The organism is Flavobacterium chungnamense (genome assembly GCF_039539165.1).
GTDB classification, from domain to species: Bacteria; Bacteroidota; Bacteroidia; order Flavobacteriales; family Flavobacteriaceae; genus Flavobacterium; species Flavobacterium chungnamense.
This window is the reverse complement of the sequence record NZ_BAABCS010000020.1, coordinates 1-57,671: the sequence shown is the minus strand read 5'-3', so window position 1 is coordinate 57,671 and position 57,671 is coordinate 1. Positions and strand designations below refer to the sequence as shown.

The following is a 57,671-nucleotide window of genomic DNA, read 5'->3' as shown; positions in this document are numbered from 1 at the left end:
TAACTCAGCAACTAATGCTTGAACTTTTTCGCGTTCTGCTTCAAGAGCATTATAATTATTGGTTTTTTCAGCAATTTTAGAATCATACATTTGTTTTAATTTTTCAATTTCTTGCATTACCTTTTTGTCATCGCTAATTCCAGTTGAAATTGAACCATTTTCGTTAGTATTGCCAAGAATATAGCCTATGGTTCCTGCCAACATCAGCAACAACAAACCAATAATTCCAATTAAAATACTAATACTTTTTTTATTGCTCATTACAATTCTATAATACTACAAAATAACATCAAAAAGTAGTATTTCAGTCGTTGATAAACTAACAAGTTATAAACAAAAAAGGCGTTTACCGTAGCAAACACCTTTTCCTATTTTGAATTAATAATTGTTTTATCGTAACGTAAAACTAGATTTTGAAACCAATTCTGCTTTATCAAATACATTTACAAAATACGTTCCTTTTTGAAAATCTTTTCCTGGTAAATCTTTAACCACATCAACTGTTTTATTTTCATATTTTACAGTAGATGTAAAACTATATGTTAACGATTTGTCACCAAAACTTGTAGTAACTTTATCGCCAAGAACATTGTTTTTACTATCAATAACTTGAACATAATACGTTTTATCACCAGATTTAGCTACGCTGTTTTCTGCAATAGTAAAACTCACTTTCAAGATATCTACTCTACTCGCTTTGTCTGTTTCTACTTGTTTTCCAGAACCTTTCAATTTATAAGAACCAGTTTTCAAATTTAATACAGACAATTTAGAAGCTTTTTCTACGGTTTTAGAAAGTTCTTCATTCTGACCTACAAGTACTTGATTATAATTTTTAGAATCTGCCAAAACTACTTTTGTACTATCTAAATTTGTAGTAAGTGTTTGATTTTCTTTTTTCAACACAGCAACATCTTGCATCAAACTGTTCATTTTAGTTTGCAATGCAGCTACTTGTTGTTTGTATTTTGCCATAGCATTTACATCACCTTTAGATTTCTCTAATTGCGCCATCAATCCAACAACTTTTTCTCTTTCAGCGATTAACTCATCAGACATTGATGTGTTTTCTGCAATTGCAGCATCATAAGTAGCTTTTAGTTCTTCTAAATCTTTAAGAACATTGTCTTTTTCTGTTTTAACAGAAGAAACCTCAGTTTCAAGAGTTTTAGTATCGGTTGTCAATTTGAAGATGTAAAACAAACTTCCCAACAACAATAATGAAAGCACTAGAATGATGGCTTTTAACGATGTATTACCTTTTTGATTTTCCATTTGGGTACAATTTTTTGTTAAGCAAATTTAATAATATTTAATTGTATAACGTAACTTTACATAATTATATTATTTTTGAAGCCAAAGATTTATTTCTATGGAAAAATTGATTCGTTTTACTTCAGCCGATTTGTCAAAGATTACTAATCATCGCAGCGGTGAAGTGAAATTTGGAGAAAAAATGGTAACCATTCCAAAAGAAAAAGATGTAGCTAAATTCCTTAAAGAATGTGAGCAACAATTTGTTTTATTCGGAATTCCAGAAGATATTGGAATTAGAGCCAATTATGGCCGACCTGGAGCAAGTACTGCTTGGGAAAGTGCTATAAAAAGTATAGCTAATATTCAACACAATCGTTTTTGCAAAGGCTCACAGATTGTGGTTTTGGGCGCATTAGATGTAGCCGAAGAAATGGAATTGGTTCAAAATCTTGATTTTAATGTAACTGCCGACAGAAAGAAATTAAGCGAGTTAGTAGTAAAAATTGACAAAGAAGTAGCGCATATTATTTCGATAATCGTAGCTGCCGGAAAAATACCTTTGGTGATTGGTGGCGGACATAACAATGCCTACGGAAATATAAAAGGAACAGCTTTAGCAAAAGGAAAACCAATCAATGCAGTAAACTTTGATGCGCATTCCGATTTCAGAATTTTGGAAGGTCGCCATAGCGGAAACGGATTTTCGTATGCTTTTGAAGAAGGTTTTCTCAAGAAATATTTCATCTTTGGTTTGCACCATTGCTATACTTCCAAAAGTGTTTTAGACAAACTCAAAACCTTAAAAGACAGAGTGCTTTACAACACATACGATAGCATGAAGATTAAAATGACTAAAAATTTTAATAGCGAAATGCAATTTGCCCTAGATTTCATAAAAAATGATTCCTATGGAGTAGAAATTGACTTAGATTCAATTCCCAATATTCCTTGTAGTGCTATGACATTAAGTGGTTTTTCTGTGGAAGAAGTGCGTCAATTCATTTACTTTTTTGGTAAACACCAAAATGCGGCATACCTGCACATTTGCGAAGGTGCACCAAGTTTAGACCACGATAAAAACAGCCACTTAGTTGGAAAATTAATTGGCTATTTAGTAACCGATTTCATTAAAGCTAAAACATTAGTGGAGTTGAGTTAAGAAATGTTTTTTGTAAACTATCAAAATTGTTCCAATGAAAAAAAGCCTTTTAATTTTTACGCTACTAACTTCCTTTTTTTCTTTTTCACAAAGTTCCAAAATTAAGTTTGGTTTTCAAGCTGGTTTCAACTATTCTAATTACAGAGGATATACTGTTCCTTCAGCTTACAGTCAAGTATATAACGAAAGTCCTGCGTTTGCTTATTTAGGAGGAATAAATTTCGAATACCAAATGAAGGAAAAATTAAGCCTAAAAATAGAACTTAATTACGAACGCAAAAGCCAAAAAGCGGCAAACAATATTTATATCAGACAGAATTTTGACGATCCAATGCAAGAATATAATTTCACTTCCAAAAGACATTATGATTATTTAGTGCTACCCATTTTATTAAAATATAATTTTACAAATAAAGATAGCTTCTACCTCAATAGCGGACCTTTTATTGGATTTTTATTGCAATCCAAATTTACAAACGACCTTAATGTATCTGGATTTGGCTCTTCAGATGTTGTTACTACAAAGAATAATAAAAAAACTGATTTTGGATGGTCTTTTGGACTAGGCAGAAGCTTTGATTTAAAAAATAAGAAAACAATTAATCTAGAAATAAGAGAAAACCTCGGACTAACAAACACTAGTAAAATAGACGTTTGGAACGGTGGAACTGTAAAAACCAATTCGATAAACTTAATTGTGGGAATGTCATTTAACTAAAAGGGATTCTTTTAAAAAAACGTATGGTCTATACTGACATTTAATTTTATTTTTAAATTTGAAAAGCATTAAAAACCCAAAAAAATGAAAAAAGTACTTTTACTTCTATTGATTATTTCAACTACAGTTTTTTCAACATCATGTTCTAAAGATGATGATAATCCAAACCCATACGTTGGAAATTGGACTGGAACAATCGACGGAGGTTTTGTTGGAACTTGGACTGGTAAAATTTTACCTAACGGAAATTTTAGTGGCAAAGTAATAACAAACCAATCAAGTCCTGACCATGATTTTAGTTTGTCTGGTCAAGTCAATCAAAATGGCGATTTAGTAGGAACCATGAAAAATACAACCTTCAATATCACCACAGATTTTATAGGAAGTTTTCAAAGTAAAACCGGAAGTGGTACTTGGACATTTAATGGTGCAGGAATGGATGGCACTTGGAACTCTTCAAAGAATTAATAATTATGGAAAATCATAGAATATTCACAACTTCTTTTGCGAGTGTTTATCCACATTATATAAACAAAGCTGAGAAAAAAGGTCGAAGCAAAGAAGAAGTTGACACCATCGTTCGTTGGCTTACTGGATACAATCCAGAGCAATTGCAACAGATTTTAGATAACAAGATTACTTTCGAAACCTTCTTTGAACAAGCTCCACAATTAAACGAAAATGTTACTAAAATAACTGGAGTAATTTGTGGTTATAGAATAGAAGAAATCGAAGACAAATTGATGCAAAAGATTCGTTATTTAGATAAACTAATAGACGAATTGGCTAAAGGTAGAACCATGGAGAAGATTTTGAGAAAATAAATTAACTATTATCAAACGACAAATTTTAAAGTAATTAAAACTTATTAAAAACCATCAAAATGAAAGACCTAATTACAACGATAGATGAAATTATTAAGTATGGATTACAATCAAACATAATTGAATCAAATAAAGAAAAAGAATTAGAAAAGAATCTTGTAAAACTTTACTATTTATATTTTGATATTAATTACGAATTTGATGAAAATGAATATTTAGAATTTGACATTCAAAAATTTTCAAATATCAAAGACAATTTAAAAACTAATTTTGGCAATTTTGGTTTTTACAAAACTATACTTGATATAAATGATATTGATAATATTGAAGATTCTGCATTAGGAGATGCAACTGACGATTTATTAGATATTATAAAAGATCTTTTAGAAATCAAATGGAGAATTGTAAATAATAGCTTAGCAGATGGTCTTTGGCATTTTGAGTTTATTTTTAAAAACCATACACAACAACATATTCTTGATTTATTAAATTACTTAAAACAAAAAAATGGTTGATTGTTCAAATAATATCATCCTAAAAATTGACAATAATTTGAAATATGTATAAATCAAATCTCAACTTCCCAATTTATTGACTAAAAATAAGGTTTAATAAATATAACCTATCTTTGCAACCACTTGAAACAGTTCAAGACGATTACAATTATGACATTCAGCGAATTAAATTTATTAAAAAACATACAACAGGCATTAACCGAAGAAGGTTATGAATCGCCTACTCCTATTCAACAACAAGCCATTCCTGTAATTCTTGAAGGAACCGATTTAGTAGGTTGTGCTCAAACTGGTACCGGAAAAACAGCTGCATTTGCTATTCCTATTATAAACATGTTACATCGTTTGGTAGGCTCTTCTTCCAAGAGAAAAGTTATAAGAACTTTGGTGGTTACTCCTACTCGTGAATTAGCTATTCAAATTGACGAAAGTTTCAATACTTACGGAAAATATACCAATATTCGTTCAATGGTTATTTTTGGTGGTGTGAGCCAAGTACCACAAGTTGATCAACTAAAAAAAGGAATAGATATTCTAATCGCAACGCCAGGAAGACTTTTAGATCTTCACAAACAAGGTTTTATCGATTTAGATCATTTGCATTTTCTAGTTTTAGATGAAGCTGACCAAATGTTGGATATGGGTTTTATTAATGATGTAAAGAAAATCGTAAAACTAACACCCGATAACAGACAAACACTTTTATTTTCTGCAACGATGCCTATGGCTATTCGTGAATTAGCAGATACTTTTTTGACCAAACCAAAGTATGTTTCGGTAGATCCAGTTTCTTCAACTGCAGAGAAAGTAAATCAAAAAGTCTATTTTGTTGGAAAAGAAGACAAAAGAAAATTATTATATCACATTATCAGAAATGATAAAATCGAAAATGTATTGGTTTTTACAAGAACTAAACATGGTGCTGATAACGTAGTAAAAGCATTAAAGAAAAATAATGTAACTGCAGAGGCAATTCACGGAGATAAATCGCAAAATGCTAGACAACGTGTTTTAGATGCATTCAAAAATAAAGAAATATCTGTATTAGTTGCCACCGATATTGCAGCTCGTGGAATTGATATCGAAAGTTTGCCTTATGTAATCAATTTTGATATTCCAAACATTTCAGAAACTTATGTTCACCGTATTGGAAGAACCGGAAGAGCTGGAAATACTGGTTTGGCAATTTCATTTTGTGCCAAAGACGAGCAGCCTTATTGGAAAGATATTGAAAAGCTAATCAAGATTAATGTAAAAGTAGAAAAAGAACATCCTTATCCCTACACAGACGAAGTTCCTAATCCGGATGCAAAACCAGATTTAAGAAATAAAAAGAAACCAGAATCTGGAAATTCAAGAAAATCAGATGCTTCTAAAAAGAATAAAAAACGTTGGTATTAATCAATGTTTTTTTTTATTACAAGACTATTAATAACCTGAAATAACTTAGCTTGTTCAAAAGGTTTGATAATAATATCATTCATACCACTAGAAAGAGCTTGTTCGGTAATTTCTTGTTTGTCAAATGCAGTCAAGGCTATTATTGGTGTAATAACACCTTTTTTCCTAATGAGTTTTGTAGTATCAAATCCATTAATAATTGGCATATTGATGTCCATTAAAATCACATCAAAATTTTCTTTGTCTAATAATTCTATAGCGGCGTAACCATCTTCAAGAATGGTACTTTTAAAATTATTGCTTTCCAGAATTTTCTTAGTAACAATTTGATTGATTTTATTGTCTTCCACGACAAGAATTTTGTAAAAATGATTTGAAGATAAATCAACAACAATGTTATTTATAATTTCATTCTTTTTGGTTTCATCAGCTTCAAAACCAATGGTAAATGAAAATGTAGTTCCAACACCTTCTTCACTTTCAAGATGAATTTTACTTCCAAACAATTCGGTTAATTTTTGAACAATAGATAGACCTAATCCAGTACCTTGATAATCTCCTTCTTTACGTTCTATTTGAACAAACTTCTCAAAAATTTTCTCTTGATCTTCTATTGCTATACCTACACCATTATCTTCAATACTGAAATAAATATAATGTTTAGTTCCTTCTATTCTTTCTTGTTTTGCTGTAACTATAACTTTACCATCTTTGGTAAATTTCAATGCATTACTAACTAAATTCATGAATACTTGTGACAAACGCAGTTTATCTCCAATTAAGAATTCAGGTATATTTATATCAATATTAGCAATTAATTTATTGTTGTTTTTTACTGCAATAAATTCTAAGGAATCAACAATAGTTTTAATTTCGTCAGAAACATTAAAAATCATATTTTCCAATGAGATTTTATTTTCTTCTATTTTATTGATTTGAAGTAAATCATTCACTAATGACAAAAGATATCTTGCTGAAAATTTTAAAGAATTTAAATGCGGACTATTAGCTAACTCTTTGTGCTCATCAAGAATAATGTTTGTAATTCCAACAACTCCATAAAGAGGCGTTCTTAATTCATGACTAATTGTTGAAACAAACTGAGTTTTTAATTGAGAAGCTATTTCTGCTTTTTCTTTAGCAACTTTCAATTCCTCGTTTGTTAATTTTAACTCGCGGTTCGATTGTTCCCTGAAAACATTATTTTTATACAATGAATAAAGCAATAACAACAAAATGAAAAGGATAATTACAAAAAGTAAAACAATTAATTTAGATTCTTTTAAATCTTTTGATTGCTTTGATTTTTCAACTTCAATTTTATCAATTTGTCTTTGATATTCAGCTAATTCAATTTCACTTCCCGCTAATTTTACTTTTTTAATACGCTCATCATTATAAACTTTTTCTTTTAGTTGCTGATGAAGATTTAGGTAATAAAATGCTTTTTCATAATTCTTGTTTTTTTTGTAATGCTTTGAAAAATCATTGTAAACATCACAAATATTAGAATCTAAAAGCTCAGAAGTGTTTTGTTTACTTAAATTTATAGCTTCAGTAAAAAACTGTTCTGCTTTGGTATTGTCATTATAAAAACTATAATAGGAGCCCATCATAGTACATAAAGAAATTTTAGCTTCTAATTCATTATTTTTAAGTACATAATCTTTAGTTCTTTCAAGATAGCCAATTCCATTTTTAAAATCATTAATTGCAAAATAAGCTGATGCAATATTAAGTTTAGTGTACATGATTTCTATAGAATCTTTTATTTTTTCCGAAAAAAACAGAGCTTTCTTATAGTATTCAATACTTTTTTTGAAATTATTTTTTCTGTAAGAATAATAACTTCCAATATTGTTATTTACCCAATCTCGAATAGAATCATTTTTAGCTAATTCTACATGCTTGAGTGCTTTCTGATAATACTCAAATCCTTTATCCGGATTGTAAAATTCTTCAAAATTAAGTCCAATAATATTGTAGGCTTTTGCCATTAATGCATCGTCCTTTATTTTATATGCATTGTCTAAAGCCGTTTTTGACAATTTGAGTGACTTGTCTACATCTAAATTAAAAAAAGCAGAACCTGCATTGGCTAACAAATTTTCAATTTCTTTTTTTGAACGAACTTGTTCTTGAGAAAAGAAAAACTGAGAACCCAAAAAGGCTATTAGTAGAAATACAATTTTAAATAATTTCAAAATAATCAAATTATAAGTTTAAAGTTTGGGGCTTTAATTTTATAAAAAAAAATCCCAACCTAAAATTGGGATTTGATGCAAATATACTTAATTTCTAATTAACTTTTTATATTTTAATCTTTTAGGTGTCAAGTCACCACCTAATCGTTTTTTCTTGTTTTCTTCATATTCAGAGAAACCTCCTTCAAAGCAATACACTTGAGAATCGCCTTCAAAGGCTAAAATATGAGTACAAATTCTATCTAAAAACCATCTATCGTGAGAAATAACTACTGCACATCCTGCAAAATTCTCTAAACCTTCTTCTAAAGCACGTAATGTATTAATATCTAAATCGTTGGTTGGCTCATCTAGTAAAAGTACGTTTCCTTCTTCTTTTAAAGTCATTGCAAGATGTAAACGGTTTCGTTCACCTCCAGAAAGCGCTGATACTTTTTTGTTTTGCTCGCTTCCACCGAAATTAAAACGTGATAAATAAGCTCTTGAATTAACTTGTCGTCCACCCATCATAATAAGTTCTTGACCATCACAGAAGTTTTCCCAAATAGATTTATTTGGATCAATATTAGAGTGCGCTTGATCAACGTAAGCTATTTTAACTGTTTCACCAGTTTCAAATGTTCCTCCATCAGGAGTTTCTTCTCCCATGATCATTCTGAAAATAGTTGATTTTCCTGCACCATTTGGTCCAATAATTCCAACTATTCCTGCTTGTGGTAATGTGAAATTCAAATCATCATATAATAATTTATCTCCAAATGCCTTTGCTACACCTTTAGCTTCTATAACATTTGTTCCTAAACGTGGTCCATTTGGAATGTAGATTTCTAATTTTTCATCTAATTCTTTTTGGTCTTCGTTCAATAATTTATCATAGTTCTGAAGACGTGCTTTTTGTTTGGTTTGTCTTCCTTTTGCTCCTTGACGAACCCAGTCCAACTCACGTTCTAAAGTTTTTCTACGTTTTGAAGCTGTTTTTTCTTCTTGCTCCATTCGTTTAGATTTTTGATCTAACCAAGAGGAATAATTTCCTTTCCATGGAATACCTTCACCTCTATCAAGTTCTAAAATCCAACCAGCAACGTTGTCTAAGAAATATCTATCGTGGGTTACTGCAATTACAGTTCCAGCATATTGTGCTAAATGTTGTTCTAACCAAAGAACTGATTCAGCATCTAAGTGATTTGTTGGCTCATCTAATAATAAAACGTCTGGTTGTTGTAATAATAAACGACATAAAGCCACACGACGACGCTCTCCACCAGATAAGTGTTTGATAGGTGTATCGCCTTCTGGTGTGCGTAAAGCATCCATTGCAATTTCAAGTTTGGTATCTAATTCCCAAGCACCAGAAGCGTCAATCTTATCTTGTAAATCAGCTTGTCTGTCCATCAGTTTTTGCATTTTATCTGCATCTTCATAAACTTCTGGCAAACCAAACATATCATTAATCTTGTTGAACTCTTCTAGAACGGCAACAGTTTCTGCTACACCTTCCTTTACGATTTCAATAACCGTCTTAGTATCGTCTAATTGTGGTTCTTGTTCTAAATAACCAACTGTGTAACCTGGTTGAAAAACCACATCACCTTGATAGTTTTTATCAACTCCAGCAATGATTTTTAATAACGATGATTTTCCAGAACCATTAAGTCCAAGAATACCAATTTTAGCTCCATAAAAGAAACTTAAATAGATGTTTTTCAACACTTGCTTATCACTTCCTTGATACGATTTACTCAATTTTTGCATTGAGAAAATTACTTTCTTATCGTCTGACATTTTTATTTTGTTATATTAATTTAAAACTAAACTCTTCCTTTTAATGCATTAAAAACCCATGCGTTGGCTAAAAAACCTACGCCAGTTGCTCCAAAGCCCCAACCAGCTGTTTCATCATATCTGAATGCTCCTAATCCAATTAGAATTAATCCCATTACAATCATTATTAAAGTAGCCCAACCAAAAACAGTATTTTTATTCATTCCCATAATTTGCAATTTAATTTATTTTTGAGGAGTACAAATATCGTGAATATTGATGAAATTTTAAACTAATTTTTAAATTTATAAAACAATGATAGAATTACAACTAATGACGAACCAATAATATTAATAATTATATCTTTTATGTTGGTTTCTTTTAAATAAAAAATAGGTTTTTGCTGATAAAAATTCTGAAAATACTCATTTAAAAATCCTATTCCATTAAATGCAATAAACACAATTAATAAATTCAGATAAAATTTACTTGAAATCAAATTGAAAATCAGCATGTAAACATATAATGTTAGGCAAATCACAAAAGCAAAAAACAAGTGTTCTAAACTATTTAAATGATAATCAATGGTTTTAGAAAAATTAAAAATATCTATTCTTACAAAAATAATAAAACCTAAAAAGGATAAAAACAACCAATTATAAAACTTATGTGATTTTATTTTTAAATAATTTGAATTAGAATTTAAGTATTCAAATGATAGGTAAAATAATACTTCGTAAATCAACAAAAAGCTAATGTTTGAGACTATTGTAACAAAAAATAAAAATAGAAAAAGTAATCTTTGAATATTTAATTGGTTCATAAAAACTCTATGCTAATTAAAAATCTTAACCAACATTTCCTTTAATAAATCGTGATTTGGTAACGAATTAGCACCTACACCTTTGCTTTTTACATCAATATCTCGCAATGTTGCTACAATTGAACTCACTTTTTTCATAGGATAGTTTTTTAAAGCAACATCATAATCCTTTAAGAAATAAGGACTAACACCCAAAACAGCAGCAACATTTTTAGGATTTTTATCTTTTAATCCATGATACTTCAACAGCTTTATAAAGAAACTAAAAACCAAACTTGTAGTCACAACCATCGGATTATCTTTTGGGTTATCCGCAAAATATTGTGCAATTTGATAGGCTTTCAATTGATTTCTTGAACCTAACGCATTTTGCAATTCAAAGACATTAAAATCTTTACTAAAACCAATATTTTCTTCGATATCCTTCGGATTAATGGTATGACCTTTTGGTAAAATAATTTGTAGTTTGTTCAATTCATTACTGATTCTGCTCAAGTCATTTCCTAGAAATTCAACTAACATTGCATTTGCTTTAGGTTCAATTGAATATCCTTTACCTTGTAAAACTCTTGAAATCCATGTACCAACTTGATTGTCGTACATTTTTTTACTTTCAAAAACTACTCCATGCTTGTCTAACAATTTGGTAACTTTTTTACGTTTATCGAGTGTTTTATATTTGTAAGCAAAAACTAAAACGGTTGTAGGTTGCGGATTTTCTACATAACTTTCAATTTTATCAATAGTTCGTGATAATTCTTGAGCTTCACGAACTACAACAACCTGTCTATCAGACATCATTGGAAAACGTTTTGCATTTCCAACAACATCTTCAATGGTCACGTCTCTTCCGTATAAAATAGTTTGATTGAAATCGCGTTCATGTTCTTGCAAGATATTTTGCTCAATATATTCGGTCAATTTATCAATATAATAAGGCTCATCACCCATTAAAAAATAAATAGGTTTGATATTTCCTGCTTTTATATCATTGATAATTTTTACAACTTCATCCATTATTATAAGTATTCAGTGTTCAGTAGCAGTTGGCAGTTTGTATAAATTAACTATTTTTGCTTCATGCAAAAACTCAATTTTCCAACATTTACGTTTCGGTTCAAAAATAGTGAAAATAAAGTAGCTATCTTCGATGAAATTAGGAAAAAATTTATCATTCTCACTCCAGAAGAATGGGTTCGTCAGCATGTAGTTCAGTTTTTATTACAAGAGAAAAACTATCCTAAATCGTATATTAACGTTGAAAAACTAATTAAAATTAATGATTTAAATAAGAGATATGATGTAGTTGTATATCAACCAAATGGAGAATTATTTTTATTAATAGAATGTAAGGCACCTGAGGTGAAAATATCACAACAAACCTTTGATCAAATTGCAAGATATAATTTAGTTTTAAAAGCCAAATATCTTATGGTAACTAATGGCTTAAATCATTATTTTTGCCAAATGGATTTTGAAAATGAAAAATACGTTTTTCTAAAAGAACTTCCTGAATTTGAAACTACAAATAAATAAATTTTGAAAAAAATCGCTGTCGTTGTATTGAATTGGAATGGTGTAAAATTGTTAGAACAGTTTCTGCCATCTGTCATTTCCTATTCTAGTGAGGCTTCAATTTATGTTGCCGACAATGCTTCTACGGATAATTCTATTCAATTTGTAAAAGATAATTATCCAACCATAAAAATCATCAAAAACGATGGGAATTATGGATTTTCAAATGGCTATAACATTGCTTTACAACAAGTTGAAGAAGAGTATTATTGTCTTTTAAATTCAGATGTTGAAGTTACAGAAAACTGGCTTACTCCTATCCTTTCCATATTTGAATCTGAAAGTGATGTTGCCATAATTCAGCCAAAAATTCTTGATTTTAAGAGCAAAGAATATTTTGAGTATGCAGGAGCAGCAGGCGGATTTATTGACAAATATGGATTTCCTTTTTGTCGAGGAAGAATTTTTGAAACTATTGAAAAAGATAACCTTCAATATAATGATGAAAAAGATATCTTTTGGGCTAGTGGTGCTTGTTTTTTCATTAGAAAAGAAGTGTTTAGAAATTTAAATGGTTTTGATGGCGATTTCTTTGCGCATCAAGAGGAAATTGATTTATGCTGGAGAGCATTCAACGTTGGATATAAAGCAAAATATACTTCAAAATCTATTGTTTATCATGTTGGAGGTGCAACTTTGAATGAAGGAAATCCGAAGAAAACATTTTTAAACTTTAGAAATTCTTTGTTAATGCTTTTGAAAAATTTACCAAAAAACAAATTGTTTTCAATAATCTTCCTTAGATTGGTCTTAGATGGAATCGCTGGAATAAAATTTATTTTTCAAGGAAAATTTAAACATTGCTTTGCAATTATAAAGGCACACTTTCATTTTTATCATTTGATTTCCAAAAACTTAAAGAAACGAAACTCTGTTCAAAAGGAAAATTACTTTCACACCAAAAGTATAGTTTACTCCTATTTTGTTAAAGGAGGCAAGGTTTTTGAGAGATAATTAACAATACTTTATAGTAAATGTACGTTTTAACAATCAAGAAATTGTAATTTTGCAATATCAAAAATCAAATTCATTATGAGAAAAGTAATTTTTATGTTTTCATTGGCTGCATTGACATTAACATCGTGTGGAACCAAAAAGAAACTAGCTGAATTAGAGCAAAAAAACAAAGACTGTCAGGATTTATTAAATTCTACAACAGTAAAATTAAATATGTGCTTAACAGAAAGAGAAGCACTTGAAAAACAAAACGAATATTTAAAGAAAAATAATTCCGAGTTGATAAATAATGTTGGGAATATGACAACATTAACTCAGCAAGGAGCTGCTAATATTGAAAAAGCATTAGAGTCTATTAAAGAAAAAGATTTGAAAATTTCTAGAATGCAAGATGCTTTAACTAAAAAAGATAGTGTTACGCTAGCATTGGTAACAAGTTTAAAAAGTTCGGTTGGAATTTCAGATCCAGATATTGAAGTTAATGTAGAAAAAGGTGTGGTTTTTATTTCTATTGCTGATAAATTACTTTTCAAAAGCGGAAGTTATGTAGTAAGTGACAGAGCTAAAGAAGTTTTGGCAAAAGTTGCTAAAGTAGTTAACGACAAACCAACATTTGAATGTATGGTAGAAGGTCATACAGATAGCGTTCCATTTACAGGTAATGCTGTTTTGTTAGACAACTGGGATTTAAGTGTAAAACGTTCCACTGCAATTGTTAGAGTCTTAACTAAAGATTTAGGTGTAAAACCTTCTCAATTAATAGCTGCTGGACGTGGAGAATATGTGCCATTAGTGGATAACAAAACTGCTGAAAATAGAGCGACTAATAGAAGAACTAGAATCGTTGTTTTACCAAAAATCGATGAATTCTATNCCTTGAGAAATCGAGGCGTTTTTTTTATATTATACCATAATTCAACGGAACCATATCTGCAACTTTCAACTGTGCTATATATCCGGAAAAAATGATGTTCTCTACATTGGAATTATTGCCAAACTGATCTACAAAAAAAGTATCGGTTTCAAAAATTATTCTTGATTGTTGTTTCTTCTTATATAACAAATTGAATTCGGCAATAAACTTCTTTCCTACTAATGATTTATCTTGTTTACTAACAATAACTTGTTTAGAATCAGATTCTCCAGTTATCTTAAAATGATTATTAGGATTGTCTTGAAACTTACCTACAAACAGAAGAAAATTGTCTTTGTCCCAAACATTGTTTACTAAATTTCTAAAAAAATGCAATTGGGATCCTTCATAACATTTTTGGCGTTGCTTTAGTATTTTAGGATTTGATTCGACTTCTTCGTATCGAGATAATCCTAAATAAAAACTTCTATATACTTCTGAAGAACTTATGCTAGTTGACAAAAACTTAACTTCAAAATCAACCAATTCGTAGTTTATTTTGTAACCTAAAAGTGCATTATTGATTATTAAAGGTTTGTCTGAATAAGCTTTGAAAGTATTTGTGGCCTCATCATAATCAAAATATAAATCGTCTTCATTTTCTATTTTAGCTTTTCTTCCAACTGTTGTTTGCCCTAAAAATTGTTCACGAAATAATTGTAATTTTTGCTTTCTTGAAAAGCGATCTTTTTTCAAAACAACTTCATTCAGAATGTTAACGACTTCTTTTAGAACTATATTAAGTTCTTTACCATTATCATAATCTTTGATATATTGCGTTTGATATCCGATAAAACTAACGGCTAAAATACTATTAATTTTACCTCCATATTGCAATTGAAATGCTCCATCTTTATCAGCTATTGTTGCAATTGAAGTTCCATCAAAATAAATGTTTGCACCCGGCAAAGGTTGATTTTTTTCATCAATAATTTTACCTTTTACAACTTGAGCAAAAGAAATAGAAGTAATGATGAAAAATACAAGAAGGAACTTCACTAATTTCATATTTACAAAATATCTAAACTTCCTTTTCCTTCACGAATTACCTCTGGCTCATATCCTGACAAATCGATTATTGTTGATGGAATATTATAACCATAACCTCCATCAATTACAACATCTACAATGTTTTGCCATTTTTCAAAAATCAATTCAGGATCTGTAGAATATTCTAAAACTTCATCTTCATCATAAATTGAAGTTGAAATGATTGGATTACCCAATTCTTTTACAATAGCGCGAATAATGTTATTATCGGGTACACGAATTCCAACCGTTTTTTTATTTTTGAATACTTTTGGCAAGTCATTATTTCCTGGCAAAATAAAAGTATAAGGTCCTGGAAGAGCGCGTTTAAGTAATTTAAAAGTTGAAGTGTCAATTTGTTTAACATAGTCAGAAATGTGACTTAAATCGTAACAAATGAAAGACAGATTGGCTTTTTCAAGTTTGATTCCTTTAATTTTTGCCACTTTTTCTAAAGCTTTTAAATTGGTAATATCACAACCTAATCCATAGACAGTATCGGTTGGATAAATTATTAAACCACCATTTTTTAAAACATCAACTACTTTTTTGATAGCTGATTCGTTGGGTTTATCGTCGTATATTTTTATAAATTGTGACATAAAATTAAGGAATATATAAAGGTAAAGATACCACAAAAAACATTAAGGTGAATTAGAATTTGATAGTTCTTTAATATCCCAAGTTTCTAAAATATAATAATTCCAAATTCCTTTTTTTACTTCAATACTAACTTGAAAATCATCTGGATTTTTATCTAAGTAAGGTTTGATATCTTCATAACTAACTCTTATCCTCTCTTTTTTACCTTTGAAAATAAATCTAATTAAATTAGAACCACTTCTTCCTGTTGAATGGTGAAAATCATAAACTTTTAAAGTGTAAGTTTCGATTAAACTATTATTTGATTCTATTTTATTAATACCATCAAAAATTATATTAGAAGGAATCCAAAAAAGCATTACTGCTAACATAAAATGCATCAGAAATAAAAATGGCAAATAAATTATTTTATGAAAAATATTTTTTTCCTTTCTTATTGTAGGCAAAATATCTTTCCAATCAATTGAAAGTATATTAAATTTTACTATTAAAAATAAACCGATAACTACTGGTATCCAAAAAACAAATAAATCATATCGATTATCACTACCTATATACTCAGATTCAAAGAAATAATAATGTATTACACCAATTACAAGAATAGCTATTAGAAATTTATATTGAATCTCTTCTCTCTTTTTTTCTATAGTTTTATTAATTTTAGTGGATTTACTTTTTGTAATTTTCATTTTTGTGTTACCCAATTACATCCAACTTTGCAAAGCGCAACAACAACTTTTTAATTCCACCAACATCAAATCGGATTTCAGCTTTTTTATCTGCTCCTACTCCTTCTAGATTAATTACTTCACCTTTACCAAAACGTTCATGCACAACTACATTTCCAATAGTAAGCTTATTGTCAAACAAATTGGAATTGGAATTACTCGGAGCATTATTTGAGACAGGTTTCAATTTACGAATATTTGCAGAAGAAACTGGTTCGTCACCATACTTCTTTGGTGGAGTTCCTGTCACGGGTTTTGCCAAACGTAATTTTGATTTATCAATATCACCAAAAATATCAATGTCCATCATTGGTTTATATCGATAACCTCCAGCATCACTTGGGTTTATGTATTCTAAATATTCTTCTTTAATTTCTTCTATAAAACGAGATGGCTCACTGTCTGTAAGTTTTCCCCAACGATAACGAGATTGCGCATAAGTAAGATACGCTTGATGCTCAGCACGAGTTAGAGCCACATAAAATAAACGGCGTTCTTCTTCAAGTTCACTTCTAGTATTTAAACTCATGGCACTTGGAAACAAATCTTCTTCCATTCCAACCACAAAAACATAAGGAAATTCTAGACCTTTAGCTAAGTGAATAGTCATAAGCGCTACCCTATCATCATCGCCAGTGTCGTTATCTAAATCGGTTGCTAATGCAACATCTTCCATAAACTCCGATAAAGCTCCACGTGCACCATCGATTTCTTTCTGACCCTCAATAAAATCTTTGATACCACCCATTAAAACTTCAATGTTTTCAATGCGTGCAATTCCTTCTGGAGTACCATCCTTTTTTAATTCTTGAACTAATCCAGTTTTTTTGGTAACATGATCGGTTAAATAAAAAGCATCTTGGTTTTCATTAATAACTTGAAAACTTTTAATCATGGTAACAAAATCTTGAAGCTTTGCTTTTGTTCCAGAATTTAATTTCAAATCAATTTTATCAATATGTTCCATGACTTCAAAAATGGAACGTTTATAATGATTGGCTGCAACCGTAAGTTTTTCTACCGTTGTATCGCCGATTCCTCTTGCAGGATAATTGATAACTCTAATTAAAGCTTCTTCATCTTTTGGATTAATAACCAATCTCAAATAACACAAAACATCTTTAATTTCCTTTCTTTGATAGAACGATAATCCACCATAAATTCTGTAAGGAATATCTCTTTTTCTTAAAGCATCTTCCATAGAACGCGATTGCGCATTGGTTCTGTACAAAATAGCAAATTGACCATTTAGCATTTGGTTTCGCATTTTTTGTTCAAATATTTCACCTGCTACAAAACGACCTTCTTCACCATCGGTAACACTTCTATGAACTTTTATTTTTGGACCGAAATCATTAGCTGTCCAAACAATTTTATCTAATTTGGTTTTATTCTTATCAATTATTGAATTGGCAGCTTCAACAATATTCTTGGTAGAACGATAATTTTGTTCCAATCTATAAGTCTGAACATTATCATAATCTTTTTGAAAATTCAAAATATTATTAATGTTAGCACCGCGAAAAGCATAAATACTTTGAGCATCATCACCCACAACACATATATTTTGAAATCTATCAGATAACGCTCTTACAATCAAATACTGAGAGTGATTTGTATCTTGATACTCATCTACCATTATATATCTAAATCTATCTTGATATTTAGCTAAAACATCTGGAAAGCGATTTAATAATTCGTTGGTTTTTAATAATAAATCATCAAAATCCATAGCTCCTGCTTTGAAACATCTATCAACATAATTGGCATAAACTTCACCCAATCGAGGCTTTTTAGACATCGCATCTTGTTCTTGAAGTTCCGGATTATTTAGATAAGCTTTTACAGTAATTAGTGAATTTTTATATGATGAAATCCTACTTAAAACTTGTTTTGGTTTGTAAACATCTTTATCTAATTGCATTTCTTTAATAATGGAAGAAATCAATCGAACAGAATCTTGAGTATCATAAATTGTAAAATTGGAAGGAAAACCCAATTTATCGGCTTCACTTCTAAGAATTCTTGCAAAAACGGAATGAAAAGTTCCCATCCAAAGGTTTTTAGCTTCGTTGGTTCCTACAATATCAGCGATTCGTTTTTTCATTTCACGAGCTGCTTTATTGGTAAAAGTCAAAGCTAAAATATTGAAAGCATCAACTCCTAAACCCATAAGATAAGCAATACGCATAGTTAAAACACGTGTTTTACCAGAACCTGCTCCTGCAATAATAATCATAGGACCATCTTTTTGTAAAACAGGTTGTTGTTGAGCTTCGTTGAGTTGGCTAATATATTTTTGCATCATAAGAATTCGTTCAATATAATTTTGAGATTTACAAAAATAGGTTTACTAACTATTAATAACAATATTTTATTACTTGATTTATTAACTATTTTTGTATCCAATTTAAAAAATGTTTTTCTTTGTACTTAATCATTAAGGGCTATATAGCCGTTTTAAATTTCTTATGAATACAGATAAAATTATTGAACTAGCATTTTACACATTACCAGCTTTAATTACAGGTGGAGTTGCTTTCTATTCTTTTCAAACCTTTTCAAATAGTGAAGAGAAAAGAAGGAGATTTCATTTACTTAAGGAAAATCAGAAACAATCTTTGCCAATAAAACTTCAAGCTTATGAACGATTAGCATTGTTATTAGAACGCATTAATCCTTCTAAATTATTGATTAGAGTTGCTCCATTAAATGATAATAAAAGTGATTATCAAAATTTATTGATTCATCACATTGAGCAGGAATACGATCACAATTTGACGCAACAAATATATGTTACAGATGAATGTTGGACAATGATTGTAACTGCAAAAAACACAGTAATTCAAAACATAAGAAAGACTACAATAAATCCTGAAGTTTCAAATGCTGATAAACTTAGAGAAACAATATTAAGTAATCTTTTTGAAAGTGGAGAGTCTGCAACTAATGTTGCATTAAGTTATTTAAAAACTGAGGTTAAAGATTTTTTATAATCTTTTGTATTTGATTTTGTTCTTCAATTGACAATTCTGGAAGTAACATTTTAAATTGATTCAAATACTTTTCGTCCTTTATTAACTTGCTAATTTTATCTCTAGCATATTTGGTGAACTGCCATTTGTGATGTGTTGTAGCGTTAACTAAATTTTTGAGAACTTCTTTATTTTCGGTGTAATTTGATAGTAAACTTTCAAAAGCATTTTGACGAATCGAACTTTCATAATTTGGCAAAGTATATTGAATTAATTCACTTAAAGCTTTTAAAGCAAAAATTGATGCTTTTTGATCATTGTCATGTGAATCTGAGTATAACAAACATGAAGTTAAATAAAGTATTCTTAATTCTTTGTCGTTTCTACCTTCCCAATTTTTAGCAATCTCTAAATATTTAGATTGCTCATTTGGGCAACTTCTCCATAACGTTATAAAGGCTGCCTGATTAGTTTCGTATGATTTATCATTTAATAACGTTTCAAATTCAGACTTAAAAGACTCAGGAACATTTTCAATTGATTGTGCCACAAATCTTCTAACAGTAATATCGTTAGATTTCATTGCTAAATCATACAATTCAGAAACTTTTTCAAAGGACTCATTTCTAATTTGATAAAGCGCTTCAACTTTCAATGCTGAATAACTATCAGATTTTAAAATTACTTTTAACAAACTGTATTTGTCTTCCAATTTGGATTTTCTTTCATATTGCAATTTCAATAAATCACGCATGAATCCATTTTTAGTCAAAAGAAAATTAATATCATTTGCAGGATACTTATAATCCTCCAACCAAACTTTTTTGAAATTTTCAGTATCAAAATTAGATACTTTTCTAATTTCGGCTAGAAAGTCTTCTGTTTCAACATTTTTATATTGGTATTTCTTTAAATAATTTTTAACCGCTTTTCTAAACTTCTTTTCTCCAATTGATTCTCTTATAAAATGTAAAGCCCAAGCACCTTTTTGATAAAAACTTAATGAGCTTGCTTTTTCATTCATTATCGGAATTGTATCGGTTTTAGTTGCAACTTTCAAACGATTGGCGTAACTAAATAATTGGTTATAAAAATAATCGTCACCAAAAACTTTTCGTTCGGCAAGCAATGCATAATAAGTTGCAAATCCTTCTTGAAGCCAATGATGTTTGCCAGATTTTGCAGTAACCAAATCGCCAAACCATTGATGTGCCAATTCATGTGCATTGACATTCAAATAATTTCTATCATTAAATCCGCTTTCATCAACCACATAATCTTGTGAGAAAATCGTTGCTGAAGTATTTTCCATTCCAGCATAAAGAAAATCCTCTACTGGAACTTGACGATAAACTTTCCATGGATACTTCACTCCTATTTCTTTTTCAAGAAAATCAAAAATGGTTTTAGAATCTTTGTAGGTATATTGATATTTATCTTCATCAATAGGTTTGTAATAGTTAGTTAGTGTGATATTAGAATTGGAAATTTCAAATTTTGAGTCAAATTTTCCAATGGCAAACATCGCGAGATAAGATGACATTGGTTTTTGCATAATATATTTCCAAGTTTTTAATTTGCCATTATCGTCAACAGCATTTAAAACACCATTAGAAATTGCAGTAAATTTTTTATTAAAGGTAATAGAAATAGAAAAAATCATTTTCTCATTTACATCATCAAAACTTGGTAACCAATGACTTGTATATTTTCCTTGACCTTGTGTCCAAATTTGTTGTCCATTATCAATTCCTGTGAAATAAACTGTTTGCTTTGGAGTTGAACTATAGGTTAAAGTCAATACATTTTTACCTTTTTTGAATCCTTCAAATAGCAATAACTTTTTATCAGTTGCTTTATATTTTACTGATTCTCCATTGATAATTATACCATAAAACGTCATGTTTTTAGCATCAATTGCAATGGTATCAATCTTTTCTTTTACTTTAAAAAGATAGGTAACTTTACCAGAAATAGATTTGGTTTCAAAAACTGGTGCAACTTCTGCATCACATTTTATAAAATCAACTTTTGGAGTTTGTTGACCAAAAGTTAAAGTAGAAAAGAAAAAAAACAGTAAATATTTCATACATTTTATAATTGAATTACAAATATAGTCATTGAAATTGAAATTGAAATTCTATCTTCGCATTACTAATTTTAATGTTGAATATTCAATATTGAATTACGAATTTTGAAATTGTAAAATGTCAAATAATCCATTACAAACTCCTATCGAATATCTAAAAGGTATTGGTCCTTCTCGTGGCGAATTGCTTCGAAAAGAACTCAATATTCATCGCTATGGAGATTTAATGAATTTATTTCCAAATAGATACATTGACAGAACTCGATATTATAAAATCAATCAACTACAAGAAACAACAGCCGAAGTTCAAATTATTGGCAAAATAATTCATGTGAAAACAGTTGAATTTGGTAAAAATCAAAAAAGATTGGTAGCCACATTTACTGACGAAACTGGTCAAATGGATTTAACATGGTTTCAAGGTGTAAAATGGATTCGTGAAAGCATAAAACTTAACGAAACCTATGTTATTTTTGGAAAAATAGCCGATTTTAAAGGACAATTTTCAATGGCTCATCCAGAAATGGAATTATTAGCCGAGCACAAAGCAAGTTTGAGAAGTGCCATGCAACCGGTTTATCCAAGTACCGAAAAACTAACGCAACGTGGCATTACTAATAGAGTTGTAAACAAAGCCATGCAACAACTTTTTATTGAAACCAAAGCTCAATTTATAGAAACATTGCCATCCAATATTTTAGGAAACTTGAAATTGATTTCTAAAAATGAGGCAATGTTTAACATTCATTTTCCGAAAAGTCAGGAACTTTTGGTAAAAGCCCAATTCCGGTTAAAATTTGAAGAATTGTTTTTTATTCAATTGCAATTAATCACAAAAAACTTAATCCGAAAACATAAAATTAAAGGTCATCCTTTTGATAAAGTTGGGACAAATTTTACCGATTTCTACAACAATCATTTACCATTTGAATTGACCAATGCTCAAAAAAGAGTGATTAAAGAAATTAGAAACGATATGGGAAGTAATGCTCAAATGAATCGTTTGCTTCAAGGAGATGTTGGTTCTGGCAAAACAATTGTGGCTCTAATGTGTATGCTTTTAGCAAAAGATAATGGTTTTCAAAGTTGCTTGATGGCGCCAACAGAAATTCTTGCCAATCAACATTTTATTGGATTATCAGAATTAGCTAAAGACTTGAATATTAATATAAGAATATTAACTGGTTCAAGTAAAACTTCAGAAAGAAAAATCATTCATGAAGAACTTGAAAATGGTACTTTAGATATTATCATCGGAACTCATGCGTTGCTAGAAGATAAAGTGAAATTTCATAATTTAGGATTGGCAGTAATTGATGAACAACATCGTTTTGGTGTAGAACAACGTTCTAAATTATGGAAGAAAAACGAAATACCACCACACGTTTTGGTTATGACGGCTACACCTATTCCAAGAACTTTGGCCATGAGTTTGTATGGTGATTTAGATATTTCAGTAATAGATGAATTGCCACCAGGAAGAAAACCAATTCAAACGGTACATCGATTTGACTCCAACCGATTAAAAGTATGGAAATTCTTGAAAGATGAAATTGCAAAAGGAAGACAAGTTTATATCGTTTATCCACTGATTAATGAAAGTTCAACTCAGGATTATAAAGATTTGATGGATGGTTATGAAAGTATTTCTCGAGATTTCCCTTTGCCACACTATTCCATTTCAATTGTTCACGGACAAATGAAACCCGCCGAAAAAGAATCCGAAATGCAACGATTTGTAGCCGGAAAAACAAATATTATGGTTGCAACAACGGTTATCGAAGTTGGTGTTAACGTACCAAATGCAAGTGTTATGGTTATTGAAAGTGCCGAACGATTTGGATTATCGCAGTTGCATCAATTGCGCGGTCGTGTTGGTCGTGGTGCCGATCAAAGTTATTGTATTTTGATGACATGTTTCAAATTGAGTAACGATAGTAAAACTAGATTAGATACCATGTGCAAAACCAACGATGGATTTGAAATTGCTGAAGTCGATTTGAAACTTCGTGGTCCAGGAGATATTTTAGGAACACAACAAAGTGGAATTTTAAACTTACAAATAGCGGATTTAGTAAAAGACAGAGATATTTTAATGGTTGCACGCGAGTATGCTATAAAACTTTTAAAAGACGATGCATCAATGGAAAAACCGGAACATCAAAATCTTAGAAACATTTTTATCGAAATGAGTTCGAAGAAAAATATTTGGAATTATATTAGTTAAAAAAGATACAAATTTTAAAAACCTTTTAAACTTTACAAATGGTACAATACAACCCAAAAGATTGGATAACTTTTATTTTCAAATTTCATAAATCGGATACTTTTCGTCAATTATTACCGATGATGTTTTTTATAGGAGTCTATTCAGGTGCAATTGCTTTTTTAGAAATAGAGTTTTGGAATTTATCTGAAAAAAGTCATGTTAAGAATTTAACTCTTATGCACACAACTGTAGGATTTGTTTTGTCTTTATTACTTGCTTACAGAACCAATACAGCATATGATCGTTGGTGGGAAGGACGAAAACTTTGGGGTTCATTGGTCAATAATTCCAGAAATTTGGCCATAAAACTTTCGGCAATTTTAAAAGAAGACAAAGACCGAAACTATTTTAGAAGGTTAATTCCAGCTTATGCTTCTATTTTACAAAAACATTTAAGTGATGAAGATACTGCCAAAGAATTATTTGAAGGTTTAGATTTACAAATTGATCATCACAAGCATTATCCAAATCAAGTAGCAAAAATGATTTTTAATAAAGTAAACGAACTATATACTTCTGGGAAAATTACTGGTGACCAATTGAGAATTCTGAATTCTGAATTGCAATCATTTACAGATGTTTGTGGAGCTTGCGAACGAATAAAAAACACTCCAATTCCTTATTCATATAGTGCATTTATCAAAAAATTTATTTTCTTTTTTGTCATGACATTACCCTTCGGATTTGTTTTTAGTTTAGGTTATTATGTTATTCCTGTTGTGATTTTTATTTTCTATGTTTTAGCAAGTTTAGAATTAATTGCCGAAGAAATTGAAGATCCATTTGGAGGTGACGAAAATGATTTGCCAACTGCCAAAATCGCTTCTAATATTAAAAAACATGTTGAAGAATTATTATAAATCAATTATTTTATTATTTATTTATTCAAAAGTTAAATAAAAGTCAATAAAGCACATTATTCTTTTCATAAAAGGTAATTTTGTTATTCTATATTTGTATAGACAAATAACACTTTTTATCCAGAGATTTTATGAAAGTTAAAAACATTGCCATCGCTTTATTTATTATTTTAATTGGAGGATTAATAGCTTATAGAATAACCAAAAATAGCAGCGAAACCGATAAAGGTAAAGGAAAAGGTGATAAAAAACCTCCTGTTTCAGTATCTGCAATAGTTGCTGAATCTAAAGACTTCTCAAATGCCTTAACTCTTTCAGGTTCTATTGAAGCCAATGAGCAAATTGAAATAAGAAGCGAAGTTTCAGGAATTGTTGAAAATATTGCTTTTAAGGAAGGTTCAAACGTTAGTAAAGGACAACTTTTATTTAAAGTCAATGATATCGAACTGAGAGCGCAATTAGCTCAAGCCAATACAAGACAAAATTTAGCTTCTGAAAATGAAAGGCGTGCTAAATTATTACTTCAAAAAGAAGCCATAAGTCAAGAAGAATACGATATTGCAAGTGCAGATTTTAGAACTGCTCAATCCCAAACACAACTCATTCGTGCTCAAATTGCGAAAACATCTGTTAGAGCGCCTTTTTCAGGTAAAATTGGTTTGCGTTCTATTTCACCTGGAACCTACATCACTCCTGCTACTCTAGTTGCCAAATTAGTTAGTACAAATCCATTAAAAATTACGTTTTCTATTCCAGAAAAGTATGCCTCAGAAATCAAAGTAAATTCAGAAATTAAATTTACTGTAAATGGTTTACCTGAAAAATATAGCGCAAAAATTTATGCTATTGAACCTGAAATCGAAACGACAACAAGAACTTTAAGCATCAGAGCAATTGCACAAAACACTGGCGGAAAACTTCTTCCAGGTACTTTTGCTAATGTAGAATTACCTTTAAATACCATTAAGGATGCTATAGTTGTTCCAACAGAAGCGATTATTCCAATTCAAGGCGGAAAGAAAGTTTTTATTGCCAACAATGGAAAAGCCAAAGAAATCATGGTAGAAACATTGACTAGAACCGATAAAGAAATTGTAATTACTTCTGGTTTGAAAGTTGGTGATACGGTTCTTACTTCTGGTGTAATGTCTTTAAAAAATGATGATGCTATAAAAGTTAAAACCAAAAATTAAGAATTAATTAATAATTTGAATTTTAAAAAATATAATTCTTAATTCACAACTTTAATCCTATGAGTTTATCAACGCTAAGTATAAAAAGACCTGTTTTTACCATTGTTATCAATTTGACCATTATTTTATTTGGAATAATTGGCTATAGTTATTTGGGTGTAAGAGAATTTCCATCTATCGATCCAGCGCAAATTAATGTTAGAACTAATTATACTGGTGCCAACTCAGATATCATTGAATCTCAGATTACAGAACCTTTAGAAAAAGCTATTAATTCTATTGACGGAATTAGAAATATTACTTCATCTAGTAATCAAGGTTCGAGTAATATTAACATCGAATTTAAACTGGAGAAAAACCTTGAAGAAGCTGCCAATGATGTTCGAGATAAAGTATCGCAAGCTATTCGAAGTTTACCACAAGATATTGATGCACCGCCAGTAGTTTCAAAAGCTGATGCTGATTCGGATCCAATTGTGACAATGACAGTTCAAAGTGAAACAAAAGATGCTTTACAACTTAGTGATTATGCCGAAAATGTAATTGCAGAACGATTACAAACTATTCCTGGTGTAAGTAGCGTTCAAATTTGGGGACAAAAAAGATATTCCATGAGAATTTGGATTGATCCTGTAAAATTGACTTCTTATGGTGTGACAGTTTCCGATGTTAGAAATGCTTTAAATAGTCAAAACGTTGAACTACCTTCTGGGAAATTAACTGGTGCGAATACTGAATTAACAGTTAAGACTTTAGGGAATTTATCAACAGCTGAAGAATTTAATAATATCATCATAATTTCAGATAATTCTAGAGTGGTTCGTTTGAGTGATGTTGGAAAAGCTGAATTAGGTCCAGAAAACTTAGAAACTAGATTTACAGGTTCGGGAAAACCTATGGTTGGATTGGCTGTTATTCCGCAACCAGGAACAAACTATTTGGATATTGCTAACGAGTTTTACAAAAAATATGATGTTTTAAAGAAAGAATTACCTTCAGATATTGAATTAAATATTGCTTTAGATAATACTATTTTTATCAAAAAATCGGTTGTAGAAGTTGCTGAAACACTTTTGATTTCAATCATTCTTGTAATTTTAATCATCTTCTTATTCTTTAGAGATTGGTCTATTGCATTCCGACCTTTAATTGATATTCCTGTTTCGCTTATTGCTACGTTTTTTATAATGTATTTATGTGGGTTTTCGGTAAATGTTTTAACGCTTCTTGCCATCGTATTAGCAACAGGATTGGTTGTTGATGACGGAATTGTTGTAACAGAAAACATATTCAAAAAAGTGGAAGAAGGCATGTCGCCAATTGAAGCTGCCATAAAAGGTTCTAATGAAATTTTCTTTGCTGTAATTTCTATTTCGATCACTTTGGCAGCGGTATTTTTACCAATCATATTTCTCGAAGGTTTTGTCGGACGACTATTTAGAGAATTTGGTGTTGTCATTGGAGCTGCCGTATTGATTTCAGCATTCGTATCATTGACATTAACACCAATGCTGAATGCCTATTTGATGAAAGGTGGTGAACAAAAGAAAACACGTTTCTATGAATTTACAGAACCTTATTTTGTTAGTTTAAATAAAGGATATGCAGAAGCTTTGACGAGTTTTATGAAGAAAAAATGGTTGAGTTTTCCAATTCTAATTGTTTGTATTGGACTAATTGCCTTATTTTTTACAATAATTCCGAAAGAAACAGCACCATACGATGATAGAAGTTTAGTTGTAGTAAGTGTTACTGCTCCAGAAGGTGCGACTTATGAATATACCGACAGATTCATGCAAGAATTATCAGGATTAATAAATGATTCTATTCCTGAAAAGAAGATTGCACTTGTTATAACAGCTCCTGGATTTTTATCTTCATCTGTAAATACTGGTAGAATTCGTTTGGCTTTAAAAGATCCGGAAGATAGAGAAGCTTCACAAAAGGAAATTGCTGAACGTTTCACCAAACTGACAAAGAAATATTCGGAAGCTAAAACTAATGTTTCCGAGCAACCTACAATTTCAGTAAACAGAAGAGCTGGTTTACCAATTCAGTATATCATTCAAGCTCCAAATTTTGAAAAATTACGAGAAAAAATTCCACAGTTTATGGATTTGGCTAATCAGAACGAGACTTTCTCAACGGTTGATGTGAATTTAAAATTCAACAAACCTGAAATCAATGTTACCATCGACAGAGAAAAAGCAGAGAGTTTAGGGATTTCTGTATTGGATGTTGCGCAAACATTACAATTATCCTTGAGCGGACAACGTTTTGGATACTTCATGAAAGATGGAAAACAATACCAAGTGATTGGCCAATTTGAAGAAAAAGACCGTAACAAACCATTAGATTTAACCTCAATGTTTGTTAAAAGCAAAAATGGAACTTTAATTCAAATGGACAATGTGGTAAAAGTTGAAGAGCAAAGCAATCCGCCACAATTATTTCATAACAATAGGTTTATGTCGGCTACAATTTCTGCAGGATTAGCTCCAGGAAAAAGTATGGGTGATGGAATTGATGCTATGAATGACATTAAAGAAAAAGTTTTAGATGCTTCATTTACAACTGATTTAGGTGGTGAATCAAGAGATTTTGTCGAAAGTAGTTCGAATACATTATTTGCATTCGGATTAGCATTATTATTAATTTACTTAATTCTTGCAGCACAATTTGAAAGTTTTATCGATCCGTTTATTATTATTTTGACCGTTCCGATGGCAGTTGCTGGAGCGTTATTTTCATTGTGGTTATTTGGTCAAACATGGAATATTTTCAGTCAAATTGGAACTGTAATGCTAATTGGACTCGTCACCAAGAACGGAATTTTAATTGTCGAATTTGCCAATCAATTACGAGAACAAGGAAAAACAAAATTTGAAGCCATCATTGAAGCTTCCGAAGCGCGTTTGCGTCCAATTTTAATGACGAGTTTAGCGATAGCTTTAGGTGCACTTCCCATTGCAATGTCGCTTGGAGCTGCTTCTACAAGTAGAATTGGTATGGGAGTTGTTATTGTGGGCGGAACTTTATTTTCATTAATCCTAACACTTTTTGTAATTCCTGCCATATATTTAATGTGGTCGAGAGCCAAAAAACACCGACCTGAATTTGATAATTTAGATGCACTTGAGAAATAAATTTTAAACTTATGAAATTAGATTTTATATATATATCATTACTATTTTTATTAGGTTCTCAACTTCAAGCCCAAGAAGTTTTGAAATTGGAAGATGCCGTGAAAATTGCTTTAGAAAACAATTACGACATCAAGATTGCTAAAAACAATTTGAAAATTGATGAAACAAATTCCACAGCAGGAAATGCAGGAATGTTGCCCACTGTAAGTGCAAATGTTGTAAATAATAATAGCGTTTTAAATACAACACAAACCCAAGCAAGTGGTGAAGAACGTACCTTAGATAATGCAAGAAATTTGAGTTTGACTTATGGAGTTGGATTAGATTGGACCATATTTGATGGAATGCGAATGTTTGCTCGTAGAGAACAATTGAAAATATTACAAAAACAAGGTGAAGCTGAATTGAAATTGGCAATAATTACAAAAGTTAGCGATGTTTATACTACTTATTTTGATTTAGTTCAGCAACAACAACAAATCAAAGCGTTAGATACTGCAATTGTGATTTCAAATCAAAGATTGACAACTGCTCAGAATCGCTATTCTATTGGAAAAGCAGCCAAATTAGAAGTTTTAAATGCGCAAGTAGATTTGAATACTGATATTAGTTCGCGATTGAAGCAATTAGAATTATATCAAAATTCTAAAATTAGATTGAATGAGATTTTAGCAAGAGACACTAAATCAGAGTTCAAAGTAGAAGATGAAATCACAATTGATGCTTCACTAAAATATGATGAATTGAAAACTCTTTCTGAAAAACAAAATCCACAATTGCAAGCTCAAAATTTAGAAAAAAACAATGCCGAACTTCAATTAAAGCAAGTAAAAGCTGGAAGATATCCAACAGTTAGAATAAATTCTGGATATAATTTTACTCGATCTGAAGCTTCCTTAGGATTTGTTACACAATCATCTGGGCGAGGTTTTGTTTATGGAATAAATGCTTCATTACCAATATTTGATGGGTTCAATCAAAATAGAAATGAAAAAGTAGCCAAACTGGAAGTTGAAAATGTTGAAAATACCATTAATCAACAAAAAATAGCTTTAGAATCGCAACTTAGTATGGCATTTCAAAGCTATTTAACCAATCTAGAATTAACAAAGCTTGAAGAAAATAATAGCCAAATTGCAAAACAAAATTTGGATATAACCTTAGCTAAATTTAAAATTGGTACCATCACTCCTATTGAATATAGAACAGCTCAATTAAATTATGTAAATGCGCTTGTTCGATACAGCAATGCACAATATCAAACGAAACTTTATGAAATAAGTTTGAAAGAACTAAGTGGTACATTAGGTTTTTAATACATATAAGTAACTCAAACTACTTAAATATATTTTAAATAATAAGCTACATTGTGTATCTTTGCAACCTTATTTAAATATAGATAATAATGAAGATTTCTTACAACTGGATAAAACAATTCTTAAAAATCGATTTACCTTCTGCTGAAGTATCAGATATATTGACAGATTTAGGTCTTGAAGTAGAAATAGTTGAAAAGTATCAATCCGTAAAAGGAGGATTGGAAGGCGTTGTTGTTGGTCATGTTTTAACTTGTGAAAAACATCCAGATGCAGACAGGCTTAATATTACAACTGTCGATTTAGGTGACGGAACTCCTATTCAAATTGTTTGTGGCGCTACTAATGTAGCTGCTGGACAGAAAGTGCCTGTTGCAACTATTGGTACAAAACTTCTTGATAAAGACGGAAATGAATTTGAAATCAAAAAAGGAAAAATTCGTGGACAAGAAAGTCATGGAATGATTTGTGCCGAAGACGAATTAGGTTTAGGAACAAGTCATGATGGAATTATGATTCTTGATTCGGATTTAATTACTGGAACACCTGCAGCAAAAGTATTTGATATCGAAAATGACGAAGTATTTGAAATTGGATTAACACCAAATCGTGCCGATGCAATGTCACACATGGGCGTTGCTCGTGATTTACGTGCTGCTTTGATTCAGAAAAACGCTTCTTTGGAATTAATAACTCCTTCGGTTTCAAAATTTAAAGTTGATAAACGTACCTTAAAAATTGATATTGATGTTAAGGATTCCTCTTTAGCTCCAAGATATTGTGGTGTTACCATTTCTGGAATAAATATAAAACCTTCGCCAAGTTGGTTACAAAATAGATTGAAAGCTATAGGATTAAATCCAAAAAATAATGTTATTGATGTTACAAATTATGTATTGCATGAATTAGGACAACCACTTCATGCATTTGATGCAGCAAAAATAAACGGAAAAGTAACTGTAAAAACTGTTGCATCTGGAACAAAATTTACAACTCTTGATGATGTTGAACGTACTTTACACGAAGAAGATTTATTAATTTGTGACGATAATGGTCCAATGTGCCTGGCTGGTGTTTTTGGTGGGAAAAATTCGGGAGTTTCTGAAACAACTTCTTCTATATTTTTGGAAAGTGCTTACTTCAATCCTGTAACTATTCGTAAAACGGCAAAACGTCATACCTTGAGTACGGATGCTTCTTTTCGTTTTGAAAGAGGAATTGATCCGACGATTACAGAATATGCGTTAAAACGTGCTTCATTATTAATTCAAGAAGTTGCTGGTGGTGAAATTACTTCGGACATTATTGATGTTTATCCAAAGAAAATTGAAGATTTTACCGTTTTCTTAAATTATGAGAAAGCATTCAAACTGATTGGTCAAGAACTTCCAAAAGAAACTATCAAAAAAATTGTTGCTTCATTAGATATTAAAGTAAATAACTCTTCTGATGCTGGTTTGGGTTTAATTATTCCAGCTTATCGAGTTGATGTTCAAAGAGAAGTTGATGTTATTGAAGAAATTTTGAGGGTTTATGGATATAATAACATTACGTTTTCAAAAAAATTAAATGCCACTGTAGCAAAATCTGCTAGAACAGAAGATTATAAGGTTCAAAACATCATTGCATCACAGTTGAATTCTTTTGGATTTCACGAAATGATGGCCAATTCATTGACAACTCCAGACTATATTCAGCTTTCAGATATGTTAAAAGATGAGTATAATGTGACTATGTTGAATCCGTTGAGTAGCGAATTATCTGTGATGAGACAATCAATGTTATTCTCTGGATTAGAGGCGATTTCGTACAATATAAATAGAAAAAATAGCGATTTAAAATTATTTGAATTCGGAAAAAGCTACCGCAAATTACTATCTGGCTACAATGAAAAGAAACATTTAACCATATTTGTTTCAGGAAATCGAGTTTCAGAAAGTTGGACAAATGTTCAAAAACCTACAGATTTCTTTTTATTTAAAGGATATGTAAACTCAATTTTATCGCGATTAGGATTTGATAAAACCCAAAATTTACCTGTAGAAAGCGATATTTTTTCAGAAGGAATTGCATTTGCATTAGGAAATGATACATTAGTTGAAATGGGAACCGTTAAGAAATCTATTTTGAAACATTTTGACATTAAGCAAGAAGTTTTTTATGCAGAATTCAACTGGGATTTGGTAATTAAATTGCTTTCCAATAAAATTAAGTTTACTGCAATTCCTAAATATCCTGAAGTTAGAAGAGATTTTGCTTTGTTAGTAGATACCAACGTAGCTTTTGAAGCTATTTACAAAGTAGCTCGTCAAACAGAGAAATCACTTCTAAAAGACATTAATTTATTTGATGTTTATGAAGGCAAGAATCTACCACAAGGCAAAAAATCTTATGCTGTTAGTTTTACAATTCAAGATACTACCAAAACATTGACCGATGTTCAAATTGATAAAATCATGAGCAAACTTCAATCTAATTTCGAAAGTGAATTAGGAGCACAATTAAGATAACAGAAAATGAAATAAATAAAGAAACCCATCTCAATTGAGATGGGTTCCTGATTTTAACCAAACAAAATAACAACCTTATGCTTTTGGTGTTACAACGCTATCAACAACGTGAATAACTCCATTAGATTGATTTACATCTGAAATAGTAACTTTTGAACTGTTTCCGTTTTCGTCAGTTAAATAAATATCTTTACCTTTCATCCAAGCTGTTAAAGTTCCACCTGAAACTGTTTTTAATGTTGCTTTTCCATTTCCTTTTTTTATCAAATTCATTAAATCCGAAGCATTTAATTTACCTGCAACTACATGATAAGTCAAGATAGTTTGTAACGTTTTTAAATTTTCTGGTTTCAATAAAGTTTCAATAGTTCCTTTTGGTAATTTGTCAAATGCTGCATTAGTTGGGCAAAAACGGTGAATGGTCCTTTTGATTGTAATGTTTCTACTAGACCAGCAGCTTTTACAGCCGCAACTAAAGTGGTGTGGTCTTTTGAGTTTACAGCATTTTCAACAATATTTTTTGAAGGATACATTGGTGCACCACCAACATTAACTGTTTTTTCTTTTTGAGCAAAAGTTAATGTTGTTGCAAAAAGAGATAAGGACAATACTAAAGCTGAAAAAATGTTTCTAGTTTTCATAATAATTTATTTTTTAAAAGTTTATACAAGCATTTACGCTGATACTTTTCTTTTGGTTTTATAATGATGAAAATTAACATTAGTTTAATAAATGAATTTTGATGAAAAATTTTTCAAATTCATACTAATTAATTAATTTAAAAACTATTGAAAAGGTAGTACATTCATTTAAATAAAGTAAAATCATGTTACTAAAAAACAGAACCTTGGTTGAAGAGTTGTTGATGAACAGAAAAAAAACACTATCAGAACAGCAACTTCTTGAGGAAGTATATTCCATTTTAAACCAAAATGAAATAGAACTAGAGCGAATTTCGAACAACTGGAAAGGTGAAAGTTCAACAAATTCTAATGATTTTAACTTTAGTTTATTGGAAACACAGAAAATATTTCATGAAAATCAAATCAAGAAAATTTGCATAGACTACCGTTTACGCTTTTTGAAAAGTTCTCTTTTTGCAAATAAAATACCCGAAGAAGCTGTAACCAAGATTAATGCTTTAGAAAAAGACCACAATATAAAATTAGATGGATTCAAAATTGTTGCTCCAAGCAAAGCATTCAATTTAAAGAATTATGATGATCCGCTTCTTTTTGTTCCTATTGGAAATGACTATTATTATTTTATACACCAATGGGGCAATGATTTGGCTTGGTACAGAAAACTTATGGTTTTGCCATTTAAAAATATTGTATACTTTCTATTGTTCTGTTTGATTGTAAGTTTGATGGCAACCTACCTAGCTCCTACCAACAATTTGAGTAAGTCAGTTTCTCTCGCTCCATTAATTATTTTTTTATTCCTATTTAAATCTATGGTGGCTTCTATTGGCTATTATTTTTTCATGATGGGAAAAAACTTTAATAATTTGATTTGGAACCGACCTTTTAAGGAAAACTAGTATAGTTTAAGTTTGTCTTTGTAATAATCTCAGAATGTTATCGTTATAAAAGTATATTGAGTGATTACAAATAAATATAACTTCTAAATATATTATTATGATAGACGAAAAAGATTTTAATAACTTAAACAAACCTAGAAGTAAAAAGTTACATCCAAAAATAGATTTGACAGCAATGATTAGCATTTCATTTTTGTTAATAATCTTTTTTATGGTTACTATTGAATTATCTAAACCTAAATCAATGAGTTTGGGTCTACCTAATACATGTGGTGAAATTACGTGTGGAATTAGTTGTGGTCCAAGACCAGATAGAGTCATTACCATTTTACTTGATGATAATGATGAAATGATTACTTATCAAGGCTTACTTGAAGTTCCTGAAGAAAAACCTAAAACCTTAGTTTACGGAAAAGATGGCATTAGAAATCAGTTATTAAAGCTAAATAAAATAATTATTGAACAAATAGGCGATCGTGAACGAGGAGCGATAGTTATCATCAAACCTAGTAAGCAATCCAATTTTGGTAATTTGGTTTCTATTTTAGATGAAATGGCTATTACAAATATCCAAACTTATGCTATTGTCAATGATTTTACTCCTGAAGAAAATAATTTATTAGCAATTAATTGATACAAAAAAAGCTCCCAATTTCTTGAGAGCTTTTAAAGTATTTTAGAAAATCATAGAATTATTTTCCTCCTTTTTCCATTTTAGCTTTTAATTCAGCTAAGATATCATTGTTATCTCCTAAAGTTGAAGCTTGATTATTATTGTTAGAAGCAGCAACTGATTCTGAAGCAGCTTTAACATTTTTCTCTTCTTCTTCTCTAAAGATAGCAGTATGAGAAGCAACAACTCTTTTGAATTCTTTATTGAACTCAATTACTTTGAATTCAGCTTCGTCACCTTTTTTCAATTTTTTACCATCTTCTTTTTCTAAGTGACGTGTTGGAATAAATGCAACAACATCATCTCCGAAATCTACAGTAGCACCTTTGTCAACGATTTCAGCAATTGTTCCTGCGTGGATAGTTCCAACAGCAAATGCATCTTCATGTTTGTCCCAAGGATTAGCAGTAGTTTGTTTGTGACCTAAAGATAATTTACGTCCGTCAACATCTAATTCTAATACTACTACATCTAGTTTGTCACCTACGTTAACAAATTCTGATGGATGTTTGATTTTCTTAGTCCAAGATAAGTCAGAGATGTAAACTAATCCATCAATTCCTTCTTCAAGTTCTACGAAAATACCAAAGTTTGTAAAGTTTCTAACGATCCCTGTATGTTTAGAACCTACTGGGTATTTAGAAGTGATATCAGTCCATGGATCTTGAGTCATTTGTTTGATACCTAATGACATTTTTCTTTCGTCTCTGTCAAGAGTTAAAACAACTGCTTCAACAACATCACCAACTTTTACGAAATCTTGAGCACTTCTTAAGTGAGTAGACCAAGACATTTCAGAAACGTGGATTAAACCTTCAACACCTTCAGCAACTTCAATGAAAGCACCGTAATCAGCGATAACTACTACTTTACCTTTCACTTTGTCACCAACTTTAAGTTCAGCACCAAGTGCATCCCATGGGTGAGCATTTAATTGTTTCAATCCTAATTGGATTCTTGTTTTTTCGTCATCAAAATCAAGGATAACTACGTTCAATTTTTGATCTAATTCAAGAACTTCACTTGGGTGATTGATTCTTGACCAAGAAAGGTCAGTAATGTGGATTAATCCATCAACACCACCTAAGTCAATAAACACACCATAAGAAGTAATGTTTTTAACAACACCTTCTAATACTTGTCCTTTTTCTAATTGACCAATAATTTCTTTTTTCTGAACTTCGATATCTGCTTCGATAAGCGCTTTGTGCGATACAACAACATTTTTGAATTCATGGTTGATTTTCACAACTTTAAATTCCATGTTTTTGTTTACGTATACATCGTAATCACGGATTGGTTTCACATCAATTTGTGAACCTGGTAAAAATGCTTCAATTCCGAAAACATCTACAATCATACCACCTTTAGTTCTACATTTAACAAAACCTGTAACAATTTCACCAGTTTCGTTAGCAGAAATAACTCTATCCCATGATTTGATAGTTCTAGCTTTTCTGTGAGATAATACTAATTGACCTGTTTTGTCCTCACGAACATCAATTAATACTTCTACTTTGTCACCCACTTTTAAGTTTGGGTTGTAACGGAATTCGTTTAATGAAATAACACCTTCCGATTTTGCATTAATGTCAACAATTGCGTCTCTGTCAGTGATTCTAACTACCACACCTTCTACCACTTCTTCTTGATCAGTAGAGATGAAAGTTTTAGTAACTAAATCTTCAAATTCTTGTAAGTTTTTTTGATCTACTGCATCAATTCCTTCTGCGTAATTGTGCCAGTTAAATTCATTTAAAAACGCTTGTTGTTCTTTGTTTAATTCAGACATGCTGATAAAAAATTTGTATTTTGTTTTTCGTGAGTTTCTTTAAGCGATAGAAAAACAAAAGTGTTTTACATAAATAATTGATTTCCAAACGAAACTCTACTCTACATTTTGGACTGCAAAAGTACTACTTTTTTATGTATCTGCAAATAAAGATTAAAGAAAATAAAGCATCAATCTTAGTTTTTCCAAAACATTTACAAAATCAATAAATAAAACATTAAAAATTGATAAAAATAAAAGGATTGAAGTTGATTAAAACAAAAAAGAGCTTTAATTTACTAAAGCTCTTTTTTAATTAATATAAATATTATTTCTCAGATAAAATTTTTGATAACTGGCCATCAATCATTATGTACTCGACGAATTCATCGGATTTGAATTCTACTTTTCCTTTACTATCAAGTGAAGATGTCTTATTGTCAATAGTTAAATAATTCTTCCCTGACTTTGATTTATACAAGGTAAAAACACTATGACTTTCTGATTCTTTATTAACTTCTTTATTTAAAAAATCAAAACCTGAATGATTATTAGAAGTTATATCTGCAATTAATTGTTCTTTATTTTCAATAAAACTTAATGCTGGTAAAGTAATTTCTTCATACCAAGAATTTGTAGATTCTGAAAAAGGCTTTTTAGATTCTAAATAAGGTAAAAAACTAGATACGCCAACTATTATAACAAACTCTATTGCCCAAATAACCCACAAAAATGCTTCACTAACAGTTGCTCCTCCTAAACCCCAAGTACCAAACTCATTAACCATACTTATATATTCGAAAACCATAGTTGGTTGAAATATCAAGGAGAAAACTTGCAAAAATTCAATATTACTAACCGTTACACCTATTCTATCTGAACCATAAGACTCACCAGCATTGATAACAAGATCAATCCAAACGGACCAATGAAAATATAAAGCAACGATACCCGCAAAAAAGCCAATAAATAAAGCTAAAACTGGGTTTCTAACTTTTCCTTTTCTAATTACTACTTTGTTTACACAAAATGCAACTAAAAATCCAAAACCAAGTGTAATAAAAAAGTTGATGTATATAAAAGGAATATACCAAATACAATAAGCATAAATCAATCCGAGTAACGGAAATGCAATCAAACTTACTAAGAGAAAAAACAAAATAAATGAAGGAGAAAATTTACCGGAAGGCTTATAAAACTGTTTCATTTAATTAATGATTTATAGATTCAACATCATTTGGATTGTGTTTGTGCTTGAAGAAAATTGCGAATAAAACAGTTATTACCAAAGCATATATTGCAAATGTTAGCCATATATTATGCCAATCTTTAACATCGTTATAAGTAAAATAATTGTCTATTAAATAACCACTAGACAAACTACCTAAAACAGCTCCAAAACCATTAGTCATCATCATAAATAAACCTTGAGCTGAAGAACGAATTTTAGAATCTGTAGTTGTTTCTACAAATAATGAACCAGAAATATTAAAAAAATCAAAAGCAAATCCATAAACAATATTTGACATTATTATCATCCACAAACTGTTTATTGGATCACCATAAGCAAAAAATCCAAAACGTAGTACCCAAGCTATCAAACTAAATAACATTACTTTTTTAATACCAAAACGCTTCAAGAAAAATGGAATGGCTAAAATAAAAATGGTTTCTGAAATTTGAGAAATAGATAATACTATATTAGCAGACTTTACAGCAAATGTATCTGCAAATTCAGGAACTTTACTAAAATCTTTTATATAAGTCTCTCCATACATATTTGTTAACTGCAAGGCAGCTCCCAAAAATATACTAAAAATGAAAAAGGTAGCCATTTTAGTTTGCTTAAACAATTTAAAACCTTGTAAACCTAACTTTTCTACTAATGTTACATTTGAATTATCTATCTCATTTTTAGGAGGACACTTAGGTAATGTCATAGAATATATTCCTAATAAAATTGCAAAAAAAGCAGCAATGTAAAATTGATTACATTGAATAGCCATTCCAGTTATATTTGATAATTTATTTCCTATTTCTAAACCAAAAGCCAATGGAGATTCCGGATCGCTAACAAGATTTGTTATCCACATTGCAACAATAAAACCTATTGTTCCAAAAACTCTAATTGGAGGATAAACTTTAACTACATCATAATCATTATTTTTTAAAATGGTGTAGGATAGCGCATTGGACAATGATAATGTTGGCATATAAAAAATCATTGCAAAAAGCATGACCCAAAAAAATGATGATGCATTATCGATATTAGGAATTATTAATAATGTAATACCATATAAAATATGATGCAATCCATATAATTTTTCTAAGTTCATAAACTTATCAGCAATTATTCCAGAAATGGCAGGCATTATAATAGATGCGATTCCTAAAGTAGAAAAAACAATTCCAAATTCCTGTCCACTCCACTGTTTGAAACCAAAGCCATAACTTGCTAATGTTGTTAACCATGCGCCCCAAACAAAAAGTTGGAAGAAATTCATTAAAGTTAACCTAAACTTTATACTCATAATAAATATGTTTTTGTAATGTAAATAGATTGTAAATCTACTATTATTATCTAAATTTCCAAATGATAAATTCCAAAATCCAAAATTTATAACATAAAACTTTGAAATTTGGAATTAGATAATTTAAATTTTGGATTTACTTATTGATTATTTCATCAACCAATTCTAATACTGCTGCAAATTGTTCTTCTCTTGAAAGGTAAGAATTATCAATTTCAATAGCATCTTCAGCGATTACTAAAGGTGAGTCATCTCTATGAGTATCAATATAATCGCGTTCTTGAACATTCTTTAAAACATCTTCATAGGAAACATTATCGCCTTTAGCTTCCAATTCGTCAAAGCGACGTTGAGCTCTAGTCTCGGCACTTGCTGTCATAAAAATCTTTAATTCAGCATCAGGAAAAACTACCGTTCCAATGTCACGACCATCCATAACTATGGCTTTGTTTTTACCCATTTCTTTTTGCTGTTCTACTAACTTGGCTCGAACGTCTGAAACTTCTGCCACTTTACTTACAAAACTAGACACTTCTATAGTTCTAATTTCTTTTTCAACATTACTGTCATTAAGATACATTTCAGCAAAGCCTAAATCTGCATTGAATTCGAAATGCAATTTGATATTTGGTATATCATTAATAAGTGCTTTCTTATCAAAATTTGAAGAAGAAATATATCCTTTTTGCATAGCAAATAAAGCAACCGCACGATACATAGCTCCTGTATCAACGTAAACGTATCCTAAATGTTTGGCTAGTTGTTTGGCTAAAGTACTTTTTCCTGTTGAAGAAAAACCGTCGATAGCAATAGTAATTTTTTTCAATTTATATCTGTTTAATAACTGTTGTCTGAAAAATCAATTGTTAGTCCGAAAAGACTTGTGTTTCCTGCAAGTGTATATCTTGAATAAGAATAATTAAATTTCATTTTACCCATTTTTAATCCTAAACCAAGAGAAATTCCCGAAAAATTTCTTTGATCTACAATGCGCAATTCTTCTGCTCTTCTAAAATTATATCCAAGTCTTACGTTTATTCCTTTAGTTGGAAACAATTCTGCTCCTAAAACGACGTGTCGTAAGGCATTATTTAAAAAACCAACTTTTTCTTGAGTAGCTTCTCCATCAATACTTCCAATAGCACGATTAGGATTGGAGAAACCTATTTTCCATTGTTGCAAATTTTCCAAAGTTAGATGCCATCGTAACGGAACATTTTCAACTTCTTGAGAAACCCCAATCAAAACTTCAAGTGGCAATTTTTCTTGAGTTCCAGCATAAGTTGTAAATTGAGTCCCCACATTCCTAACAACCAATCCCCAATTAACATCATTAGGTTCATCGATAAATAAAAATCCAAAATCGGCGGCACCACCAAAGGAATTATAACTTTCTAAAGTGGACGAAATCAATTTGGCATTGGCGCCTAAATAAAAACTTGTAAATGGAATATTATAAGCATAACCAAAAGAAAGTGCAATTTCACTTCCTGTAAAAGAGTATGTGGCTAGACCATTTTCGTCGTAACCATCAAAATTTCCGTAATTAACATAATTAACTCCGGCATGAAACGTTTGCAAATGTCGGTCATAAGTATAGGCATAAGCAGCAGTTCCATAGGTAACTTCGCCAAAATAACTTCCATAATTTAAAGACAAATGATTGTCCATTTCGGCATTGATTGTAGCTGGATTAAAATGCACTTGATTGACGTCATTATCATAAATAGTAATAACTTTTCCGCCCAATGCTGCTTGTCTTGGAGAAGTAACTAAATTTAAAAATTGATAAACTGACTTACCTCCTATTTGACTGTTAGTAACAATACAAAAAAGTAAAAAAATAGAGATAAATAGTTTTTTAAACATACAAAAAATAGCAATTTACTTAACTTATAACGGAAATGCGAAGATATTATTTTTAAAGTTATACTAAAAATAAAAAGGCATGAGGTTTTCATCTCATGCCTTAAACTATTTTTTAATGAAATTAATCTAAAACTTTTGCATTTTTAACCTTTTGATTGGTTAATGCTATATCAATAACTTCACTCATTTCTTTCACATAATGAAAAGTTAATCCATCTAGATAATTTGATTTAATCTCTTCAATATCGCTTTTATTGTCTTGACAAAGAATGATTTCTTTAATATTTGCTCTTTTAGCTGCAAGAATTTTTTCTTTAATTCCTCCAACAGGCAAAACTTTTCCTCTTAAAGTAATTTCACCTGTCATGGCTAAACCTTTTTTGATTTTGCGTTGAGTTAGCAATGAAACTAATGATGTTAACATTGCAATACCAGCACTTGGTCCGTCTTTAGGAGTAGCTCCTTCAGGAACGTGTAAGTGAATGTTGTATTTGGTCAAAACTTCTTGATCTAATCCGAAAAGTTCTGCATTTGCTTTGATGTATTCTAAGGCAATTGTAGCAGACTCTTTCATTACCGTGCCTAAATTTCCAGTTAAAGTAAGAGTTCCTTTCCCTTTAGAAATCAAGGATTCAATAAAAAGAATATCTCCTCCAACAGAAGTCCAAGCTAATCCTGTTACCACTCCTGCAACGTCATTCCCTTCAGCTTTATCACGTTCTAATTTAGACGAACCCAAAACTTTTAAAATATCTTCTGAAGTAACTTTTTTGTTATACTCTTCTTCCATTGCTACTGATTTTGCAGCATTTCTTATCACTTGTGCAATTTTTTGCTCCAAACTTCTCACACCCGATTCACGAGTATAACCTTCAACAATCTTTTCTAATTCTTTTTTACCAATTGTTAAATCTTTTGTTGTTAATCCGTGTTCTTTCAACTGCTTTGGAAATAAATGTTGGCGAGCTATTTCAACTTTTTCTTCCGTTGTATATCCAGCCATTTTTATAACTTCCATTCTATCTTTTAATGCAGGTTGGATAGTTGACATTGTATTGGATGTCGCAATGAACATTACTTTAGATAAATCATATCCCATTTCAAGGAAATTATCATAAAAAGCATTGTTTTGTTCAGGATCTAGAACTTCCAAAAGCGCTGATGATGGATCACCTTGATTACTTACAGACAACTTATCAATTTCATCTAAAATAAATACTGGATTTGAAGTAGTTGCTTTTTTAATACTTTGTATTATTCTTCCTGGCATAGCACCTATGTAGGTCTTTCTGTGCCCACGAATTTCTGCTTCGTCTCTTAAACCACCTAATGAAATTCTAACGTATTCTCTTCCTAATGCTTCAGCAACAGATTTTCCAATCGATGTTTTTCCGACACCTGGAGGTCCAGTTAAACATATAATTGGTGATTTCATATCATTTCGCAATTTTAAAACTGCCAAATGCTCAATCATTCGTTTCTTTACATCTTCTAATCCAAAATGATCTCTGTCTAAAACTTTTTGAGCGTGTTTCAAATCAAAGTTATCTTTTGAAAATTTATTCCAAGGCAAATCTAAAAATAAGTCAAGATAGTTTCTTTGAATACCAAAATCAGGTGCTTGTGGATTCATACGTTGCAACTTAGAAAATTCTTTTTCAAAGTGTTTACTTGTTTTTTCATCCCAGCTTTTTGTTTTGGCACGTTGACGCATTTCTTCAAATTCTTGCTCATTAGAAACACCACCCAATTCTTCTTGAATGGTTTTCATTTGTTGGTGCAAGAAATATTCACGTTGCTGTTGGTCTAAATCGAAACGAACTTTAGATTGAATATCATTTTTAAGTTCAAGTTTTTGTAACTCTACATTCATATAACGTAAAGTTTCAAGAGCTCTTTCCTTTAAAACATTCATCATTAATAAATTCTGTTTTTCCTCAACTGAAAGATTCATATTGGAAGAAACAAAATTGATTAAGAAGGATTGACTCTCTATATTTTTGATAGCAAATGTTGCCTCAGTAGGAATATTTGGACTTTCTTTTATTATTTCTATTGCTGATTCTTTAATTGAATCTATAATTGTATCAAACTCAGTATCATGTTTACCTGGTCTTTTTTCTTGCACTTCTTTAATATTGGCAGTAATAAAAGGTAGTTCAGAAACAATAGAGTCAATTTCGAATCGTTTTTTACCTTGAAGGATAACCGTTATATTGCCATCTGGCATTTTCAAAACTCTAAGAATTCTGGCAACTGTTCCCACATGGTGTATATCATCTTTAGAAGGATCTTCATCTTCTTCATTTTTTTGAGCTACAACACCAATTATTTTATTACCTGCATTAGCTTCATTGATAAGTTTAATAGATTTATCTCGTCCTGCTGTAATTGGAATTACAACTCCTGGAAATAAAACAGTGTTTCTTAATGGCAGAATTGGTAATGAAGAAGGCAATTCTTCATTAGTCATTTCTTCTTCGTCTTCTGGTGTTAAAAGAGGAATCAATTCGGCTTCAGAATCGAATTCTTGAAGTGACAAATTGTCAAAGGCGATTATTTTTTGATTTGACATAGGTATATATTGAGTCAATATGACATTTAATTATTTACAATTTGGTAACAAATATAGGTTTTGTAAAAGATTCTATAAATTAAAATCGATGTATTGCATTGAAATAATGCTGAAAAAATATAATTTAAGCATTTAAGCAGCATCTTTACTATTTAAACAATGATTGTGCCACAAAAAAAATCCGCCATTTCGACGGATTTTTGAATTTTAAATTTTAATTATTTATGGTAATTCTACATCGAAAGAACCTTGTGTTATAGTTTTTGTTTGAGAAGTTGTAAAATTACTCACTGTTAAACTAAACGTACCTTTCATTCGAGTAGCTGTTTTTTCTGAGATTGTCAATGCACCCGTATCAGATGTATATAAAAGACTATTAAATACACATGTTGACGTTAAATTTTGATTAAAAGGTCCAGAAAAGTTATAAGTACCAACACCTAATGCTTTAGAGATTCTTAAACCAACGTTTTGTCCATCAGCTTTTGCACCAACAATACTATAAGAATCTGGAAAACCTGAAGCAATTACTTCAGAAACATCTATTTGGTCCTCAACAAATTCTGTACCATCAACTTTAGCATAGAATAGATCTGTTGAAGTATTAGTACCTGCTGTATAAGGAATATTTGTAAAAACTCCGTTTGTAAAACTAATTGGCGGAACATTAGACACTGATGTATCTGACCAATAACCTGTAAAACTAAATGTACCTGAGATTTTTTTGTTTACAGTATCTATATTTGTTATAGTAACTGTTCCTGCTGAAACCGATGGATTAGTTGGATTAACAGCCCAATAAACATCGCCATTAGAGTTATTGTTTGCATCGTAAGCTATTAAGTTAGATGTTGAATCATAAGTTCCAACGGTATTACCATTTAAAGCAAATGCAAATGTTTGTCCGTTAGATGTTTTGAGTCCTCCAATTTGAATAGCACTAGAATACATTATTGCCTCAGTATCATTAGCCTCCCAAGTTTGACCTCCAAAATCTACTTTAAAAATACCATTTGTTGGATTACCTCCATTTCCTCCTCCTCCATTATTTCCGTTGTTACTATTAATTTGTTGTAACAAAGTTGGGTCTATGGGTTCATTATCACAAGAGATAAAAGAAAACACTATAAACAGAAATGTGAAAATTGAAAATATTTTATTCTTTTTCATCTTTATTAATTATTTGTTCAAATATAATTATTTTTTTGGATTTAGAAATTACTTTAACTCAATTGTCATTTAGACAAGTAAGGATTTTTCTTCATCAAACTTAGTACAATGTAACCCAACAAAAAGAAAATTGCTAAAATAAAAATTGAATTTTTTAAAGAATCGTAAATAGCTCCTACAAAACCAAAAATAAATGTTCCTAAAACAATAGCTATTTTTTCAGTTACATCATAAAAACTAAAATAAGTAGCATGGTCTTCGGTTTCAGGCAATAATTTGGAATATGTTGAACGAGAAATAGACTGAATTGCACCTAAAACCATACCAATACTAGCTCCAAGTAAATATACTTGGAAATCAATATACTCGTTTTTTGCATTGGTAAAAAAAATTGCCAAACAAACAATTCCCCATATTGCAATTGTTATTTTCAAAGTTCTAATATTGCCAATCTTATCAGAAATTCTAGAAAACAAAAATGCTCCTAAAATAGCAACAATTTGAATTAAAAGTATTATTATTATTAGTTTACTAGTATCAATATTTAATTCTTTTTTAACATAAATACCTAATAATAAAATAATTGTTTGAACTCCTACACTGTAAAAAAAGAAAGCAGTAAGAAATAGTTTTAAACTAACTTGGTTTTTTAAAGCTATTAAAACACCTTTAAGTTCTTTAAAACCTTTAAAAATAAAATCTTTTTCAGGTTTTTTATGAAATACATTATTAGGTAAATGATAAAAAGTAATTTGTGCAAATCCCATCCACCAAATTCCAACCATCAAAAAAGAAATTCTAGCAGGAAGAGTTGGATCTTTTATTCCAAATAATTCAGGATTCATAACCATCACTAAGTTAAATGCTAGTAATAAAACAGAACCCGTATATCCAAACATAAATCCTTTGGCACTAACTCTATCTTGCTGTTCAGGATGAGCTATTTCAGGTAAATACGAATTGTAAAAAACAAAACTTCCCCAAAAACCTATACTTGCTAAAATAGTAAAAACAATTCCTATCCATAAATTCTCAACATCCGTAAAAAAGAACAAACTCATTACTGAAAATGAACCTAAGTAACAGAAAAACTGCATGAATCTTTTTTTATTTCCTGTATAATCCGCAATTGCAGAGAGTATTGGAGAAATAAATGCAACTATCAAGAACGAAAGGGATAATGAGTAGGACAATAAAGTAGAATTGTGAAAATCAGTTCCTAAAAAGTGAACAATTCCGCCATTTTCTCCAGTAATTGACTCATAATAAATAGGAAAAACTGCTGTTGCAATAACTAAACTATAAACAGAATTAGCCCAATCGTAAAAAGCCCAGGCATTAATTAATTTAGGATTTCCTTTTTCTAGATTTGGCATAATATAATTTTAAAAGTTATAATAAAAAAAGCTGTCAAAAAATTGACAGATTCAAATATACTCTTTTTTTATTACTGGAATATTATTTAAATGTTACTCCAAATTTTGCAGCTTCGGCTTTAGCTTCTGAAATTAATGCTTTTATTTGAGCTATTCTTGTTGCATCTGATGGGTGTGTGCTCATAAATTCTGGTGGTGCCTGTCCTCCAGCATTGGCTGACATTCTTTCCCAAAAAGTTACCGCTTGATCTGGATTGTAACCTGCAATTGCCATTAAAATAAGACCAATTCTATCTGCTTCACTTTCGTGATTTCTACTAAAAGGCAACATTCCTCCATATTCTGTTGTAAGACCATAAGCAGTCATTGCTAATTGTTGCGTTTCTTGGCTTTTATTTCCAACCGCAACACCTACTCCAACAGCACCTAATTGTTGTAATAATCCTGCACTCATTCTTTGTTGACCATGATTGGCAAGTGCGTGCGAAACTTCATGGCTCATAACAGTTGCTAAACCAGTATCATCTTTTGTAACTGGCAAAATTCCTGAGTAAACAACAATTTTTCCACCTGGCATACACCAAGCATTTACGGCTTTATCTTCTACAAGTTTATATTCCCACTGATAATCGTTAAGATAACCAGTTTGTCCATTAGCATTTAACCAACGCTCAGCAGCAACTTTAATTTTTGTTCCAATAGACTCTACTTTTTTTGCTTCAGCAGTTCCAGCTATAACTTTGTTTTCAGACAAAAACTGATTGTATTGTTGAAAAGCAGAAGGTAAAATCTCACTATTAGAAACTAATGCCAAAGTGTTTTTTCCGGTAAAAGGGTTTTTAGCACAAGAAATCAGTAATGCAAGTGCGAAAAAACCAATTGTGTATTTTTTATAACTCATAATTGTTTTTATTTAACTTAAATGTACAAAATTAAACGCCGATAAAGTGCAATTCTGTAAAATCTTTATCAACAATTAAGCCATTTTCAAGAATTAACGAATCTTTATCGAATATGATTTTCTCATTATCAATTTCAATTCCTTTAATTTTGAAGGGCAATCCTTTTAAATTTATTTTAATTGTTTGATATTGGGTTTCAAAAGTTCCTTCTTTATGTTGCGTAATGAAAAGTTCATTTTCCTTTCCATTTAAAGCGAATGTTTTATAACTATATCTTCCTTTATTATAGTCATATCCATCCTGAGCATCTTCATAAACATAGGATTTTTCTTTTCCTAGTTTAAAGTAAACATCTAATGACAATTCTGGAGATTCAATTTGTCCAACATATTGTTGCACTGGATATTTAGGAATAATTGCACCTTCTTTTACAAATATTGGAATTTGATCAAAATCAGTTGCTACCCAAAGTTCTTTTTTACCTTTTACTAATTCATTTGTCCAGTAATTGTACCAATTTCCTTCTGGCAAATACATTCTTCTTCCTAGAGCATTTGGTTCTAAAATTGGGCAAACTAAAATTTGATTTCCGAAAATAAATTCATCAGTTCTGTAATGTGTTTGAGCATCATTTTGGTCAAAATATACTAATGGTTTCAGCATTGGAACTCCATCATTAACATATTGCCAAAACATGGTGTATAAATAAGGTAATAATTGATAACGTAGTTCAACGAACTTTCGTGTTATATCAATTACTTCCTCACCAAAACTCCATGGTTCTTGTTCGCCGTGATGTCCTGATGAATGTGTTCTACAAAATGGATGAAAAACCCCTAATTGAATCCAACGTGCAAATAATTCCGCGGATGGTTGTTCTGCAAAACCGCCAATATCTGAACCTGTGAATCCCATTCCTGAAATTGACATACGTTGCATTTGTACATTGGCAACCCACAAATGTTCCCAAGTGGCTACATTATCACCAGTCCAAGATGAAGTGTATCTTTGTGCTCCTGAATAAGCAGAACGTGTGATTACAAAAGGTCGTTTTGGATATGCAAATCGTTTTACACCTTCATAAGTAGCACGTGCCATTTGAGTTCCGTATACATTGTGTGCTTTTCTGTGACTGCAATTATTTCCATCATAATTATGACGCACATCAAGTGGAAATGTTTTTGTTGGAACTTCCATTACTGCTGGTTCGTTCATATCATTCCAAACACCTTTTACTCCTATTTCGGCAATTAATTCTTTGAATAATCCTGCCCACCATTCTCTAACTTCTGGATTGGTATAATCTGGAAAATTACATTCGCCAGGCCAAACTTTTCCTTTCATATAAGGTCCGTCAGCTCTTTTGCAGAAATAATCTTTTTCCAAAGCTTCTTGATAAACTGAATAATCTTTGTCAATTTTAATTCCTGGATCTATTATTACAACTGTTTTGAATCCGTCTTTTGCTAAATCAGCAACCATTTGTTTTGGATCTGGAAAATATTCTTTATTCCAAGTAAAACAACGAAAACCATCCATATAATCGATATCCAAATAAATAGCATCACATGGAATTTGAAGCTCTCTAAATTTACCAGTGATTTCTTTGACTTTTGCTTCTGGATAATAACTCCATTTACATTGTTGGTAACCTAATGTCCAAAGTGGTGGCAATTCTGGTTTTCCAGTTAAATGGGTATAAGTGGTAACTACATCACTCATTTTTGGCCCGTATATGAAATAGTAATTCATTTCTCCACCATCTGCCCAAAAACTAGTTACTCCTTTTCTTTCATGACTAAAATCAAAAAACGAACGGAACGTATTATCAAAGAAAATTCCGTAAGCTTTGTTATGGTGTAGACCTATATAAAAAGGTACTACTTTGTATAAAGGTTCTTGATCTTTTGCAAAAGCATATTGGTCAGTAGCCCAATTTTCGACACGTTTTCCTTTTAAATTGAAATTAGTTGGTTTGTCACCTAATCCATAAAAACTCTCACCATCATGAGATGTTTTACTCATTTTTACGATGTTACCACCATATTCGTAACATTCTTCCCAATGAAAACCAATTTCATCTTCTAGAATTGTAGTTCCATCTAATTCGTAAATTCCAACACGACAATCGTGCTTTTGTACTACAACATAAACTTTGGAAGTTTTAATTCTGTAATGATCTGTTTCTTCAGTAACTTCTAAAACATTATATCCGTGAGATTGTGTTTTGTCAATAGCGTAAGAAAAGTCATTGCTGAAATATCCTTTGGCTGTAAAACGAAAACGAATCATACTATCTCGAAGCACAGTAACACGCAAAATAACATTATTATCAGTATGAAAATCTATTGAATCTACTTCGTGCTTGTATGCTATAATTTGTGACGGAAATAAATCGCCTTTGTACTCAAGTTCGGTATTAATTATCATAGTTTAATTTTAAGACAAGTTGCGAAAATACGAATGTAGTATCGAATTTTCAAAAGTAATTAAAGTAGTTTTTAACGATAACGTTTGCGATTACTTATAAATCAAAAAAAGAAATAAAAAAACGCAATGAGTTATAATTTCCATTGCGTCTTTTTGTTAATCTATCAGAATTTAAAAACACAAATTCCTAAAGGTGGTAATGCTAATTCTACTGAAAATTCTCTGCCATTCCATGGAATTGTATCAATTTTTATTGGTTTTATATTACTTACTCCACTTCCATTATATTCTTCTTTGTCAGAATTGAAAATTTCGGTTAATTTTCCTTTTCTAGGAATTCCTATTCGATAATTTTCATGAACAACAGGTGTCATGTTACAAACAACAATTAAGTTTTCTTTTTCTTTATTTCCTTTACGAATATAAGCTAAAACTGAATTTTCATTATCTGAATAATTAATCCATTCAAAACCTTCAGCAGAAAATTGTTTTTCATATAATGCAGGATAACTTTTATACAATGCATTTAAATCGGTAATACATTTTTTTATTCCATCATGGAAACTATATTGCAATAAATGCCAGTCTAAACTTCCTTCAAAATTCCATTCTGATGTTTGCCCAAATTCACTTCCCATAAACAATAATTTTGCTCCTGGATGAGTGAACATGTATCCGTAAAGTAATCGAAGATTTGCAAATCGTTGCCATTCATCACCTGGCATTCTACCTTGAATGGAATGTTTTCCATAAACCACTTCGTCGTGAGAAAGTGGCAACATAAAATTCTCTGTAAACGCATAAGTCATAGAAAAAGTTATATCGTTTTGATGGTATTTTCTGTACACACTTTCTTTGGCAAAATATTGCAAAGTATCGTGCATCCAACCCATCATCCATTTCATTCCGAAGCCTAAACCACCAAGGAAGGTTGGTCGCGAAACCATTGGAAAACTAGTACTTTCTTCAGCAATAGTTTGAACATCAGTAAAATTAGCATAAACAGCTTCATTAAAATCAATTAAAAAACTGATGGTATCTAAGTTCTCTCTTCCTCCAAAAATATTTGGTTCCCACTCGCCATCTTTTCTTGAATAATCTAAGTATAACATTGACGCAACTGCATCTACTCGAAGACCGTCGACATGATATTGTTTTAACCAAAAAATAGCATTGCTAATTAAAAAAGAACGCACTTCGTTTCGCCCATAATTAAAAACCAAACTTTTCCAATCGGGATGATAACCTTTTCTTCTGTCTGGATGTTCGTATAAATTGGAACCATCGAAAAATCCTAATCCGTGAGAATCATCTGGAAAATGTGACGGAACCCAATCCAAGATTACTCCAATTCCTGCTTGGTGCAATTTATCTACCAAAAGCATAAAATCTTGTGGTTTTCCAAAGCGTGATGTTGGGGCAAAATAACCGACCAATTGATAACCCCAGGATGGATCGTAAGGATATTCCATAATTGGCATAAATTCAACGTGAGTAAAACCTGTTTCTTTCACATAGGTAACCAATTGTTCTGCAAGTTCAATATAAGTTAAAAACTTACCATCGGCATTGCGTTTCCATGAGCCTAAATGTACTTCGTAAACCGAAAATGGTTTGTCTAATCCGTTTTTATCTTTTCGAATTTCCATCCATTTAGAATCTTTCCATTTGTAATCTAAATCCCAAACCACTGATGCTGTATGTGGTGGATGCTCGCAGTATAAAGCAAATGGGTCGGCTTTTTCAGTGATTAAGCCGCCATTGTTAGACTGAATTTTGTATTTATAAGTTGTTCCCTTATCAATTCCTGGAATGAAGCCTTCCCAAATTCCGGATTCGTCCCAACGAACGTTTAATTGATGCTCACCTTGAACCCAGAAATTGAAATTACCCACAACAGAAACCGAACGCGCTGATGGTGCCCATACTGCAAAATAAACGCCTTTTACTCCGTCAACTTCGATAAGATGTGCGCCTAATTTTTCGTAAAGTTGAAAATGTTTTCCTGCTTTGAATAAGTCGATGTCGAAATCGGTAAATAAGGAATGTGGTTGTACTTGGTTCATTTTTATTGTTTGTATTTTTTATTGAATCCTAAAAGAGTTTTAAAAATTTTTAAAGTTTATAAACTATTAATATCCCATAATCGTTTGAATACCTCTCAATGGAATTACAGCCCATCGTGGTCGAGAATTTAACTCATAACCCAACTCATAAACGGCTTTTTCAAGGATGCAATATTTTAGTAAAAAGTTGATTTCGTGGCTGTAACCAATGTTTAAATTTCCAGATTGAGCTTTTTCGATATAGGTTTCTAGGAAAGCTCCGACTAGGTATTTGAATAATAATTCGCCAGCTTTGAACAATTCTTCTTGCTCAAATGGGTATTTATCGGCATTGTTGAAAATGGTTGCGTAAATGGCGTAATGAAAGGAACGGAACATTCCGGCAACGTCTTTTAGTGGCGGTTGTTTTACTTTTCTATCGCGGATTGTACTTTCTGGTTCGCCTTCAAAATCAAGCAGATAGAAATCATCACCATTTACTAAAACTTGACCAAGATGGAAATCACCGTGAATTCTGATGCGTTCCGATTTCATTTTAGTCCAATCAAAATCTACGAAATGTTTACGAATTAACTTTTTATTTTCGAGGAATTGATGTGCCAAATCGAGTGCCATTCCGTCGAGTTTGTGCAAACTATTTTCAATGATATTCAATCGATTTTGGAATTGATATAAAAGTCTGTTTTTTAACCAAACGGTATAATCACCGTTGTAAGTAGTTGGTGTAAAAGCAGTTTCGTGAATGTCGCTACCAAGTGCAATGTGCATTTCGGCTGTTCGCAATGCTAAAGTTTGTACTCTTAAAAATAAACTCAAACCAACCCAATCAATAATTTCTGGCGGAATTTCATTGATTTTCAATCGTTTGAACAATTCTACATTTGGAAGTTTGTCGATTTTAATTTTCTTTCTGGAAAGATTATCAAAAACACCATCCATTTGTTCTAACATAAATTTCCAAGCATCGCCTTGATTTGGAACTAATTCTTGCATTAATCCTAAGGTGATGTTTCCTTCGGTCATTGCAATATTTATACTTCCTGTATAAGCTGGAGTATTTTGATAGTGCATCCTTTCGGTAAGAAAACGACTCAATTCATAATCAGGATTGGTGCTTACATAAATCCTTCTGAAAATTTTAAGCACAAATGTATCATTGTAAATTATTGAAGTGTTACTTTGTTCAACACCCATAAATTTAGAAGATTTATATTCTTTATCAATTAAATTTATTCCTTTATGAAAGATTAAATTAAGTGATTTATTTTGAGTTTCATTTACAATATTTTCAAAAAGTAATCTCCTAAAATCGTCTTGATGAAGCGCGTCAACAAGGAAACCATCAATGTTTCCAAACTTTGCTGGAGCTATGATGGTATTGGTATCTAACTCATCATTGGTCATGAAAGCTATTGGCATAAAATAGTGCTGAAAGAACGCTTCTTTGAAATTTACCTCCAATAAAACACCGTAATAAGTATTCTTTTTGGAAGTTATTTTAAAATGATCGACGACTTCAATATACTTTAATGTACTAGCTTTTCCACCATACCATCTTTTATTTATGATATAGTTTTCAAGGATATCCGAAGAGAATATTTTAATAAACTCATCGTCATTGAATGCATCTTTCCATTCGTTTTTAAACTTGAATGGCGTAGCAAAAGTATCTTGATTATCGTTCTTCATTATAGTAAATTTGTTATTTATAATTACTTCTGAATTTTAAATAAATGAAATGGTAAAACGGGATGTAATTCAACAAAATTCCATTCTTTGTCCCAATTATAACTGTTTCCTGTTATTAAGTCTATAACCGTAATGGATTGCCCTTCTTGAATTCCTAATGATTTTAATGGTAATTTAATCCAAGCTTGTTTAACATAATAAGCATCTAAACTTGCAATCATTAAGGTTTCATTTTCTTTGTTGTCATCAAATTTGTAATAGGCAATAACTTGGTCGTTATCAGTATCACAAAATTCAATATTATTGGTTTGTTGCAATGATGTTTGATCTTTTCTAATATGATTAATTTTAGAAATTAGCATCGTGATTTTATTTTCTTTATTCCAATCCCAATGACGAATTTGGTATTTCTCACTATCCATATACTCTTCTTTTCCAGGAATTGCATCTGAAACCATATATTCAAATATTGGTCCGTAAATCCCAACAGATGAAGACAATGTAGCAGCTAAAAAGTATTTTTGTAAGTGCGTACTTTCATTCGCGCCTTGCAATGGAAACGGATTAATGTCTGGTGTATTGGGCCAAAAGTTTGGACGGAAAAATTCCTTTTGATTTGTTTGTGTAAGTTCGTTTAAATACTCTTGTAATTCCGCTTTAGTATTTCGCCAAGTGTAATAAGAATAAGATTGTGTGAAACCTTGTTTAGCTAACTCGTGCATGATTTTTGGACGTGTAAAAGCTTCAGCTAAGAACAATACATCTGGATATTTCTTCTTTACTTCTGCAATAAGCCAACCCCAAAAATAAAATGGTTTTGTATGTGGATTATCAACTCTGAAAACTCTAATTCCACATTCTTCAACCCAAAATAAAGCATAATCTAATAACTCTTTCCAAAGGTTTTTCCAGTCGTCACTTTCAAAGTAAATTGGTAGGATATCTTGGTATTTTTTGGGTGGATTTTCAGCATATTGCACAGTTCCATCTGGACGCCATTTGAACCATTGCGGAAATTCTTTAACATAAGGATGGTCTGGTGCAGCTTGAAGCGCAAAGTCCATTGCAATTTCAATATTCAATGATTTAGCTTTTTTAACTAATGATTTGAAATCATCAATAGTTCCTAATTCTGGATGAATGGATTTATGACCGCCATATTGCGAACCAATACCCCAAGGCGAACCAACATCTCCGACTTGTGCATCGGTTGCGTTATTTTTTCCTTTACGATTTACTTCTCCAATTGGGTGAACTGGTGGAAAATATAAAGTATCAAATCCCATTTTAGCAACTTTTGGTAAAATTTGCTCACAATCTTTAAAAGTTCCATGTTTTCCTTCTTCATTTGAAGCAGAACGTGGAAAAAATTCATACCAAGTGCTGAATAATGCTTTTTGTCTATCTACATAAACTTTTAACTCTTGGGTTTGATTTGCTAAAAATTTGGCAGGATTTTCTTTAAAGATATTTTTTAATTTATTAGAAACTGCTTCAATGATAGCTTTTTCATAATTAGCTTCATTTGAGAATAAATCAACAACTTCATTTAAATATTTTTTATCCGAAGCTGAAACTTTTGAAAATAAAGGTTTTATGTACTCTACTCCTTCTAATAATTCCGATTTTACATGTTGGTTGTCATTAATTTTTTTTACTATTCCGTATTGCCAATTCAAGGCATAATCAATCCAAGCTTCTACAAAATAAGAATAATAACCTTGTTTTTCAACTGAAAAAGTAGCTTCAAAAGCATCATTTGGCAAAGCATTCATTCTAACTTCTGACCATTTTTTATTTTTCTCAAACTTATATTGAACAACAGCTTCCATTACATCGTGTCCATCAGAAATAATATCTGCTGTTACAGTAACTTTTTGACCTATAATTCTTTTTATAAAAAATGCCCCATTATCTAATTGAGGCAAAACATTTTCAATTATTACTCGTTTTTGATTTAACATTTTTAAGTTTAATTTTATGATGTCTAAATTTAATAAAAAAACATAAAATAAAGTAACTTGCATAAAAAATTATTGAAATGTCAAAAAATAAAGAAATACAAGTACAAACATTGAAAATTCCGAAGCTAATATTGATAACAGCTAAATTATTAGAGATTATTTCACCAAAATTAGTAACAAAGTTTGTAGCAAAATTATTTACGACGCCCATAAAATATAAAATTCCTAAACGTGAATTTCACATGGATAAAAATAGTATTCAAAAAGCTATCTTAATTCCTTCAATAAATAAAGAAATTTTAGTTTATCATTATGGAAATAGCACAAAGAGAATTTTATTAGTTCACGGTTGGTCCGGGAGAGGAACACAATTGGTTAAAATTGCAGATGAGTTATTGGGTTTGGGCTATTCTACAATAAGTTTTGATGCACCTGCGCATGGAAAATCTAAAGGAAATTCGTCAATAATGATTGAATTTATTGCTTCTATTTTGGAATTGGAAAAGCAATTCGGACCTTTTGAATTTGCAATTGGTCACTCACTTGGAGGAATGTCAATTTTAAATGGAATTAGGGAAAATTTGAAAATAAAAAAAGCTGTAATCATTGGAAGTGGTGATTTAATTCAAGACATTATTAATGATTTTATTAAGAAGTTAAAATTAAAATCTGAAATTGGAGTCAAATTAATAGAGCATTTTGAAAAAAAATATGGAGTTGAAATGAATTATTATTCTGCTTCAAATGCTGCGAAAGAAATTTCAATTCCTGTTTTAATAATTCATGATGAAACTGATGATGATGTAAATATCAAAGCTGCTTATAATATTAAAGAAAATTTGAAAAATTCAGAATTGATAATTACAAAAAATTTAGGTCATCGAAAAATATTAGGAAATACAGATGTTATAAAGCGAATTGTTGAATATATAAATGAATAATTATGGAATTATTTGAAAACACAAATAATTGGGCTGAAAAATTGCAACCTCTAATAGATAAATATAAAGGAAAAAAGCATCCTTTAGATTATGAGAACTTATATCAATTGATGGTCGCCGTAATATTATCGGCTCAAGATTCAGATGTAAATATTAATAAAATAGCGCCTATTTTTTTTGCGCAGTTTCCAAATTTAGAAATATTGTCAACTGCAACAATTGAAGATTTGTTTCCTTATGTAAGCAAAGTTAGAAACTTCAACACCAAATCAAGTTGGTTAATTGAAATTGCTCAGATATTAAAAAATGATAAAAATATACCTAGTAATCTTAACGATTTAATTGCCTTAAAAGGAATTGGAAGAAAATCTGCAAATGTGATTATGCGAGAAATGAAAGTACCTGCTGAAGGAATCATTGCCGATTTACACGTTATTAGAGTTGCACCAAGAGTAGGACTTTGCGAAGAAGCAAAAGACGGAAACAAAGTGGAAAAACAATTAATGCAATTATTGCCAAAGGAAATTTGGGGAGAAATTGGAATGGCTATTTCATTTTTGGGAAGAGAAATTTGCAGACCAACTAACCCAAGATGTACAGATTGTCCTATACAGAATGAGTGTGAATATACTTTAAAAACAATTTAAATAATAAATGAAACAAATACCAATGTATTCATTAGTTATATTCCCTACTTTAGAACAACAAAATTTAATAAAGTTATTTAAAAAATCTTTAAAAACTGAAATTGGATGGTTTGGAAGTTCTAATTCTGAAGCACATATTACGATAATCAACCTAGAAAATGAATTAGCACTCGGACTTTACTTAAATCAAATAAAAGATTTTTGCAAAACTATTATTCCTCAAAAAGTTAGATTTACTTCTTTAGATTCTTTTAATCATCATACTTTTTTTATTTCGCCTGATGATGCTTCTCTACTATTTTTGAATTCTATTATTACTGAATTACATCAACATATTGGTTTTAAAGTAAAAAATGTTCATGCTCACATGACTATTGCTAGAGGATTAGATACTGAAAGAATGAAAAAAGCACATGATCAATTTATGACTACTCAAATTAATTTTGAATTTGTTTGTGATTGTGTATATGTTAGAAAATTTAATGATAAAACAAATCAGTACTCTGACATCATTGAAAAAATAAACTTTAGATAGGTAAAATTAAACTCCTCGAAAGTACAAATCTCTGTTCAGATATTTTTTCTAAAAACTGATATAAAACAAAAAACCCTCTCCGATATGGATAGGGTTTTCAAAAAGAAGGCGGCGACATACTCTCCCACAGTTATGCAGTACCATCTGCGCAATCGGGCTTAACT

At 30.7% G+C, this 57,671-nt stretch carries 45 protein-coding genes and 1 pseudogene (1 of these 46 running past the window's edge); 21 read left to right on the top strand and 25 right to left on the bottom strand.

Annotated features, from left to right (window positions below):
- Together ABD771_RS10705 and ABD771_RS10700 are read right to left on the bottom strand one after the other, a co-directional pair.
- Positions 1 to 261: the beginning of a coiled-coil domain-containing protein gene (locus ABD771_RS10705; protein WP_345094366.1), read on the bottom strand. 732 nt of this gene lie to the left of the window's left edge; 261 of the gene's 993 nt are visible here — the first part of the coding sequence; the start codon lies at positions 259 to 261; its stop codon lies beyond the left edge, outside the window.
- Between the two features lie 129 nt (positions 262 to 390).
- The gene (locus tag ABD771_RS10700; protein ID WP_345094364.1) at positions 391 to 1,275 is read right to left on the bottom strand and encodes a hypothetical protein; all 885 of its coding nucleotides are present in this window, start codon (positions 1,273 to 1,275) and stop codon (positions 391 to 393) included.
- Positions 1,276 to 1,372: 97 nt separating this feature from the next.
- On the opposite strand from ABD771_RS10700, the gene ABD771_RS10695 reads away from it, so the two are divergent.
- The 6 genes from ABD771_RS10695 (at position 1,373) to ABD771_RS10670 (ending at position 5,874) form a co-directional block, all read left to right on the top strand.
- Positions 1,373 to 2,416 carry a formimidoylglutamase gene (locus ABD771_RS10695; protein ID WP_345094362.1) on the top strand — a complete coding sequence of 348 codons (1,044 nt, stop codon included), beginning with the start codon at positions 1,373 to 1,375 and terminating at the stop codon, positions 2,414 to 2,416.
- A gap of 34 nt (positions 2,417 to 2,450) precedes the next feature.
- A complete protein-coding gene (locus ABD771_RS10690) occupies positions 2,451 to 3,134 on the top strand; it encodes a porin family protein (RefSeq protein WP_345094360.1) in 684 nt (227 codons plus the stop codon).
- Positions 3,135 to 3,218: 84 nt separating this feature from the next.
- On the top strand, positions 3,219 to 3,602 hold the full coding sequence (locus tag ABD771_RS10685) for a hypothetical protein (RefSeq protein WP_345094359.1): 384 nt from the start codon (positions 3,219 to 3,221) through the stop codon (positions 3,600 to 3,602).
- Between the two features lie 5 nt (positions 3,603 to 3,607).
- The gene (locus tag ABD771_RS10680) at positions 3,608 to 3,958 is read left to right on the top strand and encodes a DUF2200 domain-containing protein (protein WP_345094356.1); all 351 of its coding nucleotides are present in this window, start codon (positions 3,608 to 3,610) and stop codon (positions 3,956 to 3,958) included.
- Between the two features lie 59 nt (positions 3,959 to 4,017).
- Positions 4,018 to 4,473 (top strand): DUF5063 domain-containing protein, encoded by a 456-nt coding sequence (locus ABD771_RS10675; RefSeq protein ID WP_345094353.1) that lies wholly within the window; start codon positions 4,018 to 4,020, stop codon positions 4,471 to 4,473.
- A gap of 150 nt (positions 4,474 to 4,623) precedes the next feature.
- Positions 4,624 to 5,874: a DEAD/DEAH box helicase gene (locus ABD771_RS10670; RefSeq protein ID WP_345094350.1), complete on the top strand. Its 1,251-nt coding sequence runs from the start codon at positions 4,624 to 4,626 to the stop codon at positions 5,872 to 5,874.
- Here ABD771_RS10670 and ABD771_RS10665 read toward each other — a convergent pair.
- From ABD771_RS10665 to holA, 4 genes are all read right to left on the bottom strand, one after another.
- Positions 5,871 to 8,078, bottom strand: coding sequence for a tetratricopeptide repeat-containing hybrid sensor histidine kinase/response regulator (locus ABD771_RS10665; protein WP_345094348.1), 2,208 nt, complete (start codon positions 8,076 to 8,078; stop codon positions 5,871 to 5,873). The two genes, ABD771_RS10670 and ABD771_RS10665, sit on opposite strands and share 4 nt — an antisense overlap.
- An 87-nt stretch (positions 8,079 to 8,165) precedes the next feature.
- A complete protein-coding gene (ettA, locus tag ABD771_RS10660; protein ID WP_345094346.1) occupies positions 8,166 to 9,860 on the bottom strand; it encodes an energy-dependent translational throttle protein EttA in 1,695 nt (564 codons plus the stop codon).
- A 26-nt stretch (positions 9,861 to 9,886) separates the two neighbouring features.
- Positions 9,887 to 10,069, bottom strand: coding sequence for a CAL67264 family membrane protein (locus ABD771_RS10655; RefSeq protein ID WP_345094344.1), 183 nt, complete (start codon positions 10,067 to 10,069; stop codon positions 9,887 to 9,889).
- Positions 10,070 to 10,674: 605 nt separating this feature from the next.
- Positions 10,675 to 11,679: a DNA polymerase III subunit delta gene (gene holA, locus ABD771_RS10650; protein ID WP_345094342.1), complete on the bottom strand. Its 1,005-nt coding sequence runs from the start codon at positions 11,677 to 11,679 to the stop codon at positions 10,675 to 10,677.
- 63 nt (positions 11,680 to 11,742) lie between these two features.
- Here holA and ABD771_RS10645 point away from each other — a divergent pair, with 63 nt between their 5' ends.
- The 3 genes from ABD771_RS10645 to ABD771_RS10635 all read left to right on the top strand — a co-directional run bounded on the left by ABD771_RS10645 (position 11,743) and on the right by ABD771_RS10635 (position 14,163).
- Positions 11,743 to 12,198 carry a type I restriction enzyme HsdR N-terminal domain-containing protein gene (locus tag ABD771_RS10645; RefSeq protein WP_345094340.1) on the top strand — a complete coding sequence of 152 codons (456 nt, stop codon included), beginning with the start codon at positions 11,743 to 11,745 and terminating at the stop codon, positions 12,196 to 12,198.
- Between the two features lie 3 nt (positions 12,199 to 12,201).
- Positions 12,202 to 13,191, top strand: a complete 990-nt coding sequence (locus ABD771_RS10640; RefSeq protein WP_345094338.1) for a glycosyltransferase family 2 protein — start codon at positions 12,202 to 12,204, stop codon at positions 13,189 to 13,191.
- Positions 13,192 to 13,287: 96 nt separating this feature from the next.
- Positions 13,288 to 14,163, top strand: coding sequence for an OmpA/MotB family protein (locus ABD771_RS10635; protein WP_425556488.1), 876 nt, complete (start codon positions 13,288 to 13,290; stop codon positions 14,161 to 14,163).
- Here ABD771_RS10635 and ABD771_RS10630 read toward each other — a convergent pair.
- From ABD771_RS10630 to ABD771_RS10615, 4 genes are read right to left on the bottom strand one after another with little or no spacing between them, the layout of a single operon-like run.
- Positions 14,093 to 15,115, bottom strand: a complete 1,023-nt coding sequence (locus ABD771_RS10630; RefSeq protein ID WP_345094333.1) for a carboxypeptidase-like regulatory domain-containing protein — start codon at positions 15,113 to 15,115, stop codon at positions 14,093 to 14,095. The genes ABD771_RS10635 and ABD771_RS10630 overlap by 71 nt on opposite strands.
- Positions 15,116 to 15,117: 2 nt before the next feature.
- Entirely contained in the window at positions 15,118 to 15,738 is a 621-nt protein-coding gene (locus tag ABD771_RS10625) for an L-threonylcarbamoyladenylate synthase (protein WP_298308086.1), read from the bottom strand.
- 42 nt (positions 15,739 to 15,780) lie between these two features.
- Complete coding sequence (locus ABD771_RS10620) at positions 15,781 to 16,428, bottom strand: hypothetical protein (RefSeq protein WP_345094330.1); 648 nt, start codon at positions 16,426 to 16,428, stop codon at positions 15,781 to 15,783.
- A gap of 7 nt (positions 16,429 to 16,435) precedes the next feature.
- The gene (locus ABD771_RS10615) at positions 16,436 to 18,772 is read right to left on the bottom strand and encodes an ATP-dependent helicase (RefSeq protein ID WP_345094962.1); all 2,337 of its coding nucleotides are present in this window, start codon (positions 18,770 to 18,772) and stop codon (positions 16,436 to 16,438) included.
- A 166-nt stretch (positions 18,773 to 18,938) separates the two neighbouring features.
- On the opposite strand from ABD771_RS10615, the gene ABD771_RS10610 reads away from it, so the two are divergent.
- Positions 18,939 to 19,463 carry a DUF7935 family protein gene (locus ABD771_RS10610; protein WP_345094328.1) on the top strand — a complete coding sequence of 175 codons (525 nt, stop codon included), beginning with the start codon at positions 18,939 to 18,941 and terminating at the stop codon, positions 19,461 to 19,463.
- Here ABD771_RS10610 and ABD771_RS10605 read toward each other — a convergent pair.
- Positions 19,447 to 21,531: a M1 family metallopeptidase gene (locus ABD771_RS10605; protein ID WP_345094326.1), complete on the bottom strand. Its 2,085-nt coding sequence runs from the start codon at positions 21,529 to 21,531 to the stop codon at positions 19,447 to 19,449. The genes ABD771_RS10610 and ABD771_RS10605 overlap by 17 nt on opposite strands.
- A 118-nt stretch (positions 21,532 to 21,649) precedes the next feature.
- Between ABD771_RS10605 and recG the strand changes: the two genes are divergently transcribed.
- The 6 genes from recG (at position 21,650) to pheT (ending at position 32,825) form a co-directional block, all read left to right on the top strand.
- On the top strand, positions 21,650 to 23,758 hold the full coding sequence (recG, locus tag ABD771_RS10600) for an ATP-dependent DNA helicase RecG (protein WP_345094324.1): 2,109 nt from the start codon (positions 21,650 to 21,652) through the stop codon (positions 23,756 to 23,758).
- A 38-nt stretch (positions 23,759 to 23,796) separates the two neighbouring features.
- A complete protein-coding gene (locus ABD771_RS10595; RefSeq protein ID WP_345094322.1) occupies positions 23,797 to 24,660 on the top strand; it encodes a bestrophin family protein in 864 nt (287 codons plus the stop codon).
- A 131-nt stretch (positions 24,661 to 24,791) separates the two neighbouring features.
- Entirely contained in the window at positions 24,792 to 25,853 is a 1,062-nt protein-coding gene (locus ABD771_RS10590) for an efflux RND transporter periplasmic adaptor subunit (protein ID WP_345094320.1), read from the top strand.
- A gap of 59 nt (positions 25,854 to 25,912) precedes the next feature.
- On the top strand, positions 25,913 to 28,999 hold the full coding sequence (locus ABD771_RS10585; protein WP_345094318.1) for an efflux RND transporter permease subunit: 3,087 nt from the start codon (positions 25,913 to 25,915) through the stop codon (positions 28,997 to 28,999).
- A gap of 11 nt (positions 29,000 to 29,010) precedes the next feature.
- The gene (locus ABD771_RS10580) at positions 29,011 to 30,315 is read left to right on the top strand and encodes a TolC family protein (protein WP_345094316.1); all 1,305 of its coding nucleotides are present in this window, start codon (positions 29,011 to 29,013) and stop codon (positions 30,313 to 30,315) included.
- An 89-nt stretch (positions 30,316 to 30,404) separates the two neighbouring features.
- Positions 30,405 to 32,825 carry a phenylalanine--tRNA ligase subunit beta gene (gene pheT, locus ABD771_RS10575; RefSeq protein WP_345094314.1) on the top strand — a complete coding sequence of 807 codons (2,421 nt, stop codon included), beginning with the start codon at positions 30,405 to 30,407 and terminating at the stop codon, positions 32,823 to 32,825.
- A gap of 75 nt (positions 32,826 to 32,900) precedes the next feature.
- On the opposite strand, the pseudogene ABD771_RS10570 reads toward pheT, so the two are convergent.
- Positions 32,901 to 33,466 (bottom strand): annotated as a pseudogene (locus ABD771_RS10570) (fasciclin domain-containing protein).
- 185 nt (positions 33,467 to 33,651) lie between these two features.
- On the opposite strand from ABD771_RS10570, the gene ABD771_RS10565 reads away from it, so the two are divergent.
- Both ABD771_RS10565 and ABD771_RS10560 read left to right on the top strand, forming a co-directional pair.
- Entirely contained in the window at positions 33,652 to 34,368 is a 717-nt protein-coding gene (locus ABD771_RS10565; RefSeq protein WP_345094312.1) for a hypothetical protein, read from the top strand.
- Positions 34,369 to 34,465: 97 nt separating this feature from the next.
- Positions 34,466 to 35,002, top strand: coding sequence for an ExbD/TolR family protein (locus ABD771_RS10560; RefSeq protein ID WP_345094310.1), 537 nt, complete (start codon positions 34,466 to 34,468; stop codon positions 35,000 to 35,002).
- 58 nt (positions 35,003 to 35,060) lie between these two features.
- Here ABD771_RS10560 and rpsA read toward each other — a convergent pair whose 3' ends face one another.
- From rpsA to ABD771_RS10495, 13 genes are all read right to left on the bottom strand, one after another.
- Positions 35,061 to 36,833 (bottom strand): 30S ribosomal protein S1, encoded by a 1,773-nt coding sequence (gene rpsA, locus ABD771_RS10555; protein WP_345094308.1) that lies wholly within the window; start codon positions 36,831 to 36,833, stop codon positions 35,061 to 35,063.
- Between the two features lie 307 nt (positions 36,834 to 37,140).
- Complete coding sequence (locus ABD771_RS10550; RefSeq protein ID WP_345094306.1) at positions 37,141 to 38,019, bottom strand: hypothetical protein; 879 nt, start codon at positions 38,017 to 38,019, stop codon at positions 37,141 to 37,143.
- 4 nt (positions 38,020 to 38,023) lie between these two features.
- Positions 38,024 to 39,343: a nucleoside permease gene (locus ABD771_RS10545; protein ID WP_345094303.1), complete on the bottom strand. Its 1,320-nt coding sequence runs from the start codon at positions 39,341 to 39,343 to the stop codon at positions 38,024 to 38,026.
- Positions 39,344 to 39,479: 136 nt separating this feature from the next.
- Positions 39,480 to 40,169, bottom strand: a complete 690-nt coding sequence (cmk, locus tag ABD771_RS10540; RefSeq protein ID WP_345094301.1) for a (d)CMP kinase — start codon at positions 40,167 to 40,169, stop codon at positions 39,480 to 39,482.
- An 11-nt stretch (positions 40,170 to 40,180) separates the two neighbouring features.
- The gene (porQ, locus tag ABD771_RS10535) at positions 40,181 to 41,212 is read right to left on the bottom strand and encodes a type IX secretion system protein PorQ (RefSeq protein ID WP_345094299.1); all 1,032 of its coding nucleotides are present in this window, start codon (positions 41,210 to 41,212) and stop codon (positions 40,181 to 40,183) included.
- A gap of 121 nt (positions 41,213 to 41,333) precedes the next feature.
- Positions 41,334 to 43,787: an endopeptidase La gene (lon, locus tag ABD771_RS10530; protein ID WP_345094297.1), complete on the bottom strand. Its 2,454-nt coding sequence runs from the start codon at positions 43,785 to 43,787 to the stop codon at positions 41,334 to 41,336.
- A gap of 222 nt (positions 43,788 to 44,009) precedes the next feature.
- Complete coding sequence (locus ABD771_RS10525) at positions 44,010 to 44,957, bottom strand: DUF6252 domain-containing protein (RefSeq protein ID WP_345094295.1); 948 nt, start codon at positions 44,955 to 44,957, stop codon at positions 44,010 to 44,012.
- 65 nt (positions 44,958 to 45,022) lie between these two features.
- A complete protein-coding gene (locus ABD771_RS10520; protein ID WP_345094292.1) occupies positions 45,023 to 46,333 on the bottom strand; it encodes an MFS transporter in 1,311 nt (436 codons plus the stop codon).
- Between the two features lie 82 nt (positions 46,334 to 46,415).
- Positions 46,416 to 47,234, bottom strand: coding sequence for a M48 family metallopeptidase (locus ABD771_RS10515; protein WP_345094290.1), 819 nt, complete (start codon positions 47,232 to 47,234; stop codon positions 46,416 to 46,418).
- A 31-nt stretch (positions 47,235 to 47,265) separates the two neighbouring features.
- Positions 47,266 to 49,665: a glycoside hydrolase family 31 protein gene (locus ABD771_RS10510; protein ID WP_345094287.1), complete on the bottom strand. Its 2,400-nt coding sequence runs from the start codon at positions 49,663 to 49,665 to the stop codon at positions 47,266 to 47,268.
- A gap of 164 nt (positions 49,666 to 49,829) precedes the next feature.
- On the bottom strand, positions 49,830 to 51,731 hold the full coding sequence (glgB, locus tag ABD771_RS10505; protein WP_345094285.1) for a 1,4-alpha-glucan branching protein GlgB: 1,902 nt from the start codon (positions 51,729 to 51,731) through the stop codon (positions 49,830 to 49,832).
- A gap of 66 nt (positions 51,732 to 51,797) precedes the next feature.
- On the bottom strand, positions 51,798 to 53,420 hold the full coding sequence (locus ABD771_RS10500) for a trehalose synthase (RefSeq protein WP_345094282.1): 1,623 nt from the start codon (positions 53,418 to 53,420) through the stop codon (positions 51,798 to 51,800).
- A 23-nt stretch (positions 53,421 to 53,443) separates the two neighbouring features.
- Positions 53,444 to 55,384: an alpha-1,4-glucan--maltose-1-phosphate maltosyltransferase gene (locus tag ABD771_RS10495; RefSeq protein WP_345094280.1), complete on the bottom strand. Its 1,941-nt coding sequence runs from the start codon at positions 55,382 to 55,384 to the stop codon at positions 53,444 to 53,446.
- 77 nt (positions 55,385 to 55,461) lie between these two features.
- Between ABD771_RS10495 and ABD771_RS10490 the strand changes: the two genes are divergently transcribed.
- Genes ABD771_RS10490 through ABD771_RS10480 form a run of 3 tightly spaced genes read left to right on the top strand, consistent with a single transcriptional unit; the run spans position 55,462 to position 57,507 of the window.
- Complete coding sequence (locus ABD771_RS10490; protein ID WP_345094277.1) at positions 55,462 to 56,325, top strand: alpha/beta fold hydrolase; 864 nt, start codon at positions 55,462 to 55,464, stop codon at positions 56,323 to 56,325.
- 2 nt (positions 56,326 to 56,327) lie between these two features.
- Positions 56,328 to 56,972, top strand: a complete 645-nt coding sequence (locus ABD771_RS10485) for an endonuclease III domain-containing protein (RefSeq protein WP_345094274.1) — start codon at positions 56,328 to 56,330, stop codon at positions 56,970 to 56,972.
- Between the two features lie 7 nt (positions 56,973 to 56,979).
- Positions 56,980 to 57,507, top strand: coding sequence for a 2'-5' RNA ligase family protein (locus tag ABD771_RS10480; protein WP_345094272.1), 528 nt, complete (start codon positions 56,980 to 56,982; stop codon positions 57,505 to 57,507).
- Positions 57,508 to 57,671: the final 164 nt, after the last annotated feature.

Coding starts and splice junctions, on each gene's coding strand:
- ABD771_RS10700 (WP_345094364.1), bottom strand. CDS start 1,275: ATGGAAAATCAAAAAGGTAATACATCGTTAAAAGCCATCATTCTAGTG.
- ABD771_RS10695 (WP_345094362.1), top strand. CDS start 1,373: ATGGAAAAATTGATTCGTTTTACTTCAGCCGATTTGTCAAAGATTACT.
- ABD771_RS10690 (WP_345094360.1), top strand. CDS start 2,451: ATGAAAAAAAGCCTTTTAATTTTTACGCTACTAACTTCCTTTTTTTCT.
- ABD771_RS10685 (WP_345094359.1), top strand. CDS start 3,219: ATGAAAAAAGTACTTTTACTTCTATTGATTATTTCAACTACAGTTTTT.
- ABD771_RS10680 (WP_345094356.1), top strand. CDS start 3,608: ATGGAAAATCATAGAATATTCACAACTTCTTTTGCGAGTGTTTATCCA.
- ABD771_RS10675 (WP_345094353.1), top strand. CDS start 4,018: ATGAAAGACCTAATTACAACGATAGATGAAATTATTAAGTATGGATTA.
- ABD771_RS10670 (WP_345094350.1), top strand. CDS start 4,624: ATGACATTCAGCGAATTAAATTTATTAAAAAACATACAACAGGCATTA.
- ettA (WP_345094346.1), bottom strand. CDS start 9,860: ATGTCAGACGATAAGAAAGTAATTTTCTCAATGCAAAAATTGAGTAAA.
- ABD771_RS10655 (WP_345094344.1), bottom strand. CDS start 10,069: ATGGGAATGAATAAAAATACTGTTTTTGGTTGGGCTACTTTAATAATG.
- holA (WP_345094342.1), bottom strand. CDS start 11,679: ATGGATGAAGTTGTAAAAATTATCAATGATATAAAAGCAGGAAATATC.
- ABD771_RS10645 (WP_345094340.1), top strand. CDS start 11,743: ATGCAAAAACTCAATTTTCCAACATTTACGTTTCGGTTCAAAAATAGT.
- ABD771_RS10630 (WP_345094333.1), bottom strand. CDS start 15,115: ATGAAATTAGTGAAGTTCCTTCTTGTATTTTTCATCATTACTTCTATT.
- ABD771_RS10625 (WP_298308086.1), bottom strand. CDS start 15,738: ATGTCACAATTTATAAAAATATACGACGATAAACCCAACGAATCAGCT.
- ABD771_RS10620 (WP_345094330.1), bottom strand. CDS start 16,428: ATGAAAATTACAAAAAGTAAATCCACTAAAATTAATAAAACTATAGAA.
- ABD771_RS10615 (WP_345094962.1), bottom strand. CDS start 18,772: ATGCAAAAATATATTAGCCAACTCAACGAAGCTCAACAACAACCTGTT.
- ABD771_RS10610 (WP_345094328.1), top strand. CDS start 18,939: ATGAATACAGATAAAATTATTGAACTAGCATTTTACACATTACCAGCT.
- ABD771_RS10605 (WP_345094326.1), bottom strand. CDS start 21,531: ATGAAATATTTACTGTTTTTTTTCTTTTCTACTTTAACTTTTGGTCAA.
- recG (WP_345094324.1), top strand. CDS start 21,650: ATGTCAAATAATCCATTACAAACTCCTATCGAATATCTAAAAGGTATT.
- ABD771_RS10595 (WP_345094322.1), top strand. CDS start 23,797: ATGGTACAATACAACCCAAAAGATTGGATAACTTTTATTTTCAAATTT.
- ABD771_RS10590 (WP_345094320.1), top strand. CDS start 24,792: ATGAAAGTTAAAAACATTGCCATCGCTTTATTTATTATTTTAATTGGA.
- ABD771_RS10585 (WP_345094318.1), top strand. CDS start 25,913: ATGAGTTTATCAACGCTAAGTATAAAAAGACCTGTTTTTACCATTGTT.
- ABD771_RS10580 (WP_345094316.1), top strand. CDS start 29,011: ATGAAATTAGATTTTATATATATATCATTACTATTTTTATTAGGTTCT.
- pheT (WP_345094314.1), top strand. CDS start 30,405: ATGAAGATTTCTTACAACTGGATAAAACAATTCTTAAAAATCGATTTA.
- ABD771_RS10565 (WP_345094312.1), top strand. CDS start 33,652: ATGTTACTAAAAAACAGAACCTTGGTTGAAGAGTTGTTGATGAACAGA.
- ABD771_RS10560 (WP_345094310.1), top strand. CDS start 34,466: ATGATAGACGAAAAAGATTTTAATAACTTAAACAAACCTAGAAGTAAA.
- rpsA (WP_345094308.1), bottom strand. CDS start 36,833: ATGTCTGAATTAAACAAAGAACAACAAGCGTTTTTAAATGAATTTAAC.
- ABD771_RS10550 (WP_345094306.1), bottom strand. CDS start 38,019: ATGAAACAGTTTTATAAGCCTTCCGGTAAATTTTCTCCTTCATTTATT.
- ABD771_RS10545 (WP_345094303.1), bottom strand. CDS start 39,343: ATGAGTATAAAGTTTAGGTTAACTTTAATGAATTTCTTCCAACTTTTT.
- porQ (WP_345094299.1), bottom strand. CDS start 41,212: ATGTTTAAAAAACTATTTATCTCTATTTTTTTACTTTTTTGTATTGTT.
- lon (WP_345094297.1), bottom strand. CDS start 43,787: ATGTCAAATCAAAAAATAATCGCCTTTGACAATTTGTCACTTCAAGAA.
- ABD771_RS10525 (WP_345094295.1), bottom strand. CDS start 44,957: ATGAAAAAGAATAAAATATTTTCAATTTTCACATTTCTGTTTATAGTG.
- ABD771_RS10520 (WP_345094292.1), bottom strand. CDS start 46,333: ATGCCAAATCTAGAAAAAGGAAATCCTAAATTAATTAATGCCTGGGCT.
- ABD771_RS10515 (WP_345094290.1), bottom strand. CDS start 47,234: ATGAGTTATAAAAAATACACAATTGGTTTTTTCGCACTTGCATTACTG.
- ABD771_RS10510 (WP_345094287.1), bottom strand. CDS start 49,665: ATGATAATTAATACCGAACTTGAGTACAAAGGCGATTTATTTCCGTCA.
- glgB (WP_345094285.1), bottom strand. CDS start 51,731: ATGAACCAAGTACAACCACATTCCTTATTTACCGATTTCGACATCGAC.
- ABD771_RS10500 (WP_345094282.1), bottom strand. CDS start 53,420: ATGAAGAACGATAATCAAGATACTTTTGCTACGCCATTCAAGTTTAAA.
- ABD771_RS10495 (WP_345094280.1), bottom strand. CDS start 55,384: ATGTTAAATCAAAAACGAGTAATAATTGAAAATGTTTTGCCTCAATTA.
- ABD771_RS10490 (WP_345094277.1), top strand. CDS start 55,462: ATGTCAAAAAATAAAGAAATACAAGTACAAACATTGAAAATTCCGAAG.
- ABD771_RS10485 (WP_345094274.1), top strand. CDS start 56,328: ATGGAATTATTTGAAAACACAAATAATTGGGCTGAAAAATTGCAACCT.
- ABD771_RS10480 (WP_345094272.1), top strand. CDS start 56,980: ATGAAACAAATACCAATGTATTCATTAGTTATATTCCCTACTTTAGAA.